This window comes from Bacillus cereus group sp. BfR-BA-01441 (assembly GCF_022663075.1).
Lineage (GTDB): Bacteria > Bacillota > Bacilli > Bacillales > Bacillaceae_G > Bacillus_A > Bacillus_A cereus.
This window is the reverse complement of sequence record NZ_JAKUEU010000029.1, coordinates 1-57,671: the sequence shown is the minus strand read 5'-3', so window position 1 is coordinate 57,671 and position 57,671 is coordinate 1. Positions and strand designations below refer to the sequence as shown.

The window sequence follows — 57,671 nt, the reverse complement described above, 5'->3', positions numbered from 1 at the left end:
AATGCGTCGTGTTGGAAAATCTGTTAAATAGAGAGTTTTCAACTACAAGACCAAATGAAAAATGGGTTACAGATATAATCTATCTTACCTTTAACAATAAGCGCATATATCTTTCTGTGATACTAGACCTTTACAAGAATGAAGTTGTGGCCTACCAAATGAGCGAATACAACAATTCAAAATTAGTTACAGACACAGTCAATAAAGTCTTAAGAAATAGAAAAGTCTACGAAACAGTATTACATAGCGACCAAGGTTATCAGTATACATCAAAAAAATATAAGCAATTACTTAAAAAGCACAAAATAACTGTGAGCATGTCTAGGAAGAGAAATTGTTACGATAATGCATGTATAGAGAGTTTTTTTAGTCACTTTAAGGCAGAATGCGTTTATAGATATACGTTTAATGAAAAAGCAGAAGTTTTTAAGGCTACTAAAAAATATAGGAGCTATTACAATAACAAAAGATTTCCCAAAAGATTAAACAACCTTAGTCCTATTGAGTTTGGAACTAAGGCTGCTTAATGAAAAGACACCTAATCTATTACTGGCAACTTGACAGGGGTAAGACTAGAATACAGAAATCATCTTCTTGATGTAGCCTAGTTTTTTTATGTCCTTTACAAAGGATACAGATTAAATTCAAGTGAATTTTTATATGTTTCTTACCATACATAATTCTTTAAGCAGGTAAAGCTACATGAAATTTGTAATTAATACCATGATTATATAGATTGTTTATTCGTACATTTTGGTGTTTTTTGAATAATAAAAGGATTAGAAATTAAATTAGTATATGGGATTTGAACTATTCTACTTACTGTATTGGGTGCAGCTGAACATACTGATAATTTATAGTCTGAGTCAATTTCATGCTGTGTGAGCCAAAAAGAATTTGTAAGAAAATCACTACTCAAAATAAATTCTTTAGATGCTTTTATTTTAATTGAAAAAGAATTTAAAGGGACTAACAATCCTTTTCCGATTGCCTTAATATATGCTTCCTTAAGTGTCCAAAAGTCATAAAAGCAGGATAATTGATTATCTGGAGGCTGATTTATTATATATTCATATTCTTCTGCAGTAAAGAATCGTTTTGCAACTTCTAGATTTATTGGTTTTATTAATTCAATATCTAAGCCAATAGGTTTATTATCAGTTGCACATACTACCCAATTACCAGAGTGGGAAATATTAAAATGGAAATTGGACACATCTTGAATATATGGTTTGCCATACTCATTATAAGAAAAAGAAAATAGATTATTAGTAGTAACTTTTTCTCTGTCAATAATTGTTCGTATTAATAATTCACCAAAGAGAGTTCTAATTGCATTTTCTCTTCGAATATAACGCCTTATCTTTTTTTGTTTTTTTATTGAAATTTCATTTAAGTAATGATGGAACTCATCATTAGATAGTGTATTGGGAAGTTTTACGGAATATATATTCATTTATATACACCTATTTTCAATTCATCTAAGAAAACGGTATTTATTAAATTTAGTACTGATTTCTCTTGTTCTTTAATAAAAAAATGTCCCCCATCGAATTCGTAAAATGTACAATATTTACTTGTGTGGTTTTTCCATGCTAAAATTTCATGTAATGCAAATTCATCTTTATTGCCGTATAAGATATAAAATGGGGCATTTAATTTCTTTTTCTTGTCTTGAAATTTGTATGTTTCGACAATTTTATAATCAGCTCTTATAATTGGTAAATATATGTCTAATAGTTTTTTATTTTGTATTAGTTCAGGAGGAGTTCCGCCTAATTTGAATATTTTGCCGATAAGATCCACATCTTTGTATAGATGTACAAATTCTTTAATAGTTTGATCAGGAGCAGGTTTACCGGAAAAAAAGAATGCCTCTGGCATGCGACGATTCTCTTGCTGGATTTTATGACCTAGTTCAAAGGCGAGTATACTCCCCATACTATGACCAAAGATAATATAGGGAGAATCATCTATTTCTTTATCAATGATGTTATAAATATCTTCTACAGCATCTGCTATATTTTTATAACAAGTTTCTCTTATTCTTTTTCCTCTTCCTGATAATTCGATATTTTTAATTTCGATTTCTGGTAATAAGGTATTTCGCCAAGTATTAAAAACTCTAGCTGAACTTCCCGCATAGGGTAAGCATATTAACTTCATCTTTTAAAATTTCCTCCTTTTAAACAAGAATTTTTCAAAAGTAATATTATTACAAAATTAGGAGAGAAAACGACTGGATTATTTGAATCTCCTGATAAGAATTAAATATATTGACTAGTATATTTTAAAAAGGTGCTTGCTATAAAATTACAGAATTTATTTAGTCTGAAAGAGAGTTTTTATAAGCTTTTGGTTTCAGATTAAAATTCAATATGGATAACATACTGGCGAAGCAAATTCCTATTCCTGACATTATATATACATAATCTAACATATAATCACCTAAATATCCGAAGATTAGATTAGATATTGGCATAGTAGATAGTGATATCATAATAATAATTGAAAAAACCCTTCCAAGCATATTTTTTTCTACAGTAGTTTGCACAAGTGAAAAGAATAAAACATTAAATCGAGTTAAAAATAAACTAAATGAAAAAATTGATATTAATAAAATGTATTTGTTAATGAATACTTGCATGAAAATTGCAGATAGACCACAAAAAAATATATTAGTTGCTAACATCTTTTGGTTAGAAATTTTATTTTTTGAGAATAATATCATCATCCCACCTAATACTCCTCCGATAGCTTCAGCAGTTAAACTTTGACTGTATAAAAAAATGTTATCTAAATAGGCCCTTTTCAGGTATAAAGGTAATAAAACGTTGTAGGGCGCTATAAAAATATTGACTATTGCCGAAACGATTAGTAGGTTAATTAACCATTTATGTTTTTTTGTATAATGGAATCCTTCCTTTAGTGCACTCCAATAAGTATCTTTTTTGTTTTTCGTTTTGGAAAAATTATATTTCAAGAAACTTTCACATAAGGCAGATATAAGAAAAGTCAATCCGTTTATAAGAAAAATAAAGGCTATACCAATAGAAAAATCTTTTAATAGAAATCCAGCAATCATTGGTGCGGCTATACCAATGATTTGACCAATTGTTGAAGTTATAGAATTACAATTTGCTACACTGTCTTTATTAACGATTTCTGGAAGTATAGCCTTGCTTGCGGGACCAAATATTGCGCTACTTGCCCCAAGTAAAAAACTAGCCAGAATTAGTAAGGGAATATTAATAATATCAAGAAACGCAATATAGGCTATACTTATACAAGTTAAACCACTAACTATATCTGAGATTATTAATAACTTTTTTCGGTTAAATTTATCTACAATTACTCCACTGAAGAAGTTAAATAAAACGATAGGGAGTAAACTAGCAAAAGAAATATAACCAAATGCTTTTGCAGAATCAGTTTTTTCAACTAGCCACCATGCTAAAATAGTTTGATAAATTACAGTTCCCAATTTTGAGGTTGAATTACCTAAGATTAAAAATACGTAATTCAGAGTAAGAGTGTTTTTTAGATTTCTAATATTATTCATAGCTCCTCCAATAAAAGTTTTAGATAGTTGTTTTAGGGTTGAGAGTGTTAATTTATAGACAATATATAATTTACAATAATTAGATAATATGCTATAAATGAATAGTGGATTCTGAATTAACTAAATTTTAAGTCTAATACTCGTATTTGTAAATGGGAAATTTATATATACAGGCTTAATGAGTTGTAATTTTGTATAAAAGATTAGACTTTAAGGTGAATATTTGAATTATTTATATAAAAAGGAGTTAATTATGAAAAATAATTTGGTTGATTTATTAGAGGGGCTTATGAAAGATAAAATGTTGGATAGTGTTGTTAGGGATTATGATAAGCATAAAAATCAAACTCTTACAAGTCTTGGAGTGGACTCGCTAGCTTTAATTGAACTTGTTTTAAGGATTGAAACAAACTTTAATGTATCTATTGATTATGACGAACTTGATATGAATGATCTAGAGACTTTAAGTAAATTGGATAATTATATTTCAGAGATACTACAAAAATAGCAGGAGGGAAATTGTAATGGAAAGAGTTGAAATAGATTCTATTGAAATTAATAACCAGTTTTTTGAATTAATTAAATATCAACTAAAATTTTATTATCCACAAATCAATAACATTGAATTGCATGAAAATAAATTAATAATTACTTTAGAAAATCAGATTGGTAGTGAAGAATTAATAAGTGAAATTAATAGATTAAAAGATAAATATTCCAGTATCAAAATGAATAAAAAATCTAAAGTGTTATATAGTAGTCGAACAAATAAATTTGAATTGATAAAAACGAATTTAAATCTTACTAGATTCTTAGAGAATACAAAGTTGTTTGTTCAGAAAATTCGTGATGTTGAATGTAATTTTAATTTAACAGCAAAACAAAATAAAGGACTAAATATTTATTCTGGTTTGGGTGTTTTAATAAAAGATGAAATTGATAAACTTCTTGAGAGTTATTTTATGAATACATACGGTGCAATAAATATTACAGTACCTTCAATAATTAGTACGGATATACTGGAAAAAACCAAATATTTTGAGACAGGTTGTCAGCATTTAAGTTTTATTTCACAGTTAAATACTCATCCGGTGGAATTTAAACAAGTTATGAGTTTACTTGGAAAAGATGATAGTAACAAGTTTGAAAACTTAAAAGACTATTTTAAGAAAAGCGAATATGCTTTAAATCCAGCTATATGTTTACATTGTTATCCGTTATTCAAAGAGCATTATGAAACGACGGATATTAAAGCATTTACAGTTTCGGGATCATGTTTTAGAAATGAATCTGGTAATTTAAATAATGCTGAAAGATTATATGAATTTAGCGTGAGGGAAGCTGTGTTTTTAGGTGATGATACTAGACAAAAGATTGTGCACAACGAGTTAATTGACTTTTTTGTAATTTTAGGTTATGTATTAGGATTAGATTATAAACTAGAAACGGCAAATGATATATTTTTCAATGAAAATGCTGATAAACTATTAATGTCACAATTGATATCAGATAATAAAATTGAACTACTTTGTTTTAGTAGTAAATTAAAAAAATATATTGCAATTGGATCAATAAATAAACACCAAAACCATTTTACTAAAGCTTTTGATATAAAAAATAAAAATGGACAATATTACAATACAATGTGTATTGCTGTAGGATTAAATAGGCTGATGTTAGTTGTTGATGAACTAATAGAGAATGATTTGGATGCTTTCCTTGAGAATGTTATTGCAAGAGTGGATGTTTTTACTAACCACTTGCAAGAGCGGGGAGAAATAAAATGAGTAAAAACATTATTGTAATAGAGCCGCAATTGCATTTATATAAGGAACTAAAGAAAGTTGCGATTGAAGAAAATGATAATATGTATTTTATATCAAATAAAATGGATATAAGTTCAAAGTATGAGGATGTTTTATTTTTAGATTTATTCAATGATTACGATAATTCGCTAGAGGAAATTAAAAAATTAATTAATACTGAGAAATTTTACATTGTTACTGCCAATGAATCTTATCTGTTAACAACACAAAAATTAAAAAAAGACTTGAATATAAATAAATTTGAAATTGATGAGTATATAGCCTTTAGAGATAAGGGTATTATGAAGAAACTATTCAAAGAAAATGAGGTTAATACGGCAGAAAGTTATTTTTATAAGACTATAAAAGAACTATCTACTGAAAAAGAGAATATTAAGTATCCTGTAATAATTAAACCAACGGGAGGCTTTGCAAGTTGTGGAGTAAAAAAAATAAATACTGCTGAAGAATTAGTAAGACACTTGAATAAGATAGCAGTATTGAATAAAACGGTCTTATCAAAAACAAATAATAATAATTCGGGATTTCTAATTGAACAGTTCATTGAAGGAAATGAGTACGCAATAGATACTATTTGGTTTGATGGTAAACCGATTATAGATGGTATTTTTTCTAAAGGAAATGATAAAGGTCCATATTTTCCAGATAGGGTGTATTGTATTGATCCGGAATTATCTGAAAGTATTAAAAGTTCTTTACTTAATGAGTCGTATAAAGCGGTTCGTGCATTAGGGGCAAGAAGTGGTGCAACTCATACTGAAATTAGAATTATGGGGGGAGTCCCTTATGTTATTGAAACTGCAATACGGCCAGGAGCAGGAGGATATTTTTATAAAATACTTTCTAAAGCATATAATGTTGATTTTTTCAAAATATATTATTATTCAATTTCTTGTGATAGCTATGAAGAGTTTAATGATAAATGCTCTGAATTTGACTTGAATCCGTGTAATATTGAAAGTTACCTTTGGTATAATATGACCTTACAAGGTTCTGGGGTTATAAAAAATATTCATAATATAGATAAGATAGTAGATAGAGAAGAAGTAGTCTCTTATGAACTTTTTCAATTTCCAGGTGATAGGGTATATCCAAAAGATCTGAATACAAGTTATTTTTGTTGGATATTTTCTAAAATTTTTGGAGAGAATCCCCTTGAAAAGTCAAATGAGCTTGCAGAAATTTATGATTCTATAATCTCTATTGAATATGAAGAGAAAGAGAAAGGAGATATAAATGATTGATAATCAAATAAAAACACCATTTGAAGAATACAAAAAGCTATTATGTTATGATAGAACACAATATCTAGTGTTGAAAGATATGATCGGAATACAAGATATAGAACTGTTCTTTGTAGATAGATATTTAGGGTTTGACTTTATTGAGGGTGAATTTTTTTTGAATCATAATAGATTTCATGAATTTCTTGTGTCTAGAAATATTGAAACCAGTTGTAAGGTTGAAAACAGAAAATTAATAGATATAATTAAAATCGACTATCTAAATAAAGGGTTAGTTCCATGTATAATGGGAGAGTTTGAATACCCTGATTCAAAACAATCATTTATGGCAAGTGTGAAATATATTATTCATGATTATAATGCAGTAGATGTAAAATTTTCGAGACCTTCCAACGTAGAAGCGTTACATAATATAATATGGAAAACCAATGACTTTGAAGCTACCTTAATTAAGGATGGAGAGTACACGGATATTACGATTTATGGTAATTTCGAGGTCTTAAAATGTTTTAATGAATTAAGTGTTAGGGATAAAATTAATCTGATAGTTAATGATTACTATAGGTTATCAAATGGAGAAATTCAAGTTGCGTTTGATGAATTCATGAGTAAAAAATCTCCCATATTAAAAGTCCGAGACTATCACTATGATAGAATATCTGAGTATTTGGATATCGGGATTGAGAGGGAGAAGTATAATACTTTTATCAGAAGAATAGATCAAATGTTATTCCCACAATTATTAGTCGCTAATTACTTGTTAGATACTCTCACATTTAAATTTGATACTGGTACATTAAAAAATTGTATAAAAGATATTCAGGATATAATAGATGGTACTGCAAAGCTTATTAATTTCTTTTTTATTAAACAAGATGAAAAAATGTTTAATAAATACATAGATAATTTAACTATTTTAGATAATCATTATCAATTTTTCTTACGGAAATATAATAAATTAATTAGTGAAATTATTTAGTAGTATTAATAATCTGTAAAATGATGTGGATAATTATCTAAGATTTTTAAGAGTGTTTATTTTAATACTAAGTTTCCCGAAAGGATAAAGTGGAAAAATAACATATTTTACTAGGCTGCATTTTTATTAATGAAATTTTTTATCATGAACTTGTAATGAAAAAATATAAATTAGAAACCTTGTGATTATAAAAAATTGTAGAATAAGTGAAATAGTATATTTCTTGAAAAGTAGGGAAGAATTGTGCTGAGATAGTAATGGGAAATGTTAGAATTTTTAATGTTTATGTTTTGGAATTAGTAGAGAGGCAAGGGACGTTATCCTTTTTAGAGTAACGATCCTTGCTTCTTTTATTTTCTGAATAAAGTGTATTTCGTTGTTGTTACTAGTTGTTCAAATTTTGGTCCAGTGAAGTAATAAAAAAATTCTTTTATAATGTAGAATCCCCCTTTTGAGTCTTTAACAAGTAAATGGGTTCGTGTTAAGTTATTAATCGAGGTTCATATAAAAGTTTTTGTCAAAGAAATTTATTTTGAGATAGTTGTTTTGTTAAATAGTGTATATAGAAGGACGTAAATTTCATCTGATTCTTGAAGTATCTCGAAAATAATTATAGGTATTTTAGTAAAATATATAATGACTTCCCCTATTTTGTATAAAAAGATAATTATATATGACAAATTATTATTTTAATGAGATTATTTATTGGTACAAATTTTACGAAGAGAAAGGGAGTAGGGATGTATGGATTAAAGTATAGACGCTGGGGCACTCAGATTGAAGCAGCTATAGAAAATGGATTGACATGGTTGTGTTGACTGATAATAGTTCTTCTAAACCATTGTAATTACCTAATGGATTACAATCTATTTATTTCCTTTAAATGGACAGTATTCACTAACTTATATGTAATTGATTTTAAATACCAGTGAAAGCTAAACCATTGTAGACGCTGTAGAAGGAGAGTATATACCTAAAGATGCAATTTGGAATGTTTAATGATGGCAGAAGTATATACATTTATAATTTGTTAGATCGTAAAATGTGTAAAATGACAGAGTCGGATTCCTATACACAAGCCATAAAAAAATGGAATGTAAGAGCAGGGACTTTTACGACTCGAATATATAAAATACTTAAATAACACTTTGAGCGAACCTAAAGAATTTCAAGGGGAATTTGAGATGGAAGTGTATCTTTCTTAACTTTTAGAACTCAACATGTAATAGAAATTATATACTGAGCCTTTATTAATATTTTATTTAAACTCAGCGTATAATGCAACAAATTTGGGATATAAAACATAAATATCGGAATTATTTAGTTGAACAAGGAAAGTCACAGAATACAATATTGTCTTATATCAACGATTTATCAATTTTCTTTCAAGAAACAGGATTGGATCAGAATAGTTATGTAATAAGCAATAGATAATAAAAAATGGATAATAGATATGTTTAATCCTCAAGAAGATAACGTGTTGTCCGTAAGTACGATGAATTGTTGTTTAAATATTCTCAGGAGTTATTTTAATTGTGCTGAAAGTGAACAGTATATTTAAAGTAAATCCTATGATAAATATTAAAAATTTTAAAGTAGCAGACGAAGAATATGAAAAACTCATGTGGCTGACAGAGGAAGAGTTTGAAGCCCTATTAGTACCCTGTAAAGACCAGTGGAGTAAATCCTGAAAAAAGTAACGGAGATATAAAGCAATTATTTATATCCTGACTTATGTAGGGTTACGTGTGGAAGAGTTATCAATTTTAAAGATAAAGATTTAGACTTTAAAAAAATTAGGGTAATTGAAAAGAGGACTAAGGTAAGGGCTATACCAAAATCAAAATTTTTTTATAATAAAGTGTTGGACTGGCTTCGATCTAGAAATAAGATAGCATAGGACAAAGAGATAGTTAACTGGTCACTGTATGTTTTTTTTTGGGGGGGGAATATGAAAAATATAAATTTACGAAATTTAGGTTATGATTGAAAACTATAGTACATTAGATGAAAAATTCTCTTAAAGTACGCCGATAACTTAGAACAGTTACTCTAGATTTTCTTTCCAAAGTCAAATTGTTTAAGAAACAAATGTATGCTTGAAATTTAAATATTCTAGAGAATATAATTTGTAACTCTTTTGTTTTCTTAGAAGAAAATTAAAAAATACTGCTGAATTTTGTGTATGTATTTTCATTGTATTGTAGTTTCTATGTTTCCATTTAGAAAATATGAAATCTGTTAGAGGATGTATAATAGCTTATTTAGTCATAGATATTTTTATAGCTAATGTGGCATTTTTCTTTTGTATAGGTTTTCCTTGTACATTCCTCACAATATTATTCCACACAAGATATATAATAAACTTTATATTTTCTATTATATCTTCATTAAAAGAAAGAATATTATCTTCTTGAGCTAGTGTGTTTTTTATAAAGAACGCCTCCTGAAAATTCATCAATAAATGAATTAATTGTTTATGTGGATTGTAAAGGGTTATTTTTTATATTTAAAATAGTGAAATATTTATGTGCATAAATATTTGTGAAAAGTCTATTATATCTATGATTGTTTTAGTGATTAAAGTACAATGGATTTATGCGCATAAATTTTTTTATATGGTACGGAAGCGACTCGCGCAGGTATTATTACGATGCTGAAAGACCGTAAGTATATAGATGTAAAGAAAAACCAAGTGTATGCGACTGATAAAGGAAAAGTATTAATTACCGCAATTGGTGATAAAATACTAGCTTCACCAGAAATGACTGCGAAATGGGAACAACGTCTTGCGGAAATTGGTGAAGGTACAGCTTCACCAGCTACATTTATGGAACAGACGAAAAAGCTATCAGCTAAAATTATTGAAGATGCAGTGGAAATGTCTGAGAAGTGGGATTTCACTGGACTACATGTTGAATCGATTGAACGAAAAGGATCGAAATTTACAACGGGTAAAAAGGTTGGTAGCTGTAAAAAATGTGATGGCGATGTAATTGATAAGTCAACGTTTTACGGTTGTTCTAACTATAATACAACGCAATGTGATTTCACCATTTCAAAGAAGATATTAAGTAAAACAATTTCGCAAAAGAATATGACAAAGCTCTTAAAAGGTGAAAAGACTGACTTAATTAAAGGCTTTAAAAAGGGCGAGAAAACGTTTGATGCGAAATTAGAGTGGAAAGATAATAAGATTAATTTTGTATTTGAGAATTAATTTGTTAAAAGAGCATGACATAAAACTGTCATGCTCTTTTGTTTTTCTTTTATATAAAATTTAACGATAAAAAAAATCCTTTAAATAATAATTTTTTATTGTAAAACGATAAAACTTGTATTAAAATCAAAATCATAATAAATGAGTGAGGTGCTTTTGTTAAAAGGTAACAACCTTATTTTTAAAATTAGAGGAGGTATAACTATGAACATTAACAATTTGATTGTTAAAAATATGGATAACCCCCATGAGTTGGAGAAGATGTATAGAAAAGATCCGAAAGCTTTTAAAAAAGCATTCTCACAAGCATGGGACCAAAATCCTGATTCCCAGGTTCTAGCTGCTTGGTATGAAAGGTTGCATTTCAAGGAGAAAGTAAATAAAGAAAAAACATCTTTGTTTCAAAAAGGTTTCTTATTCATGGGCCTTTTAGCTATTCTGGCCGGCATAAGCACCAGGATCATTTTCCACTTTGTTGAGCAGGAAGCAATTGCTCCAATTAACTTGGCTTTTGGTGTAATTCCCTTTATTGCTGCTTATTTTGTTTACAATAATACTCCGAAAAAAAGTATTATTTATTCCCTTGCAGCGTTGTTCCTAATTTCCGGGTATTATCTTAATACGCTGCCAGTAAATTATAAAGACAGTACCATACTTGCGTATTTACATCTTCCTATATTTTTATGGGTCTTAGTAGGGCTTGCATTTACAGGAAATGAATATTCAAAAGGCAGTACAAGATTAGCCTATATTAAATTTAATTTAGAATATTGTCTTCTCTACGGGAGCATGGCAGTGAGCGGAATGATACTTGCGGTATTCACCATGCGTTTATTTAGCTTTGTTGACTTAGATATAGGAGAATTCTATTTTAGTAATGTTGTTTTATTTGGAGCAGCGGCTCTCGCTATTGTGACTGCATACTTAGTATCAATGAATCTTAAGCTTGCTAAAAATATTACACCATACATATCTAAAATTTTTAGTCCTCTCGTCCTGATTACCTTGCTTATCTATCTTATAACGGTAATTTGGGTCGGGAAAAATCCATTCTTGGATCGCAATTTCCTAATGGCCTTCAACGGAATACTGCTTGGCGTATTGGCTGTTACTATATTTTCTATCGTTGAGAGTGACTCGGACGAGAAAAAGAACATTTCAGATTATATAAATTTTTCCTTAATTGTTCTGGCGCTTATTATTGACACTGTCGCATTGTCAGCCATAGTATTCAGACTTTCTTCTTACGGGATTACACCTAATAGACTTGCTGTTTTAGGAGTAAACATACTGATTTGGGCAAATCTCATTTGGATTATGTTTGCCTATATGCGTTTCTTGCAAAATAAATCAGGACTAAAAGCTATCCAAGATGCCGTTACGAAGTATTTGCCAATATACGGACTTTGGGCAGCTTTCGTTATATTTACGTTTCCTATCATTTTTAATTAGAAAGGATCTGTTAATGCGGGAGTGGTGAGGGCTAATAATCATTGGGGGATTAACAAAACCCCCAATGATTAAAGTTTCACTTTATTACAATTGGTATTATTACGTTTGTAGTTTCGGTAATTTCATTTGTATTGATAAATAAGAAGCAAGTGTTGTATGTAATCTTTCCATAATAAAAACCGTCCCAAAATGGGACGGTTTTTATTATGCGTATTGCCGTTTTTTCTTAATAAGCAACAAAACTTGTGAAACAAAAGCTAGTACCGGTAACTCAATCAACGGTCCAATAACGAGTGCAAGTGCGATAAGAGGCTCGTCTGGAAAAGCTGTTACAGCGATAGCGAGTGCAACAGGTGAGTTTCTTGCTAACGTTGTTAAGCTTAGACTTACTGTATCTTTGTAAGATAAATGCATGATGCGCCCGATAAATTGTCCTAGTAAAAAATTAATGATGAAGAACAATAGAACAGGAACGAGTAATAATAAAACGACATTCATATTTTGCAGTAAATATTTACCTTGTGATGCAAACATCGCTATTATTGCTAAACTTAAAAATACAATTTGAGCAGAGCTGAAAAACGGAATGAGTTTATTCTCGAGAGTTTCAGCTTTTTTCATTTTATTCATAATGAATTTTGTAGCGTGTGCAAGTATAAATGGTAAGACGATTACGATAACAATACTTTCTACTAAAACAGAAACCGCTACAGTTTTCATGACACCAGCAAATAAAAATAAATAAATTGGAAGGAGTAGTACTTGCAAAATTAAATTTACAGGTAAAATTGCAGTAGAAAGTGCTACATTTCCTTTCGCTATTTCAGTAAAGATTAAGTACCAATCTGTGCATGGAGTAACCATTAACATTATAAATCCAACCCAAAGTGCTGGATGATCTGAAAGAAATAGTGCTCCTAATCCCCAAGCGAGTAAAGGTGTCCATAAGAAGTTAATAGTAAGACTTGTTCTAGCAAATTTTAAATTACGAAATCCGTTTTTTATTTCTTTTAATGGGATGCTGAGGAATAATCCATATAGCATGAAAAATAAGAAGGGGACAATAAACTGGTCTGAATACGTATGTATCATATTAAATTGTCCGAGTACGATGCCGCATGTAACAGCAAAAAGAATAATAAAAGTTTGAATCTTTTCTATAGTGCTCATGAATAAATCCTTTCTATATATGAATTTTCCTCTCTAAGTTTATTATACAAGTAATAAAGATGTATTTGGTGTTCAATTGTATTTTAGTTAATATTTTTAAATTGAGATTTTATTTTTTATTAAAAGTTACTTGACTAAAGTAAGTGACTATATTACAATCACTTACATAAGGTAATTAAATAACAAAAAGTTTTGATAGCGTAACTTAAGGTATCTATTGGAACTTTTTCTTAGAATAAGAATTTTTATGATGATGAATAATGAATATGAAAAGAAAGATTAGGTGAAGAAAATGGGACTATTTAGCTCATTATTTGGTAAAAAAGAAGAAAATACGAATGTAGAGGGGAATAAAAAAATGTCAAAAGTATTATTTGTAAAAGCAAACGATCGTCCAGCGGAGCAAGCAGTTAGTTCAAAAATGTATGAAACATTTGTAAGTACTTATAAAGAAGCAAATCCAAATACAGAAATTACGGAATTAGATTTATTTGCATTAGATCTTCCTTATTACGGAAATATCGCGATTTCAGGTGGATATAAACGTAGCCAAGGCATGGAGTTAACTGCTGAAGAAGAGAAGGCAGTTGCTACAGTAGATCAATATTTAAATCAGTTTTTAGAAGCTGATAAGGTTGTATTTGCATTCCCATTATGGAACTTTACAGTACCAGCGCCATTAATCACATATATTTCATACTTATCTCAAGCTGGAAAAACGTTTAAATATACAGCAAATGGCCCAGAAGGTTTAGTTGGTGGTAAAAAAGTAGTTGTGTTAGGTGCTCGTGGTTCAGATTACTCTTCAGAGCAAATGGCTCCTATGGAAATGGCAGTTAATTACGTAACAACGGTACTTGGATTCTGGGGAATTACAAATCCAGAGACAGTTGTAATTGAAGGACACAATCAATATCCAGATCGTTCACAACAAATTGTTGAAGAAGGTCTAGAAAACGTTAAAAAAGTAGCAGCAAAATTTTAATTCATGATAGTAAATGGAAAAACCAACATGGATGACCATGTTGGTTTTTTAGTCTATTTTTCATGTTAAAAAATGTATATTTATAAAATAAAAGAAAAGTTCGAAAATAGTATTGCAAAATATTATATAGCAAACTATAATGAGTTCAAGAATAGTTGATACTTAAATTAAATATTCAGAAAATTCAATTAGTTAAAATTGGAAAATGAGATAAGGAAACTTGAATGGGGGTTATATTATGGCGAATAAAGTACCGTTTTCGTTCATAGTAGTTATTGGATTAATGTTATTTGCACTATTTTTTGGAGCGGGAAATTTAATTTTCCCAGCGATGCTTGGTCAATCAGCAGGAGAGAATGTATGGATTGCTAACGCTGGATTTTTAGTAACTGGTGTTGGATTACCATTACTAGGTGTGCTAGCATTTGGTTTTTCAGGTAAAGATGATTTGCAGTCGTTAGCTAGTCGTGCTCACCCAGTGTTTGGGATTGTGTTTACAACAGTTTTATACTTAGCAATCGGTCCGTTATTTGCAATACCGAGAACAGGAAATGTTTCTTATGAAATTGGTCTTAAACCGTTTATGCCAGAAGGAGTAGGTTCTACACCTTTAATTCTTTTCACAATTATATTCTTTAGTATCACTTGTTTTTTTTCGCTAAATCCCGCGAAAATTGTCGATATTGTTGGAAAAATCTTAACACCAATTAAGTTGACTTTCATCGGTATTTTAGTAATCGTTGCTTTTATACATCCGATTGGAGATATGCAAGCACCAGTGGAAGCTTATACATCACATGCATTCTTTAAAGGATTCCAAGAAGGATACTTAACGATGGATACGCTTGCATCATTCGTATTCGGGATTATCATTATCAATGCTATTAAAGAAAAAGGTGCGAAAACGAAAACACAAATTATGGTCGTTTGTGCAAAAGCGACAATTATTGCAGCATCTATTTTAGCAATTATCTATACAGCACTTTCTTATATGGGTGCTTCAAGTGTTGCAAAGCTTGGACATTTAGAGAACGGCGGAGAAGTATTAGCGAAAGTTTCTAACTACTATTTCGGATCATATGGCGGAGTATTATTAGGATTAATGATTACAGTAGCTTGTTTAACAACTAGTGTGGGACTTGTATCAGCATGTTCTTCATTCTTCCATAAGTTATTCCCAAATGTTCCTTACAAAGCAATTGCAATCACGCTATGTGTATTTAGTGCAATTGTTGCAAATGTAGGATTAACACAGTTAATCGCAGTTTCTGTTCCAGTATTAACAGCAATTTATCCACTAGCAATCGTATTGATTTTCTTAACATTCTTCCATTCATTATTCAAAGGAAGAGCTGAAGTTTATCAAGTGAGCTTAATCGTAACATTTATCATCAGCTTATTCGATGGATTAAGTGCAGCTGGAGTTAACATTGAAGTAGTAAGCCAAGTGTTCACTAAATTCCTTCCGATGCAGGAAGTAGGATTAGGCTGGATCTTCCCAGCGATTATCGGTGGATTTATCGGATATGGACTTAGCATTTTAAAAGTGAAAAACCAAGTTCAACCAGCAACTAGAGCGGATAAGAAAATAGGTTAAATAAAAAAAGTTATAGAACTTGTTTCTATAGCTTTTTTTGTTACTATTAATAATGAGAAAAAATAAAGTAGTAGGGGAAATAAAATGAAAAAAACAATTGATCATATCGGAATCGCAGTTCGTGATATAGATAGTACGATACGTTTTTATGAACAGGTTCTATCAGGAGAATTAATAGATCGTTACGTAAGTGAGGCAACAGGTGTAGAAAGCGAAGTAGCCATTCTTGAAGTGGATGGAGATAGAATTGAATTACTTGCACCGACGAATAATACGACATCTCCAATTGCCCGATTTATAAAACAAAAAGGTAAAGGTGTACATCACGTTGCGTATCGTGTCGATGATTTAGATGTGGCTCTAGAAGAGTTAAAAGAACAAGGTATTCGGACATTAGAGCATACACTACGCATTAATAAGCACGGTAGAAGGTTAATTTATCTTAACCCAGCGGATACTGAAGGAACGATTATCGAGTATTGTGATTATCCGGAAGAGAAATAGAAGAGGGATATTTTTTAAAGGTGTTACGTAATAACGTAATACCTTTTTATTTATGTATTTCACATTTTCTTCACAAATGATTCACGATAACTTTTCTTCTTTGATAACTTACATAAATATATTTTATGATATAATAACAATCGACTTTAAAAATGTAAGTTGTATCTATCATAATAGTTACTATTATATTGGAAGTTTAGAGGTGGAAGAGAAATAAAGAGTTATACTTTATAGAAATTTATATTTAATCAGGTTAATATTTTGCCCAAGAATCAAACTTTGGAAGTTAAAGTAATGAAAATAGAGCAATGAGGAAGAAAGAAGTGAAATGAGTGTGAAAGTAATGAGAAGATTAGGGACATGGCTATTACTTGTGTGTGTGCTTATCATATTGATCCCGCAAAGTGCATCTGCTCATGCGTACGTTGTGAAATCAAACCCTATTGAAAATGAAACATTGAAGAAAGCACCATCTGTTGTAAAAATCGAATTCGATGAGGACATACAAGTTTCACGTTTTAATACATTGTACGTGAGAGATACATCAGGTAAAAGGGTCGATTTAAAAGATGCTCATATTGATAAAAAAAATAAAAAGCTATTAGAAGCTGGATTGAAAGAGAATCTTAAAAATGGTCTCTACTCTATTCAGTGGAAAGCTATTTCAGCTGATGGACATCCAATTCAAGGGGTTATTCCATTCCGTATTGGATTAGCGGAAGCTGGAGCAGATGATATACAAGTAGAAGAGATGGGATATGTTCCGCAAATTGATATGATCATGGAACGTGGAATTTTATATACAAGTTTCTCACTATTTATAGGAGTGCTATTCTTTAATCTTATTATGTATAAAGGGAATGCAACCTCGGTTCGATCAAGGAGTAAGAACATAATATGGATTTCCTTATTAGGGATATTTACTAGCTTGTTATTCAATCTACCACTGCAAGCGAAAATAAATGCTGATGTTTCATGGCTAGAAGCATTCAATCCTTTACTATTAAAAGAAACGTTACAGCTTTCTGTTTTTAGTTATGTTTGGATTACTCAAATGGTTCTCATTAGTTCGCTTATAATCGTTACGTATTTTGCGATGAGGCGTGAGAAGCTATCGTCTTTTAAAGTATGGAGTATTCCAATAGTGCTGTTTATTGGAATACTTGTTATGAAAGCCTTTAATAGTCACGCATATGGTTTAAAGTTTAAAGATATTGCTGTTGTTATGGATTTTTTACATTTATTCGCAGCTTCATTATGGATTGGTGGTTTATCGTCTATTATTCTTCTGTTACGTAAAGAGGATAACAAATGGAATATGTATTGGTATATGATTAAGCGTTTTTCACCGTGGGCAACATGCGCTGTCATTGTGATTTTAATAACAGGTCTTTTTAACAGTACATTTTTTATTCCAACAATCCACTCGTTATTTGATACGAAGTATGGATTAGCTTTACTAGCAAAGATACTTTTATTCGTTTTCATGGGGATATTGGGAATTATTCATTATGTGAAAGGGAAAATGAGAGCGGAGCAAGGATTAGGTGCTACGGTGAAAGTAGAGTTTATCATTGGAATTATCATTTTCGTCATCGTAGCTTTTATGACAAACGTACAAACACCACCGATGCCTCCTACTGGACCTTTTACAGAGAGTAAACAATTAGATAATGGATATGAAATGACGCTAAATGTAAGTCCTAATAGAGTAGGACAAAATATATTCCATATTACTTTAAAGGATGAGAACGGACAACCCGTTACTGATATGGAACAAATTATATTAACGACTCAATCGTTAGATATGAATATGGGAAAAGGATCATTTAAAGTTTCGGCAGTTTCACCGGGAGAATATGAAGCAGAAGGTATGTATATTAACATGACAGGAAACTGGAATATACAAGTACATGGATTAACGAAATCGCTTGATAGCTTCGATACGGATTATAAATTTATTGTAGGTGGCAGATAAAGTGAAACTTTAAGCAGCCCTCATCAATTGGGCTACCCGGCGAATAGCGGGATAAAGAGTAGGGATAGATAAAAAGGAGCTAATTGAAAATGGAACGTATAAAAAAATTAGGAACAACAATGATCGCAACAGCAATTACAATGGGAATGTTTTCGTTACCTGTTAGTGCGCACGTTACTGTGAAGCCAGCAACTTCTGACATCGGTTCTTGGGAGACTTACACGATAAAAGTACCAGTTGAAAAGAATATAGCAACAACAAAAGTTACACTGAAAATACCGTCTGGTGTGGAATTCCAACAGTATGAACCAGTGCCAGGGTGGAAAATGGAAGAGCAGAAAGATAATGCCGGAAAAGTGAAAACTGTAGTATGGGAAGCAATAGGAGAAGGGATTTTACCCGGTCAGTTCCAGCGATTTACTTTCGTCGCTAAAAATCCGGATAAAGAACAAAAAATAGCTTGGGATGCATATCAACAATATAAAGACGGAGAAATTGTTGAATGGACAGGCGATGAGAAAGCTGAAAAACCGCATTCACTTACTACAATTGCAAAAGGTACGTCATTAACAGGAGAACATGGTGAAGTATCTAATGTAGAAAAGAATGAAGGTACTAGTAATATGCAGTTGATAGCAATTGTTTTATCTATTTTGGCAATTGTATCTTCGGTAGGTGCGTGTGTTTTTGTAGTGCGTCGTAAAAAATAAGATATAAAAAAGAGCCTACAAATAGTAGGCTCTTTCTCATATTTATTTCACTTCAACCTGCTGCCTTACAGCAAGTGTTTTCGGCTTTATATTTACAAAACAAATGCTCACAACAATAAATAATAGGCCAATAAATAAGCTCATTGTAATGGCTTCATGTAAGAAGATTGAACTTACAATAATAGCGATAAGGGGAATAAGGAATGTATAAGCCCCTACTTTACTCGCTTCACCAGCTCCAACGAGTGTGAAGTATGCAAGCCACCCCATTGCAATAACAAAGAATGAAATAAAGAGTAGTACACTAACAAATGGCATACTCCAAGCAATACTAGACCAACTTTCAAATTCTGAGCCAAATCCGATTAAACAAAGACCACCGATAAGAAGCTGAATTGTTACCATCCAAATGGCATTAACACGGTGACCAGTCTTCTTAATGAATACTGTGCCAAGTGCCCAGCCAATAGCGCATCCTAACGCGAGAAGGATTCCAATAACAGAAATATGTCCTGTTAAACTGCTTGAGCTAATAACACCTACACCAATAAATCCAAGAACAAGCCCGAAAATTTTCAAGCCGTACATTGATTCTTCAAGCCATATCCACGAGAAAATACCGAGTAAAACTGGTTGTAGAAATACAATGGCGGAAAATAACCCAGCAGGCATATATTGAAGACCAACAGTTTGTAACCCGTAAAATATAATGATGTTAAGTAAAGAAGAAATAACGTATAAATGCCACGTTTCTTTTAAATGTAATTCTTTATATTTGGGTAGAGCGAAAAGGAGTAAAATGAATCCTCCAATTAAAGTTCGAACGCCTGCAAATAAAACGGGTGGTGTATAATGCAGGGCAAACTTAGATAAAGGCCAATTGATTCCCCACATGAAAACGAGAAAGGTAAGGATTATGGCCGTCTTAGTTCGAGAAAGCTGTGTCACGGTAAGACCTCCTTGTTGTTATTCATTTCACTATGATATGATATCGAATGTAATAAATAAAATGAATCTTTTTTATAAGGAGTATAAGTGATTAGTTATGACTATTACACAACTGCAAGTATTAATAAAAACTATTGAGTTAGGTAGTTTTACGAAGGCTGCCAGGGTGTTAAATATGACGCAGCCAGCTGTAAGTCATGCCATTTCAAGTATTGAGTCAGAGTTAGGAGTTACGATTCTTATACGTGATAAACGACAAGGATTACTCGTTACGGATGTAGGAAACAGAATTCTTGTACATATTAGAGAGATTTTGAACGGTGTAGAGAAGATTGAACAAGAAGTTGCGATGGAGAAAGGACACGAAGTGGGGACGATTCGAATTGGGAGTTTTCCGAGTGCTTCTGCACATTTCTTACCGAAAATGATAAACCATTTTAAGGAGAAGTATCCGAGCTTAGAGGTCGTTCTTTGTGAAGGAACAATTAAAGAAGTTGAAGATTGGTTAATATCGAGGGTTGTTGATATAGGAATTGTTATTTTGCCTAATAAAGAGATGGAGATTGTCCCGTTAACGAAGGGAAAAATGGTTGCTATCTTAAGAGAGGATCATCCTCTTTGTAAGAAGGACTCTATTACAATTCGTGATTTGGAGAATGAACCGATCATATTATGTAAGGGCGGATACGAACCACCCATCATTGATATGTTTAAACAAGCCAACGTACCACTTCGGGCTGAGTATGTAATTTCTACCGTTACTACAGCTTTAAATATGATTCAAGAAGGATTAGGCATTGCAATATTAGCTGAATTATCTTTAACGAATTTACCACAGAATGTGCAAACGAGAGAATTGGAACCGCAAGTATGGAGAGAAATTGCTTTAGCTGTTCCTTCATTAAAGGATTCTTCAATCGCTGTACAGCTATTTATTGAAGAATTTCAAGCGCTATTTGCAGAATAAAAAGGGGTGTCTCATATATCATAATGGGGCACTTTTTAATTTACTTATAAAAAATCTATGAAAAGGATTGACTTATTTTTCAGTTGTAACTATAATGATTACATCGAGGTGGTGATTACGATGAAAATTAGTAGCCGCTTTTCCATAGCTGTTCATATTTTATCTATTTTAAAAAACAATCCATCTTCACTTTGTACTTCAGACTATATGGCTGAGAGTGTCAATACAAATCCAGTAGTCATTCGTAAAATCATGTCGTACTTGAAACAAGCTGGCTTTGTTTACGTAAATCGTGGACCGGGTGGCGCGGGATTACTAAAGGATTTACATGAAATCACATTGTTAGATGTGTATCATGCAGTGAACGTAGTCGAAGAAGACAAGCTATTTCATATTCACGAGCAACCGAATCCAGATTGTCCAATTGGGGCGAATATTCAAGCGGTGTTAGAAATTATTTTAATTCAAGCACAATCCGCGATGGAAGAAGTTTTGAGAAATATTACGATGGGGCAGTTGTTTGAAACTTTGCAAGAAAAAATGAATGATTAAATAATATTTATATTTTTTTATCATTAATGTAACTGATTTGATTACAACGATAAGGTAAGGTGTAAAAGTTATGACTGTAAAAATGAAAGTATACTCAGATTTTATATGTCCGTTTTGTTTTTTAGCAAAAGGTCCAATAGATGAGGTAGCGAAAGAGAAAGATGTAGAGATTGAATGGATGCCATTTGAATTACGTCCAAGTCCATATTCAAAAATAGATCCATGGAATGAACCAGAAAAATTAGGTTCATGGGATGCTTTCATTCTTCCGACAGCGAAGAAGTTAGGAATTGATATGCGCTTGCCACGTGTTTCACCACATCCATATACACATTTAGCTTTCGAAGGATGTCAATTTGCGAAAGAACGTGGACTAGGTAATGAGTATCATCACCGCGTATTCACAGCATTTTTCCAAGAAGAGCAAAACATTGAAGATATTGATGTGTTAACAAAATTAGCGGTAGAAGTAGGACTTCCTGAGGCGGAATTTAAAGATGCTTTAGTAACTCGTAAATATAAAGAAAAGCATCAAGAAGCAATTCAACACGCATATGATGAAGCGAATATTATGGCTGTTCCAACTGTCATGATTGGAGATGAAGTCATTCAAGGGCTTGCTAGTAAAGAAACACTAGAAAGGGTCATTGATAAAGAAATTGAAAAGGATAAAACAAATTCATTTGAAGGTATGCAATGTAATACCGATGGATATTGCTAATTCGCTTGTTATGAAATAACAAAATAAATTATAAAACAAACATTTGGAGGAATTAAAATGTCAGCAACTACAACAAACTTAAAAGAAGCAATCGTGAACCGCCGTTCAATTCGTAAAGTAACAAAAAACGATGCAATTACGAAAGAAAGAATTGAAGAAGTGTTAAAAACAGCTTTACACGCACCAACATCTTTCAATATGCAAAGTGGTCGTATGGTTGTATTAATGGATGGAGAGCATGAAAAGTTTTGGGATATCGTTAAAGAAACACTAAGAGCACGCGTACCAGCAGAAAACTTTGAAGCGACTGTAGAAAGACTAAAAGGCTTCCATGCAGGTGTAGGAACAGTTCTATTCTTTGAAGATCAAGCAACTGTAGAAAAAATGCAAGAAAATGCCCCATTATACAAAGATCAGTTTCCATTCTGGTCTCATCAAGGAAATGCGATGTTACAACATACTGTGTGGATGCTATTATCTGCTGAAGGAATTGGGGCGTCATTACAACATTACAACCCAATCGTAGATGCTGAAGTGAAAGAAACTTGGAACATTCCGGCAGAGTGGAGCTTAGTAGGTCAAATGCCATTTGGTGAACCAAACGAACAACCAGCAGAAAGAACGTTCTTGCCTACTGAAGATGTAGTGAAATTTTATTAAGAAATACAATATGTAACGAGAAGGAAGCTGTGCTTAAAAACAGCTTCCTTTTTTGTAGTGGTGTTAATTTATGCGCATTTAGGGAAGAAATATAAGAAATAATACGGTGAGAAGGGAATTAGAAAAATGAATGATGAGAAAAAATATACAGTGGTAGGTACTGATGTTGAGGAAGTAAAGCGTTTAAATAAAAATTCAGGATTAACGTATAATCAAGTGAAAGAAATGTTAGCAAAGCAAATGCAAAAAAAGAAGTAATTAGATTGAAATCTTTCATTTTTTCATTTAGCATTTTGATTGGAGAGAGTTAAGTAAAAGGTAACTCTCTTTTTTGTATAGCTAAGCATCTTATAGAGTGGAGGAAGCAACATGAAGAAATGGGTAAAGGTAACGCTGTCTATCACTGGAGGCATTGTCTTATTAGCGTGTGCCGGCGGATATTACGTGTATAAAAATTATTTTCCAAAGGAACCTGAGCGTATTGTATATGATAAAGAAAGAGTGCTACAACCGATACATAATCAGCTTAAAGGAATCAATATAGAAAATGTAAAGATAAAAGAAAGAGAAGTCGTAAATGCGACTGTAGATGAGCTTCAAAAAATGATTGATGATGGAAAGTTGTCATATGAAGAATTAACGAGTATTTATCTCTTTAGAATACAAGAACATGATCAAAATGGAATAACATTAAATTCTGTTACAGAGATAAATCCTAATGCGATGGAAGAAGCAAGAAAGTTAGATCAAGAGCGGGGTAGAAACAAAAATTCGAATTTATATGGTATTCCTGTCGTTGTAAAAGATAATGTACAGACGGAAAAAGTGATGCCGACTAGTGCAGGAACTTATGTATTAAAAGATTGGATTGCAGATCAAGACGCAACAATTGTGAAGCAGTTGAAAGAAGAAGGAGCATTTGTTTTAGGAAAAGCGAATATGTCTGAGTGGGCGAACTATTTATCTTTTACAATGCCAAGCGGGTATAGCGGGAAGAAAGGACAAAATTTAAACCCGTACGGTCCGATTACATTCGATACTTCAGGATCAAGTTCAGGATCTGCTACAGTAGTTGCAGCAGATTTTGCGCCGCTTGCAATTGGAACAGAAACGACGGGATCGATTGTTGCACCAGCGGCGCAGCAATCAGTAGTTGGGTTACGTCCATCTTTAGGTATGGTAAGTAGAACAGGAATTATTCCATTAGCTGAAACTCTTGATACAGCAGGACCTATGGCAAGAACAGTAAAAGATGTAGCAACGTTATTTAATGCAATGATAGGTTATGACGAAAAAGATGTTATGACAGAAAAAATGAAAGATAAAGAAAGAATTGATTATACAAAGGATTTATCAATAGATGGATTAAAAGGGAAAAAGATAGGGCTTCTTTTTTCTGTAGACCAACAAGATGAAAATAGAAAAGTAGTAGTAGAAAAAATTAGAAAAGACCTTCAAGATGCAGGTGCGATATTAACTGATAATATCCAGTTAAGTGCTGAGGGTGTAGATAATTTGCAAACATTAGAATATGAGTTCAAGCATAATGTAAACGACTATCTTTCACAGCAAAAGAATGTACCGGTAAAATCGTTAGAAGAGATTATAGCGTTTAATAAAAAGGATAGTAAAAGACGAATAAAATACGGACAAACATTAATTGAAGGGTCTGAAAAATCTGCTATAACGAAAGAAGAGTTTGAAAACGTAGTGCAAACGAGTCAAGAAAATGCAAGAAAAGAGCTAGATAGGTATTTAGTAGAAAAAGGTTTGGATGCTCTAGTTATGATTAATAACGATGAAGTCCTTCTATCAGCTGTAGCTGGTTATCCGGAATTAGCGGTTCCTGCTGGATATGATAAAAATGGAGAACCAATCGGTGTAGTGTTTGTAGGGAAACAGTTTGGTGAAAAAGAGCTTTTCAATATTGGATATGCGTATGAACAGCAGTCTAAAAATAGAAAATCACCTAGTTTATAAAAGATTATATGAAAAATAACTGCCACCGAAATTATGTTGGTGGATTCCAGTTAAACGAATCTAACAATATGAAAAGAAAAAAAGGATTCTTCTCAATTAGTAAGAAAGATTGTCTATAGGAGTTCATAAAATGTAATATATTCAATTTCCATCCATTGAAGGGGGAGGTTAATTCTTAATGAATGAAGTAAAGAGTTTTTTTCGAAGTAGAGGGTTTCAACGGTTTCTCGTTTTAATAATAGTAGCGCTTGTATTATACGCATTAAAAAGTATGATTAATTTAATATTAATTACGTTTATACTGACGTTTTTAATGGATCGATTTCAACGTTTTATTTCAAGAAAATTGAAAGTAAACCGGAAAATTGTTATTGCATGTTTATATATAATACTAGTTTCCTTTATAGGCACAACATTATATAAATATTTACCTGTGCTGACGATACAAATTTCACAATTAATTTATCAATTTAAACTGTTTTTTCAAAATCCACCTGATAATGAAATCGTTAAATATGCACTTTCGACAATTAATGGGATGGAAGTATCAAAATATATAGAACAAGGTGTAGACGTCATATATCAATCAATAGCAAATATAGGAAAGGTAAGTTTACAAATATTATTATCTCTAATTTTAAGCTTATTTTTCTTATTAGAAAAAGAGCGTATTATTACATTTACATCAAAGTTTAAAGATAGTAAGTTAAAAATCTTTTATGGAGAAATTGCATATTTTGGTGAAAGATTTGCAAGATCGTTCGGCAAAGTAATTGAGGCTCAGTTTTTAATTGCCGTTGTAAATTGTATTCTTACTGTCATTGCATTAATCGTTTTAGGATTTCCACAGCTACTTGTATTAGCTGTTATGATTTTCTTACTAGGGTTGATTCCTGTTGCAGGTGTGATTATTTCTTTGTTTCCACTTTGTATCATTGCTTACAACGTAGGCGGAGTTATGTACGTAGTATACATACTCGTATTCATAACAGTAATCCATGCTCTTGAAAGTTATTTTTTAAATCCGAAGTTTATGTCTGCAAAAACAAATTTACCAATATTCTACACATTTATGATTCTTATCTTCTCAGAGCATTTCCTTGGAATATGGGGGCTTATTATCGGGATACCAATCTTTATCTTTTTATTAGATGTACTTGATATAAATAATGAGGATGCGACTAAAAAATAAGAAATGATAGAAAATCACTAAAAAGTCATAGGAGATAATGAAAATAAAAAGCAATCCAAAATAAATTGGATTGCTTTTTATCTTAATTAAAGAACCGGAGCCATTGTTTCTTTCAATACTTGAACAGAGTGGTCGAATTTTAATTCTTCATCTTCACTTAATTCAACCTCTAAAATTTCACGAACACCGCCGCGATTTAAAACAGCAGGTACCCCGATATAAACATCTTTTTGACCGTATTGACCTTCTAAGTAAGCTGATACAGTTAATACACTATTTTCGTCGTTTAAAATTGCTTTTGTAACACGTAGAAGTGACATACCGATACCATAATAAGTTGCGCCTTTACGCTCAATAATATGGTAAGCTGCATCACGGACGTTTATGAAAATTTTGTCTAAATCTTCTTGATTATACGTGTTGTCTTTTTCAAGCAGTGTTTGTAGTTTTTGGATACCAACGGAAACATGGCTCCAAACTGGAAGTTCAGTATCGCCGTGTTCTCCGATAATATAAGCGTGAATGTTGTGTGGACCAATATCGAAGTACTCACCTAACATATAGCGGAAACGAGCAGAATCAAGCGTTGTACCAGAACCGATTACACGTTCTTTCGGTAAACCAGATTCTTTCCAAGTTACGTAAGTTAAAATATCTACAGGGTTTGTTGCGATTAAGAAGATGCCATCAAATCCGCTATCCATAATACTGCGAACGATTTGTTTGAAGATTTTAGCGTTTTTCTCAACTAAATCTAAACGTGTTTCGCCTGGTTTTTGTGGTAATCCAGCTGTAATAACTACAAGGTCAGCATCTTTACAATCTTCGTAGCTGCCTTTCCATACTCTAGTTGGAGCTGGTGCGAATGGAACAGCATGACTTAAGTCCATTGCTTCCCCTTCAGCTTTTGCCTCATTTACATCGACTAAAACAAATTCTTCAGCTACAGCCTGGTTAATCATGCAGTAAGCATAACTACATCCAACTGCTCCTGTTCCTACTAATACAACACGGTTAATACCTTTTTTCATTTCAAAATTCCTCGCAATTTCATTGATTTTATTATGTAAGATAATACGTCTTACTTCTATAGAGTCATATCTAGTTTATTACATTTTATAAAAGATATTCAAGTATTTGAAAATGTATCCGTGCAAATCCGCGAACAAAACATAGGAATTCAGTGAACCGAATATAATTCAGTAAAATCCTTTGTAAAAGGGGAAATGGCATGGGGAATCCATTAGCAATGGAAGAAATGCTTCATATTATTCATGCAGGGCTTGTTAAAAAGAATAACCCAAAACGGATTACGATTGCAGGTGCAGGGATTTCTGGATTAGTTGCAGGTTCTTTATTAAAGGAGGCTGGGCACGAAGTAACGATTATAGAAGCAAATAACAGAATAGGTGGCAGAGTGTATACGATTCGGGAACCATTTAGTGTGGGTTTATATTTTAATGCGGGACCGATGAGAATCCCTGACACCCATAAGTTAACCTTAGCGTATATTCATAAATTTAAACTACCTTTAAACCTTTTTATAAATAAAACTTTTGCAGATATCATTTATACGAATAACATTCAAACGAGATTGAATGTGTTTGAAAATGATCCAAGTGTACTTGAATATCCGGTTTTGGATAAAGAAAGAGGAAAAACGGCAGAAGAGCTAATGATTGAAGTATTAGAACCAATACTAAATTACATTAAGAGGGATCCTGATAAAAACTGGCTTATCGTTGAAAAAAAGTATAAAACGTATTCGCTTGGTTCATTTTTAATGGAGTATTATTCAGATGGTGCGATAGATATGATTGGGGTACTTCTTGATATGGAAGCTTATATGGGAATGTCCTTAATTGAAGTATTACGTGAAATGATTTTCTTTACTTCAACAACGAAATATTATGAAATAACTGGTGGAATGGATAAGTTATCGAATGCATTCTTACCACAATTAAGGGAACATATTTTAATGCCGTATAAGGTTGATAAAATTATACAAGAAGATAATAAAGTAATGTTACAAGGAAATCATGAACAAACGTTAGAGCAATTTACAATAACAAGTGATTTTGCTATTATTACAATTCCATTTTCAGCGTTAAGATTTGTAGAAGTTCAGCCATACTATTTATTCTCTTATTTTAAAAAAAGAGCAATTCGTGAATTAAATTATATTGCTGCAACTAAAATTGCAATAGAGTTTAAAAGTAGATTTTGGGAGAAAGCGGGACAGTGTGGCGGTAAATCTATTACTGATTTACCGATACGGTTTACATACTATCCGAGTTATGGCATTCATACTCCAGGACCAGCTATCGTTATAGCAAGTTATACGTGGGCAGATGAGGCGTTAACATGGGATAGTCTCCCGCAAAGAGATCGTATTCGGTACGCATTAAAAAATTTAGCGGAAATATACGGTGACATCGTCTATAGTGAGTTTGTCACTGGAACATCTTTTAGCTGGAGTAAAAATCCGTATTCTTGCGGTGCATTTACAGCTTTCGAACCAGGCCAAGAGCTCGAGTTATTTCCGTATATTACACCACCATCTGGAAAAGTACATTTTGCAGGAGAGCATACGACATTAACACATGGATGGATGCAAGGGGCAATTGAGTCTGGAGTTAGAGTTGCATATGAAGTAAATGAACAGTGAATCTCTTATATTTACAAATGGTCATTCTTTTAATAAAATGATAAATATAAATCGTAATTATTACGCTTTGAATACATTTGAAGTAAAGAAATGGATGGTCGGTTGAATGAATAAAGTGGAGATTCATATATTAGGTGGTTTTTTAGGTAGTGGAAAATCAACATTATTACAAAATTTATTGTTAGCAGAGAAAAAGAAGAATAGAAAAGTTGCAGTATTAATGAATGAAATTGGTGAATACTCAGTAGATACAGATATTATTGGAAAAGAGAATGTTTTAAGAGAACTTCTTAAAGGATGTATTTGTTGTACGTTAAAAGAAGAGCTTGAAATACAATTACATTCGTTATACCAACAAGAAAGACCAGATGTAATTTATATAGAAACGACAGGTGTTGCGCATCCAATTGAAGTGTTAGACGCGTGTGTCTCGCCAATTTTAGCTCCTTTTCTGGAAGTGAAATCAATTGTAGTCGTTTTAGATGCAGTAAGGTGGTTAAATCGAAGTATATTAAGTGCAAATGTACAACAGCTATTGCATGAGCAACTGAAATTTGGTAGTCACATTCTTGTTAATAAAGCAGATTTACTAACAGATGAAGATAAGAATACAGTATTTGAAGAAGTAAAGGCAATAAATGATCATGCGAAAATGTATGAGACAAAGTATTGTAATATATCTTTAAAAGATATAGAAGAAGCAGAATTTCCAAATGATGAGGAACACGAGACACTACATGTCAAACAGCATTTGCATATACAAACAATGACATATCAATTTACGAAACCGATTGATCAAGACAAATTATATGAATGGCTTTCGAATTTACCAGATAGTATTTATCGAGTGAAAGGTTTTGTGAAATTCCATGGAGATAAATACCCTCACCTATTCCAATATTCGTTCGGAGTACCAACTTTATTAGAACAAGACTTCGGTTTCCCGACAAACTTAGTAGTAATAGGAGAAGGACTAGATAAGAAACAATTGGCTGAAGGGTTAGAGAAAGTAGAACTTAACTCTAATTAAGGGGAAAAGACTAACTTAAAAATAAGTTAGTCTTTTTGTATGGTCATTACTGAAATGAAACAGTATTTTCAATTGGATTGCAGAATATATATTGATTGTATGTCCGTTTCCATTACATAGGAAGGTGATTATATATTTGTGCCGAATGTAGAGGGTACTACAAGAGTTTTCCATTATCTATCGAATTAGTTAGTCATGATTACGGACAGGGGATTTTGGCGTGTTTGATTCTATCAGAAAGTAAAGTATGGGGAGGATCACAATGTCGATGAAAAAACGTAAGTGGCTAAAAACAATGTTTACTGGTTGTGTTTTAGGTTCGTTATTAATAACGGCAGCTTGTTCAGGAAAGAAAACAAGTACAGAGGATGAAAAAACGATTAAGGTAGGAGTCCTTGCTTCTTTAACAGGACCGCTAGAATCGTATGGAAAACAAACAGTGAACGGATTTGAATTAGGGTTAGATTATGCAACTGGTGGAACTGGGAAAGTAGATGGGAAAAAGATTAAGTTTGTTGTAGAAGATACAGAAACGAAAGCGGATGTAGCAGTTAAAAAAGCTACGAAGTTATTAGAAGAAGAGAAAGTTGATTTTTTAGTTGGATCGTCTAGTTCAAGTGATACGTTAGCGGTTTTACCACTGGCTGAAGAATATGAAAAGATTATGGTTGTAGAACCGGCAGTTGCAGATAGTATTACCGGGAAGAACTGGAATAAATATATTTTTAGAACTGGAAGAAGTTCCTCACAAGATGCGATTGCAGGAGCAGCAGCAATTGCGAAAAAAGATGTAAAGATTGCAACATTTGCCCCAGATAACGCTTTTGGTCGTGAAGGGATTGCTGCATTTAAAGCGGGTGCGAAAAAATTAGGTGCGAACATTGTGAATGAGCAATACGCGGATACAAATTCAACAGATTTTACAGCGAATATTCAAAATATCATTAGTTCAAAACCAGATTATTTATTTATCGTTTGGGCAGGGGCAAATTCACCTTGGAAACAGTTGAAAGATATGAATGTGGAAGCGCAAGGTATTAAAATTTCTACAGGTGCGCCAGATATACCAGCATTAAAAACAATGGATGCATTAGTAGGTATGCAAGGTTTTTCTGTATATTATCACACACTTCCAAAAAATAAAGTGAATGATTGGCTAGTTGAAGAGCATAAAAAACGTTTTAATGGTGCAGTGCCAGATTTGTTTACAGCAGGAGGAATGTCAGCAGCAATTTCTATTGTAGAAGCCTTAAAGAAAACAAAAGGTGATACAGATGTAGTTACCTTGATTAAGAAAATGGAAGGAATGGAATTTGATACACCGAAAGGAAAGATGAAGTTTAGAGAGAAGGACCACCAAGCGATGCAGACACTGTATTCTATCACATTGAAAAAGCAAGACGGTGTTGATTATCCGGTGCCAGTGTTAGAGCGAGAATTAACGATGAAAGAAACAGAACCACCAGTTCAAAATAAATAGACTGAATTTTCTGTTGTTTTTGTATAAAGAGGGGGGACCCTCTTTATACATATTTCTTTCATACTCACGGCTTTAAAGGGAGGGATTTCGTGACACATTTGCTAGAGACGAAAAATCTTAGTGTATCTTTTGGTGAACATCAAGTTATTAAAGATGTAAATTTAACTGTCCAAAAAGGAAAGCTCATTTCTATTATTGGGCCAAATGGTGCGGGGAAGACAACGTTATTTAATTTACTAAGTGGACAGATTTCACCCACAACAGGTGAAGTGTATTTTAAAGGGCAAGATATTACAAAACTATCGATTTCAGATCGAACACGCTTAGGAATCGGTCGCTCTTTTCAGCTTACAAACATATTCCCAGAATTAACGGTACTTGAAAATGTCCGTTTAAGTGTTCAATCATTCGTACAAGATTACTATAGTTTTTTCCCGAGTTCAGCAAAATTAAAGCAACAAGTTGGAGAGGCGAGACGTTTCTTAAAAACAGTATTACTTCATGAAAAAGAGAACGTATTAGCGAAAGATTTGGCACATGGAGAGAAAAGGAAGCTAGAACTTGCGATGTTATTAGCTTTAAAAACGGATGTGTTATTACTTGATGAGCCGACGGCAGGTATTTCGGTTGAGGAAGTCCCTGCTATATTACAAGTGATTGAAAATATTAAGAAACATCCAGAGAGCACAATTGTACTTATCGAACACAAAATGGATATGATACTAGGTTTGTCAGATCATCTTATCGTTTTATTTCATGGAGAGTTATTGGCTGAAGGATTGCCAGAAGAAATTATGAAAGATGAGCGTGTACAAAGTGCTTATTTAGGGGGATTATATAGTGGCACTATTACAAGTGAATAATATAGAAACGTATTTAGATCAGTTTCATATTTTGCAAGGAGTATCTCTTGCTGTTGAGAAAGGGACGATTACTGTACTGTTTGGTAGAAATGGGGCAGGGAAAACAACGACATTACGTTCAGTGATGGGGTTTCACCGCATTGCAGATGGTGAAATTTATTATGATAGTGCAAAAGTGAGTGGATTACCTACACATTTAATTTCAAGGAAAGGAATAGGGTATGTACCAGAAAATCAAGGTATTTTTCATGATTTGACAGTAGAAGAAACTTTCGCTCTTGCTAGGGGAAAAGGTGAGGAAGTAGAAGGGAAAATAGAGTGGATGCTGGAACTATTTCCGGATTTAAAGCAGTTTTGGAATAAGAAAAGTGGGCTCTTGAGCGGAGGGCAAAAGCAAATGTTGGCTATTTCAAGAGCGTTTATTAATAGTGATGGATTATTACTTATTGATGAACCGAGCAAAGGGCTATCCCCGATAATGGTGGAGAAATTAATGGTAGCTATTTTGAAGATGAAAGAGAAAACAACAGTTTTACTTGTTGAGCAAAATTTTATGATGGCCAGTCAAATTGGCGATTATTTTTACATTATGGATAACGGACGAATTGTTCATAACGGTTTTATGAATGAATTAAAAAAGGATAAGGAAATGTGTCATAAATATTTAGGAATCTCTTAACATGAATCCGAGGTGAAAAGGATGGATGTGTTAATCAATTTATTTGTAAATGGGATTTCAACAGGGATGCTCATTTTTTTGTTAGCATCAGGTCTTTCACTTATTTTCGGTTTAATGAGCGTTTTAAACTTTGCACACGGTGGTTTATTTGCATGGGGAGCATTTACAGGTGTTTGGTTATTTAATGTGACAGGAAGTTATATATTAGCTTTAGTTGGAGCAGTAGCCATGGGAATGTTCCTAGGATTTATTTTAGAAAGGTTTCTTATTAGGCCGGTATATGGAAATCATGTTCGACAGCTGCTCGTTACGCTTGGAGGAATGCTCGTTCTTAGTGAGTGTATTAAAATATTTTGGGGGCCAAACCCTATTAGTGCAAAATTACCGTTATGGTTACAAGGAAGTTTTACATTCGGAGGTATTATATTAATTAAATATCGTCTATTTGTTATTTTGATTGGGATAATTATTTACATTGCACTACTACTATTACTCAAAAAGACGAAGATAGGTCTTATGATCCGTGCAGGTGTAATGGATAAAGAAATGGTTCAAGCGCTTGGTATTAATGTAAAAGCGATATTTTCTTTCGTCTTTTTATTAGGGGCAGGGATGGCAGCTTTGGGAGGATTCTTATTAGCACCGTATTCGGGCGTTATTTTCGCCGAGATGGGCATGCAGTATGCAATTTTAGCTTTTATAGTAGTAATTATCGGTGGATTAGGAAGCGTTCAAGGTTCAGCTATTGCTTCTTTAATTGTCGGATTAGCTGGTGCTTTTACAGCGTATTTTATACCAGATTTATCACTTGCAATTAATATGTTAATGTTACTATTTTTCTTAATAGTGAAGCCAACTGGACTTGTTGGTGAAAAGGGGTGAAATGGTGAACAACACATCGGACCGAATTAAAGTATACTTCGGAGTATGTATGCTCATTTGTTTAAGTGTATTTCCGTTCGTAAATGATTCACGGAGCCTGTTAATTTTGTTCACTCAAATCTTCATCTTTGCTATTTTTGCAATGAGTTTTGATGTATTGCTTGGGTATACAGGAATTGTATCGTTCGGTCATTGTATGTTCTTTGGGATAGGAGCATATGGGGTAGCACTTTTATTTGATCGACAAGGCGTATCAATAACGAACTTTTTAATTGGAATAGTAGCTGCAATTATCGTTTCAGCAATCGTTAGTTATATAATTGGTTTGCTTTCTTTACGATTGAAAAGTCATTTTTATGCAATGTTAACACTTGCTATTTCACAGTTATTTTTTGTACTTGCTGAAAAATGGCGTGGGCTTACTCACGGAGGAGATGGTTTTACATTTGGTGTACCAGACGTATTCCGTGATCGTTTTACGTTTTATTATGTAACACTTATATGTTTACTTATCATTTTTGTTCTGTTACGTCTTTTCACCAAATCTTCTATTGGAAAAGTATTAAAGGCAATTTCCCAAAATGAGCAACGTGTTGAAGCACTAGGATATAAAGTGCTTCATTATAAAATTATTGCTAGCATTGTTGCAGGAGTAGTAGCTGCGATTAGCGGTGGTTTATTTGTTATCACATTGCGTTTTGTTAATACGACTGTATTTTCAATTGAAATGACATTAAATGCATTATTGATGACGATGATTGGTGGGGTTGGAACGTTAATTGGAGCAATTGCAGGAGCTGGAATTATTGAATCTCTAAAATATTATTTATCAGAACTAGCTACAGAGTATCCGATCTTTGAACGATGGACGATTATTCTTGGTTTATTGTACATTATCGTATTGCTAGTTTTCCCGAAAGGATTAGTTGGCACGGTTAAGGGACTGAAGAATATGAAACGGAATAAGAAGGAGAAAAGTGCAGAAGTGGAGCAAAATGTGTGAAAAATCAATTGTATAGAATATGAAAATCCCTCTTTTAGATTCATAAAGGAGGGATTTTTTATTAACCAAATAGTTCATCAGGGATTTGTTTGAAAGAGTTTTGAATTGTAAAAAAATGAACAGCTAATTTCTCAACTGGAACATCTTCAATTGGTACCAATTTATCATTTTTAATCGGCAAAAAGGCTATCCCTTTTCCGTCCTGAATAAACTCTTCCATAAGCGAATAAGAATCTAATTGTTGAAGTTGACGCTGAGATAAATTATTTTCTTTTAGAAATTGTATCGTCTTATTTCTAAAAGGACACTTTTTGTCATTACTAACGAAGAAGAGTTCCTTTGAATAGTCAATGATACATTTTTCTTGATCTTTTAGTAAGCCTATAGAAATTGAAGTAGTAAATACTTTTTTAAAACCTGCACCAGAATCATCCTCATAAGTGATGACCATATCAACTTTTTGTTGCTGCAGTAATTTTGGCAAATGACTACTATTTTCTACATATATTTGATAATTCATGAAATTTTCTTTAATACGCTTACTTAAATAATTAGTCAAAATCGATTGTGACGTCGCGATTATATAAGAAGACCCACTTGTTTTAATTTTATCTTTCGCTTCTTCTAATAGAGTTAATATTTGATTCGTGTAATCTAATAAAATGTCACCAGCAGGTAACAAGGAAACACCTTTGTTATCTCTATGTAGTAAAGGCGTTTCTAATTCTTGTTCTAATTTTTTGATTCGCTCAGTTACGTTCGGTTGAACATATCCTAACTCTTTAGCAGCTTTACTAATAGAAGCCTCACTGGCAACAGTTTTGAATATAATAAGATCATTTATTTCCATATATCTCAGCCCCTTATGCACTATCATTATAAATGATACCAAACATAATTTATACCTATTTTACGTTAGTCAATCATCGGTTTATCATTATGTATATAGGATAGAAAGTGAGTGATAAACATGATTGGAATGCAATATAAGGTCATTCTTCCAAAGGATTATGACATGGGAATTATTAAGAAAAGGGTAAAGGATAATGGTTATAAAACTGATGGTTTCCAAGCACTAAATTTTAAAGCTTATTTAATTACGGAAACGGAGAAAGACGGGAATTTTTATAACTGCTATGCACCTTTATATATTTGGAATGGTCATGAAGGGATGAATAAATTTATCTTTGAAGGGTATTACGATAACATTTTACAATCTTTTGGATGGCAACAAATAAATATAGGTGTTCCATTAGTTGTTAATCTAAGTGATGGATTTAAGAAAAGTAGATATGTTGTTGAATATGCAGGAAGTATTTCTCAAAGTAAAACACTGATTGGGACTCAATTAAAAACGATGAATGAAAATGTACAAAACAACGAAAAGTGTTTAGGGAATGTAATCGTTTATAATCCGGATAAATGGGGGTATAGTAGGTTTAATTTTTATGAAGAGAAGCCTGAAATTGCAGTGAATAAAGGTGTTACAGTATATGAGATTTTACACATTTCACGATGAAATTTTGTTGCATATAAAAAAATAAGAAAAGGAATGAAAATCTATGCCTTTTGTGAAGATTTATTATCCTGAAAACATATTAAATGAAGAAGAGTTGGAAAAAATGGGTGAATGTATCCATCTTTCATTAATTGAACATTTTAACATCCCTGAAAATGATTATTTTCAAATGTTCTTACCCTACCAACAAAACAAATTTTTATATAATCCATATTATTTGTTGGAAAGAGGAGAAAAGAGAACAGAGAATATGATTTATGTTTCTATTACATGTGGACCGGGAAGAACGGTGCAACAGAAAAAAGATTTGTATCAATCGGTATCCTTAAAAATTACGGAATATTCCGGCGTTAAAACCTCGGATATTTTTATTACACTAAATGAGACAGCTGCTGAAAACTGGTCATTTGGTCAAGGAATAGCACAAATGGTGAAAATAAAGGGAGAAAAAAATGAAAAATGAAAAATGAACTTATTGAAGTACATATTAAAAAGAAAATGAGAGAAATGGCACCTGCATTTGCTCATTATAGTGAAAAGATATTATTTGAGGAAGTGTGGCGAGATGCCACTTTAACATTAAGAGAAAGAAGTTTGTGTACTGTGTCAGCACTAATCAGTCTCGGTAATACAGAACAATTACAATTTCATCTGAAGCTAGCTAAATAAAATGGGGTTATGGAGAATGAATTGGTTGCATTAATAACACATATGGCTTTTTACGTTGGTTGGCCAAAAGCTATGGCAGCTTTAAATATAGTAATGAATGAAAGGAAAAGTTAAGAATAATGATAAGTAAGAATTCATGTTTATATGAATTCTTACTTATCATTATTTATGCAATACTCTATCGATATATTTATTACATTTTTTCTTGCTTTTTTATCACTTGCGTAGTAAAGTGATAGTAAGATTAACGCTAGGAAGTGATCAAACATGCGTGATAATACGATAGGATCATTAATATGGTTACGTTTAATACGATTTACGAACCAAAGTAATCAAATGTCAAATGAGTTTTTAAAACGTTTTGATTTAACGACAGCTCAATTTGATGTGCTTTTGCAAATACGTACGTATCAACCACTAACACAAATGGAGTTAGCTGAAAAGGTAACTGTTACACAAGGTGGCATTTCTCGAATGTTAACTCGTCTTGAAAAAGAAGGATATATTGTACGAAAACAAGATTGGAAAACGAAAACAATTAGTCTTACAGAGCAAGGAGAAGCGGCTTTAGAGAGAGCATTGCCAGAGCAACTTGCATTTCAATCTTCGTTTTTTGATGATGTATTAAATGAAGAAGAGCAGAAAATATTATATGAGCTGATGACGAAAGTTCATAAGCATAGTGAAAAAAAAGAATTACCGCAAGAGTAATTTTTTTTACACCATCAATTGACTAATCAAGTGATGGTGTAGGTAATACGGAGATAAACTTGACTTACCAACGTTTTTAGAAAAAAACTAATACTACTTTATTAAAGGGGAGAGTAACTATGGAAAAATACCGTATAGATACAAGAAAAGGAATTGAGTTTGGATTATATTCAATTGGTGATCATGTTTTAAATCCACATAATGGGGACAAAATTACGCCAGAGAAAAGAATTCACGAACTAATTGAAACAGCTAAGTTAGCAGATGAGGCAGGGCTTGATGTGTTTGCTGTCGGAGAAAGTCACCAAACACATTTTACAACGCAAGCTCATACAGTTATTTTAGGTGCGGTCGCGCAAGCTACGAAAAATATAAAAATTGCAAGTTCCGCAACGATATTAAGTACATCTGATCCAGTTCGAGTATATGAAGATTTCGCTACCATTGACTTGATTTCTAATGGACGTGCAGAAATTGTGGCTGGTCGTGGATCTCGTATTGGAGGATATAGTTTACTTGGTTATGACGTGAATGATTATGAAGAATTATTTGAAGAGAAGATGGATCTTTTATTAAAAATTAATAACGAGGAACATGTAACATGGAATGGACAGTTCAGAGCACCGCTCGCACATGCATCGGTTATTCCAAGAGCGAAAAATAATAACTTACCAATTTGGCGTGCAGTTGGAGGTCCACCAGCTAGTGCAATTAAAGCAGGACGTGCAGGTGTGCCAATGATGATAACAACACTTGGTGGTCCAGCAATTAACTTTAAAGTGTCAGTAGATGCTTACCGCGAGGCTGCTCAGCGAAGCGGATTTGATCCAGCTAGTTTACCAGTTGCGACAACGAGTTTATTTTATACGGCAAAAAATTCACAAGATGCACTTAGTGAATATTACCCTCACATTAATGCTGGTATGCTTACACTGCGTGGTGATGGGTATCCGAAACAGCAATTTACAAATGCAATAGATTACCGTGATGCTTTAATGGTTGGTAGCCCACAACAAATCATTGAGAAAATGCTTTACCAATATGAATTGTTTGGCCAACAACGCTTTATGGCACAAATTGATTTTGGCGGTGTACCATTTGATAAAATTGAGAAAAATATTGAATTAATTGCTACTGAAATTTTACCAGCCGTTAGAAAACATACAGCAAAATAAATAAAAAAACTGAGAGTTTAATCGACTCTCAGTTTTTTTATTTGTTCTGGAAAAATGACAAAAAAATGAACTTTTAGTCGAGGAAGAGGGAAGTTGTTTTCTATTTTTGAATAACATTATTTCGAGTTTGAATTTTGAAAATACATTTTTCTCTTGACAAAAAATAAGCATTTATCGTGGGTGCTTTCGAGGACATTTTTCCGAGTAAAAGTCAAGCGTATGAAGAAAAAACGATTGTTTTATAGATATAAAAGTAAGAAGTATATTGAAAAAACACATTTTGCTAATGAGAAAAATCTGATTCAAAAAAATGACAAAAGACATATTTCAGACAAAATGATGTCAATAATACGTCAAAAATAACCTGAATTTACTATGCAGGTATATTATACAATTCGATTAACGAATAAAACACTACAGAAATAGTGAAAAGGTAAAAAATAGCATTACAATAGTTTGAAAAACTGAAACTTCATATTTTTCGACAATACATACAAAATGTTTTTGTCTTTTCGTATTTCTTAATAATTGAGTTTGATAAGATTGCTCAATTAACTTTTATTATAAAAACTATGAAGGAAGTGATTTTAGTATGGAAACGCTCGAATTGGCACGAATACAGTTCGCATCAACAACGATTTTCCATTACTTTTTTGTTCCGCTGTCAATTGGTTTAGCTTTTATTATTGCGATCATGCAAACGTTGTATGTGGTAAAAGGGCAAGAGGTATATAAGAAGATGGCAAAGTTTTGGACGCAATTATTCCTTATTAACTTTGCAGTAGGTGTAGTAACAGGTATTTTACAAGAATTTCAGTTTGGTATGAACTGGTCAACGTATTCACGTTTTGTAGGTGATGTATTTGGTCCCTCGCTTGCAATTGAAGGATTACTGGCATTTTTCATTGAGTCTACATTCCTAGGTTTATGGGTATTCGGTGAGGACAAATTACCGAAGCGAATTCACTTAATGTGTATTTGGCTCCTTTCAATTGGAACGATGTTATCAGCATTCTGGATTTTAACTGCAAGTGCATTTATGCAGTCACCTGTCGGGTATGAAATGGCAGCTGATGGTCGTGCGCAAATGAATGATTTCTTAGCCATTATTCAAAACCCACAACTATGGGTACAATTCCCGCATACAATTACAGCGGCAATTGCAACAGGTGCATTCTTTATTGCTGGTGTAAGTGCATGGAAAATTACAAAAGGACAAGAAACTGTAGTATTTAAAAAATCTTTCCGAATTTCTATCATTGTTGGAACAATTACAACGGCGCTTGTATTATTCTTTGGTCATGCACAAGCGCAACAATTAATTAAGACACATCCAATGAAGATGGCGGCAGCTGAAGCGCTATGGAATACAAGTGAGGATCCAGCACCATTTACAGTATTTTCGAAAATTGATACAGAGAAGAAAGAAAATTCGTTTGAAATTCAAATCCCTTATATGCTAAGTCTATTATCGTATGATAAGTTTAGCGGTCAAGTTGAAGGGATGAATCAAATTCAAAAACAATATGAGGAAAAATATGGACCTGGAGATTATATTCCTCCAGTGCATACAATGTTTTGGAGTTTTAGAGCGATGGTAATGAGTGGAACATTCATGCTTCTTCTAGGAGCTTACGGATGGTTCTTATCAAGAAAAGATCGTTTAGCTGAAAAAACGTGGTATTTAAAATTAATGGTGTATGCAATTTCTCTTCCATTCATCGGTAATACAGTAGGGTGGATTATGACTGAAATGGGTCGTCAACCTTGGGTAGTATTTGGTGTAATGAAAACAGAAGATGCTGTATCACCAAATGTAACATTCGGTGAAGTATTATTCTCACTTATTTCATTCACATCAATGTATTTAATTATGGGTGGAATTTGTGTGTACTTATTCGTTCGTACCATTAAGGGCCACACGAATAAGAAAACGAAAAAGGATTATCAAAGCCATGATCCATTTGATAAGGAGGAAGAGTATGTTATCTCTTAATGAGTTGTGGTTTTTAGTTATTGCAATCTTGTTTGTTGGATTCTTCGTACTGGAAGGTTTCGATTTTGGTGTAGGAATGGTTTCGAGGTTTTTAGGAAAGAATGATTTTGAAAAACGAGTTTACTTAAATACAATAGGACCGTTCTGGCACGCGAATGAAGTATGGCTTGTTTGTGCTGGTGGAGCCATGTTTGCGGCATTTCCGCACTGGTATGCAACTTTATTTAGTGGTTTTTATATTCCATTTGTATTTATGCTTCTTGCTTTAATTTTAAGAGGTGTTTCCTTTAAATTTCGTGCGAAAATAGATAATCATAAATGGAAGAGTGCATGGGATTGGGGGATGTTTATTGGAAGTATGTTACCTCCTATCCTTTGGGGAGTTGCGATTGCAAACTTTATGGTAGGTGTACCTATTGATGAGAGTAAAAATGTTGTAGGTGGATTCTTGCAATTACTTCATCCATTTGCGTTACTTGGAGGAGTAATGTTTCTCCTACTATGTATTGTTCACGGATTACAATTTCTTACGATACGTACAACTGGTAAATTGAGAGAACGTGCACGAATTGCTGCAATAAAAATTGCACCATTTTCATTACTTACACTTCTTGTTTTTGCTGGTGTGGGGTTATGGAAAACCGACATTTTCACTGCTCATGGAACAGAATGGATTATGGTACCAATCGGAGCTTTTGTAGCACTATTAGTGTCCACTTTATTAAATAAAAGAAGAAGAGATGGTTGGGCTTTCTTTATGACGAGTTTAACGATCATTTTACTAAGTGCGAGTGTATTTATCGGTATGTTCCCACGTGTTATGATTAGCTCTTTAGGAGCAATGAATGATTTGACAATTTACAACGCAGCATCAGGAGCTTATGCATTAAAACTTATGACTTACTTTGCGATTGCTATTTTGCCTTTCGTTATCGGAAGTCAAATATGGAGTTATTATGTATTTAGACAACCTGTTAAGTCAGACAACGATTTGGAGTACTAATGAAAAGAAAAAGAGGACTTCCGTCTTATCCCGGTAGCCGTATTTTATATGTAGCGTTAACGATTATTAGTATTTTAGAAGCTTTTAGTATTATTGCGCAAACAATCTTTTTAGCACGAGCTATTACGTTTTTATTTCATGGAGAGACAGTACAAACAATATTAAGTGAAGTTGTTTATTTTGGTATCGCGTTTGCAGCGCGTAACATAGTAGTTCGAACATCACAAATATTAGTGGAACGTTTTGCTGAAAAAACAGGGTCGTTACTAAGAAAACAATTGATAGAGGCATATTTCACATTAGGTCCAAGGTATGTTCAAACTGTTGGAACTGGTCATCTGGTTACCTTATCAATTGAGGGGATTGAGAAATTTAAAACATATATTGAATTAACGATTCCTAAAATGATTAGAAGTAGTATCGTTCCAGGTCTAATTGTACTATATGTTTTTACGCTAGATATTGAGTCTGGAATCATTTTAGTTGTAACGATTCCTATCGTGATCATATTTATGATTCTTCTCGGATTAGCAGCGCAAAAAATGGCAGATAGTCAGTATGAGATATATCGTGTACTTTCGAATCATTTTGTAGATACGTTAAAAGGTTTAGAAACATTAAAGTATTTAGGGAAAAGTGAACAGCACGAAGGAAAGATTGAAAAAGTAAGTAAAAGATATAGAAAAGCAACGATGCGTACTTTGCGAGTTGCTTTTCTTTCTTCTTTTGCATTAGATTTCTTTACGAGTTTATCAATTGCGTTTGTGGCAGTTGGATTAGGGATACGTTTAATAGATGGAACGATTATACTATTACCAGCCCTTACAATTTTGATTTTAGCTCCGGAATATTTTCTGCCGATTAAACAAGTGGGAGCAAATTATCATGCGACATTAGATGGACAAATTGCGATGGAGCAAATAGAAGAGATTTTGCAACAACAAAAAGGAATACAAAAGAAAGATTTAAATGAAGATATAGTATGGAATGCCTCTAGTAGCTTGAAATTACAAGATATCAAAGTTAATAATACTGAATCTGAAAAGGCTATATTAGAAGGAATTAATTTTACTTGGGAAGGTAACGGTGCTATTGGTGTTATTGGTGAAAGTGGTGCAGGGAAATCGACGTTAATCGACGTATTAGCAGGTTTTTTATCTCCTTCGAGTGGAAAGATTTTAGTAAATGGTGTAGAAGTTGATGGATCTACTCGTGAAGATTGGCAAAAAAATATTGCTTATATTCCGCAGCAACCTTATATTTTTCCGCTTTCATTAAAGGATAATATTCGTTTTTATGAAACAAATGCAACAGATGAAGAAGTTGAAAGAGTTATTAATGAAGTCGGCCTTCGTTCACTCGTTACATCACTTCCAAATGGGATACACGAAAGAATTGGAGAAGGTGGACGTATGCTAAGTGGCGGACAAGAACAGCGTGTTGCTATGGCGCGTGCGCTTTTAAGTAAAAAACCAATCATTTTATTAGATGAGCCTACGGCACATCTTGATATTGAAACCGAATTTGAAATAAAGCAAGCGATGTTACGTCTATTTAATGGAAAGTTAGTATTTTTAGCAACTCACCGTCTACATTGGATGAAACAAATGGACCATATTCTTATTCTAAATAAAGGGGAAATGAAAGAAAGTGGGACGTATGAAGAACTTTTAGAGAATGAGACATTACATTTTCATAGGGAAGAGAGGGGAGAGAAATGAGTAACTGGGTTAAACCTTATATAAAACAAAATAAAGGTAGAATGACTTTAACTATTTTCCTTGGTCTTCTTGGAGTTAGTTCAGGAGCGATGTTACTTTTTATTTCAGGTTATTTGATCTCAAAATCTGCCCTTAGACCAGAAAATGTAATGGCTGTATATGTTCCTATTGTTGCAACAAGAGCGTTTAGTATAGGGCAAGCTGTATTTCATTATATAGAGCGCCTAGTCGGACATGATGTCGTACTACGTATATTAGAAAAAATGAGAACGAGGCTATATAGAATAGTAGAACCACAGGCGTTATTTTTCCGTTCTCGATTTCAAACGGGTGATATGTTAGGAGTGTTATCCGAAGATATAGAGCATTTGCAAAACCTATATTTACGTACAATATTTCCTAGCATATTAGCGCTAGTTGTTTATAGTATCTTCGTACTTGTTATCGGTGCATTTGATTTTGTTTTTGCACTTATTGTAGGTTGTATGTTAGCTATTATCGTTTTTCTTCTTCCGTTTGTATCATTACTTTTGATGAAGAAACATCATGTTACTTTAAAGCAAGGAAGAAACCGTTTGTATCAACAACTGACAGATGCTGTTTTTGGATTATCTGATTGGCAAGCAAGTGGTCGTAAAGATGAATTTATTAATGAGTATGTAAAACAAAATGATCAGTTGTTAAAAATCGAAAAGAGAGTGAAACGCTGGTATCATATTCGGGACAGTATCATTCAATTAGTAGTAGGTATTGTAGTTATTTCGATGATCATATGGACTGGGAATGAAGCGGCAAGTGAACAAATTGCTCCTACAGTTATCGCAGCTTTCGTATTAATGACTTTATCTGTAACAAACGCGCTTATTCCTATTGCAGATGCCATCGATCGAATACCGTCGTACGTAGAATCTACCCATCGTCTTAATGGCGTAGAAAGTGATAGTGTTTTACATGATGAAACGGATTTGCATGGAGAGAAAGATTATATTGAACCAAAACATGTAGATATTGAACTGAATCACGTATCGTATAGTTATCCAGATAGTAATGAGATTGTATTAAAAGATGTATCATTACAAATAAAAGCAGGGAAGAAAATTGCTATTTTAGGGAGAAGTGGGACAGGGAAATCTACTTTACTAAAATTGTTAACAGGGGCGTTAAGCCCAGTAAATGGACAAGTTGTATTGAATGGTGAACGAGCTCATACGAATCTTTTAGCTAAATATATTTCTGTATTAAATCAAAAGCCGCATTTGTTTGATACGACAATTGGAAATAATGTACGAATTGGCAAACCGGAGGCGACGGATGAAGAGATATGGAAAGCTTTAGAGAAAGCACAATTAGCTTCACATGTTACTTCTCTTCCAGACGGATTACAAACAAAAATGCATGAAATGGGAAAGCGGTTTTCTGGTGGGGAAAGACAAAGGGTTGCTTTTGCTAGAACTCTTATGCAAGAAACACCAATTATTGTACTTGATGAACCGACTATCGGTTTAGATCCAAAAACAGAATTGTCTTTAATCGAAACAATGTTTTCTGCAACGGAAGAAAAGACGGTTATTTGGATTACGCACCATCTTGTAGGAATAGAACATGTAGACGAAGTTATATTCCTTGATCGTGGCCAAATTGTCATGCAAGGTAGTCATAAACAACTTCTGAAAGAAAATGAAAAGTATCGTAAACTTTATGAGTTAGATAAAGGAATATGATTTGAATAAGCAATAATTGTAAAAATAGCTACGCCTAATGGTGGAGCTATTTTTTTGTTAGATTGCAGGTGTATATGATTGTTACGAATTAAAAATGAATTTCATATTATACATATAGTGGAGGGGATGTACATGAAGGAGCAATATAAAATCATTGTTTTAAGTGATGAGTTATCAGGGGAGAGGATTCGAAATACGTTAGACAAAAATAAATGTAAAACAATAGTTCATGTTGTAGACGTTTCAGATGTTGTTCGTATAGAAAGTTCTTTTCAATATATAGTCATTTGGAGAGGGGACGCAGAAAAACTTACAAATGACTTGATAAATAGGGGCGTGCAAAGTTCAAAAATTATTAATTTAACAAAATACATGTATGAATGGAAGGATAAATTAATTTCTATCTATCAAATAAATCCGGATCTTATGTCTTTATACATTTCTATGAAAAAAGCAAAGGGTGATCCGACGTATGAATTGTTTGCTACCGGTTTGTCTTATCCACATTGTGGCATAAGTACGGAGCTTCTCTCAAAAAAGTCAATAAAATTAACACTTCCATCGCAAGATCTATACTATGATTATTTAATAGCGTCACAACTTTTATCAAACAATCATTCATTTCAATATTGTTTAATAGGAATAGCCTATTTCTCGTTTTACTTTGATATGTCGTTATCATCTGAATCATATAGAATTCACAAAGTATATTATCCATTGTTTCAAGATGGTCATCATACTGTAGTTCATTCTCCTCTACCCACTGATGGATTCTCACATCTAAATACTCCGAAACCACTTCTTTCTATTTTTAATTTGCATTTTGAATATATTTTATTAGACGAACTAAAAGATGAATCATTGACGCTGCCTTGGATAAATGCTGAATGGAATACTACTTCTCTTCATATTCCTTTTGAAGAACACGGGAAAATAAGAGCAGCTTCACATGCTAAATTGGCGTATCCTCATACTTTAGATGAAAATAAAATGATTTTTAAGAAATATTTAGAATTACTGTTAAAAAACGATATAAAGCCATTAATTGTTGTGTTCCCTGTTACTTCACATTATTTCAATTGTAGTAGTAAGAAATTAAAAGAAGATTTTTATAAAGTTATAAATGATTTTCAAACTCAATATTCTTTTCAAATTATAGATCTATTTGATTCGCCATTATTTTGTGACGCTGATTTTTATGATAGTGATCATATGAATAAAAAAGGTGCAAATAAAATGTCCGCATTATTAAATATGTTTATTCAGGAACGAAAAGTATGATATTTTGTTTCATGTTTGCATAAAAGTATATAGGCTCCATACAGTTAAAGTAATGTGATTTTTGTGTCGCGTATATAAATAATATGCGAAGAGGTGAGAGAGTTAAAATGAGAACTCGTATTGAAAGAACTGAAGAAATGGTAGAGCAACTTCCGTTGGTAAGTGTATTAATTCCTACGTATAATCGTCCTAGTTACTTTGAAAAGGCGTTATGTAGTGTGTTAGAACAAACGTACCCTAATATAGAAATTATAGTTGGAGATGACAGCACGAATGATGAAACAGAAAAATTGTTACAAAAATACTTATGTGATCATTCAAATATTATTTATATAAAAAATAGGTCAACTCTCGGACAATTTGAAAATGCGTTAATGTTATTTAATGAAGCGAACGGTGAGTATATAAATTTTTTAATGGATGATGATGTATTTCATGTGAATAAAATTGAAAAAATGATGAAGTATTTTTTCAATGATTTAGATAATGAAATTAAGCTTGTAACATCTCATCGTCAAGTCATTGATGATAAAGGGAAAGAACTGCGACATATTTATTCGACTGTCCGTTTATTTGAAGAGGATACCATTATAGAGGGAACAGAATTAGGAAATAAGGTAATTGTGGATCAAAAAAATTATATTGGAGAACCGACAACAGTTTTATTTCGTAAAAATGATTTACAAGAACCATATGGGATTTTTGATAAGAGGCGGTATTTATGTAACGTAGATATAGCTTCATGGTTATCTTTATTAAGTAAAGGAAAAGCAGTATATATAGCAGAGACACTGAGTTACTTTCGATTACATCCAGATCAACAGTTAAATGAATCTAATAAAATGATGGATGGGTTAGAAGATTTTTCACACAGTATTATAGCAGGAGAACAATATGGTTTCTTATCCACCGAAAAAGAGTTAGACAAAGCGATAACTAATTTTCTAGATTATGCAAGAAGGATAGTTCCATCATCAATATTATATACATTAGACTATTACCAAAAAATTAGAGCGAAGAAAATAAACATAGAAAAGAAAAAACAACATATAAATAATAATTCTTCATTACCGAAAGTAAGTATACTTATTCCTGCATACAATAGACCTTATTACTTGGAATTAGCACTCAACAGCGCTTTGAATCAAACATATGAAAATATTGAAATTATTATTTCTGACGATAGTACAAATAATGAAGTCAATGCTATGATTCAACCGTACTTACGTGAATATGAGTGTATTACATATGTTAAAAATGAAACGCCGTTAGTTGCCGAAAACTTTAATAAGTGTGTAGAACTTGCGAATGGGGACTATATAAACTTTTTATTAGATGATGATTTATTTCATCATGAAAAGATCGAGAGAATGATGAAATACTTTTTGACGTTAGAAAATATTTCATTTGTGACGTCATATCGTGAACTGATTGATGAGAATGGAGAGATATTACCACCTTCAACATTAAATATGAAAATCGCGAAAGAAACTACACTTTTTGAAGGAAAAGAATTAGGAAATTATATGTTAAAAAACTTAAAAAATGTAGTTGGTGAGCCGACAACTGTTTTGTTTAATCGGGATTTGTTTGACGGGAAGTTTGGATATTTTAAAGGAAAGGCTTATTCTGCTATTAATGACATTGCAACTTGGCTAGATATGATGAGGAAAGGAAAAGTAGTTTATATGCAAGAACCTCTTAGTTATTTTAGACAACATAGTGGACAAAATCAAAAACAAATGCATTTTATTTTAATGACAATTGAAGAGTGGATTGAATTAATTATAGATGCATATAATAGTGGATTTTTAAGCTCCGAAAGTGAGTATAAAGAGAGTTTATCTTATTGTTTAGAAAATGCGGGATTTATAGTTAAGGATGCAGTAAAAAATGGCGAACTAGATCAAATTTATAATGAAAAGATAAAAAAAGGGTTAAACAAGTTAGTTGCTCATATGTTTGAGAAAGAATCTTGTTATTGTCAATATTGCAATCAACAATTTGAAAAATTTTCACCTTGGCCAGCGCATTATGATTTTCCGAAATATAAATTTGAGATGTGGAATAAAGATACAGGGATATGTCCAGTTTGCAATTCGATGGATCGTGAAAGATTGTATCGTGCGTACATTGAAACGGAAACGGACTTGTTAAATAGAAACTATACAATGCTTCATATTGCACCTGAAGCGAAGTTAAGAGATTGGTTTAACGAGTATAAAAATATTACGTATGTATGTGGTGACTTAGAACCAAAGGATCCATTAATGAAGGAAATTGATGTTACAAGGATTACATATGATAGTAATACTTTTGATGTAATATTATGTAGCCATGTGTTAGAACACGTTCCTGATGATGACAAAGCAATGCGAGAGTTATATAGAGTGTTAAAGCCAAATGGATGGGGAATTATTCAAGTACCGATCGTAATGAATGTAGATTTTATTATAGAGAATGAATTAATTGTAACACCACAATTGAGGAAATTAGCTTTTGGTCAAGAAGATCATGTGAGAATTTACAATCAATCGGGATTTATTCAACGATTAATGAATGCAGGATTTAAGGTAGAATTATATAACATAGCGGAAAAACAAGGAATGAAAAGTGCTAGGAAGTTTGGATTATCTGAAACAGATATGCTCTATATTGTCCGAAAATCATAGGAAGGAATAGATAGATATGGAGAATATTCCTTTTTTACGTGCTTCAACTGTACCTGTAAGTGAGTATTTGGACGAATTGAAGGAAATTGATACATCTCACATATATACGAATTATGGACCTATAAATCAACGTTTTGAGGAAACAATTATGTCGTCATTTTTTCAAAACAGGGGAGCTGTTACAACAGTAGCAAACGCAACGTTAGGGTTAATGGCGGCTATTCAACTAAAGAAAAGAAGAAAGGGAAAGTATGCTCTCATGCCTAGCTTTACATTCCCTGCGACTGCCTTAGCCGCTATTTGGTGTGGATTGGAACCGTACTTTATTGATATTTCAATAGATGATTGGTATATGGATAAAACCGTACTTTTGGATAAAATAGAAGAATTAAAAGAAGAGGTTGCGATTGTTATCCCGTACGCCACTTTTGGATCATGGATGAACTTAGAAGAATATGAAGAACTAGAGAAGAAGGGGATTCCGGTTGTCGTAGATGCGGCGCCGGGATTTGGATTAATGAATGGAGGGATGCATTACGGTCAAGATTTTAGTGGAATGATTGTATATAGCTTTCATGCAACAAAGCCGTTCGGAATTGGTGAAGGAGGGCTCATATATAGTAAAAACGAAGAAGATATACAACGTATTAAAAGAATGGGGAATTTCGGATTTGATAAAAATCGTGAATGTACGATGATGGGGTTTAATTGTAAAATGTCTGAATACGCAGCAGCTATTGGGATAGCGACTATAAAAAAGTGGGATCAAAAATTAAAAGAACGCAGCCGTATTTCTGAATGGTATAAACAGTTGTTACAAAATACTGGGTTAATGAAAAAAGGGTGGAAAGTCCAAAAGACAGAAGCGGTTATTCACCAATTTATGCCTATCATTTGTCCAGAAGAAGTTCGCAATATACAAGTAATAGAAGAACTGAAAAAACAGAAAATAGAAGCTAGATTATACTTTTCACCATCTTGCCACCAACAAGTTCTTTTTAAAAACTATAAGTCTACAGATTTAACAAAGACGAATAAAATAGCAAAACGAATCGTAAGTTTACCTTTATGGGAAGGAATGACGAAAGAACTAGTAGAGCAAATTGTAATCTGTTTAGAGCAGAAGGTGGTGTCGGTAGATGAATAGTTTTTATAGTCAAGAAGAACTAAAGCAAATTGGATTTTTATCTGTTGGGAAAAATGTATTGGTTAGTAAAAAAGCAAGTATATATAATCCGAGTGCTATATCAGTTGGCAATCATGTAAGAATTGATGATTTTTGCATTTTAAGTGGTAAAATCACAATTGGAAGTTATTCGCACATATCAGCGTATACAGCGTTATATGGAGGGGAAGTTGGGATTGAAATGCATGATTTTGCAAACATCTCAGCTAAAACAATCATATATGCAGTACTTGATGATTTCAGTGGAAATACATTAATGGGTCCAACCGTCCCGAATCAATATAGGAATGTGAAAGCAGAAAAAGTTATTTTAAAAAAACATGTGATTATTGGTGCTAATTCTATTATTTTTCCAAATGTAACGGTAGGAGAAGGTACGGCAGTCGGTGCGATGAGTATGGTAAAAGAGAGTTTAGATGATCGGTATATTTACGCTGGAGTTCCCGTAAGAAAAGTAAAACCTCGTCAAAAAAAGATGCTAGAGTTAGAAATTGATTTTTTAAAAAACATTCATTCTTAACAAAAAAGAATGAATGTTTTTTATTTTTATCTCGCTATTTGCCGGGCAGTAAGACCCTACCTCAAAATTCAGCGGAAGTAAAGAAGTTAGGTGGGGATCGGGCTGATAGCCAGTGGGGGATGAACAAAATCCTCACTGATTAAACTTTCACTTTATCCCGCTATTTGCCGATAAAGATTCGACTGGTGAGGGCTAATTAAAGTTTCACTTTATGATAGAGCAGAGAGTATCTTAACTTATTGTGTTTTAAATTTTGCTGACCAAGGCAATACTGAGCCATAGTGAATGTAAAGTTGGAGGGCGAGCGTATATGTTTGATGAGGATGGGATTGTTTTAATTATGGAACCAGCTGATGAAAGAAACTTGAGGAGATTTATTTTTTCAGTGCCAAAGTCAGTGTATGAAAAGAAGGGGCTTACATTACACTATGGAACAGCTATAGGACAAGGATATATGGATATAATTGAAGATATTATAAGCGTACATATAGAAATAGATGTTGTAACGATAATAGGGCATGTAAGAGGATAAATAGCTATTTGAAAAAGGTTATAAACAATTTAGCTAGAAGTTATGTATAGAGAAAATTACAGACAATGATAAAGACGAAGGGGGTCTAAAATGAAAATAAAATCAATTTTATTAGTATTTATAGTTTCAATTGGTTTAATGGGATGTTCAATAGTGGAAGAAGGAAAGAACTCCATAGATTATGCTCAAAAGGCGACAGACTATGTAAATGAAATAAGTGCATTTGCAAATGATGCGCCAGCATTAGCAGAAAAGGCCGTTAATGATAGCGAGGCTCGAAAAGAATTAGAAACGAAGCTTAGTGAAATTAAACAAGATATACCCGCATTCAATGAATTAACGCCACCTGATGTAGCAAAGGATCTTCATCAACAAATCGTCGGATATAATGAAAAGTTAAATACGTTAATTGATACGGCGATGACAAAGATAGAAGAAGGGAAAGTGGATGTAGAGCAATTTAAAAACTCTGAGCTTATGCAGACGGTAGATCAAGTTCGAGATTTGAAAGATAAAGTGCAAAATTTAGGTCAATAGTAAAAAGCTCCGTTTGTGATAAACGGAGCTTTTTACTATTGGATACAATAAACGATTACACCAACGATAATAATCATGTTGCCGATGAGTTTACGTTTCGTTATTTTTTCTCCTAGGAAATACCAACCAAAAATTAATATGATGATATAACTTAAGGATTCTAATGCTGATGCTTGTTTTAATGCCATGCCCTTCATGGCGATAACATTTAATCCGGCGTTAATTACAAATAAAGAGTAGCCGATAATAACATAAGGATTCACATATTCTTTTATTCTAGAATCGTATTGTTGCAAAGTAGCTTTTTTTAATAATATTTGTGAGTAATTAGCTAAAATTATCCCGAAAATAAATAATAACATATAACTATTCATCTTTTGTCACCACCACAATTCCGACGATAATAATAGCTGCACCAAGTAAATGATTCCACTGAATCGTATCTCCAAATAGAAATACTGACCAAAGCATTGACCACAGTATAATAATCCCGCGATGTGAATATGCTTTTGAAATTTCGAAATGTTTAATTACTTGTTGCCATAAAATTGCATATCCGAATAAAAGTATAACTAATCCGAAATAAGCAACAAAAAATGAGATGGAAGCAATGGGGAATTTAGCTGCCCATTTCATGTAAACCATAATGATAGAATATATCAAAAAAGCTACATGTAAAAATACGTAATTTTTAATAGTTGGTTTCATTTATTCACTCTCTTTTGCATATAAATATATATTTATACCTAATTTTTCTAGTGTTAGATATTGGAACGTATTTTGTTTAATCTTTCACATTTCAAATTATATAGTATCATGGCTTTTATTGTAAAACAATAGAAGCTATGCATTCATTTTTTCCAAGGTTCTACAATATGTATCGTTTTATTTGTTGCATCCAACTCTACTTGAACACCGATAGGCATGGTAATCATTGGATGTGTATGACAACAATCGAAGTCAGCTAGAAAAGGAATTCTTTGATTTTGAAGTACTTCTAGTAGTATTTCAAAAGGTTTTCGATTTGTACCACAATCATCAAATTGCTCATGTTTTCCAAGAATGATACCTGAAATTTTATCGAATACACCGTTAATTTTAAGTAATGAAAAGCTTCTTTCAATAGTAGCTGCATCTTTTGAACTGTCCTCAATGAAGAGAATGTCGCCTTCTTGAATATGTGGCATATAGGGGCTACCCCAAATTCCTTGTATCGTGTTTAAATTCCCGCCAATAATACGCCCAGTAGCTTTTCCATCAATTACTGAAATCCAATCGTTTGGTCGAAGTTCTTTCTCCTTTGTCTTTTCTTCCCAATTAATAAATTCATCTGACCAAAATAATGGTTGTTTTATATGATAAGGAAGAGAATGATCATGTAGTAAAGTTTCAGCGAAATATTTGTATGTGCAATCAACAAAAGGTTCAAATTCGCCAAAGGAAGGGACGAGAGCTGGTCCATAAAATGTAGGGATTCCTGTTTTGGTGTAAATTGCTAGTAATAAAGCAGTTGCATCTGAATACCCAATCATTATTTTAGGGTTCTTTAGAAAAGCATCATAATCAATATAAGGTAATATTGAATTTGAATTCATCCCACCAATTGTTGACATAATACAAGAAATATTAGGATTTCTTATTAAGACATTTAGCTCCTCAGCACGCTCTTGTATACTACCAGAACGATAAAAATCATATCGACCTGTTAATGAACCTTCTAATATATGAAACCCTTTCTGTTGTAAGTAAGATTTTGCTCGTTCAAATCTCTTTGGTGAAGTGTAGGTTACTGGTGAAGAAGGGGAGTAAATCCCAATTGTGTCTCCGTATTTTAATGATTTTGGAAGTAGCATTTGTATGAATCCCTTCTATTAAATAGTTTATCTCGCTATTTGACGGGTAGCCCGATTGGGGGACTGATTAAAGTTTCGCTTTATTTACGAGATTTTATTATTGAATATTCTTACGTTTCAACATTGTAAGTTTAACATAAATAAATTAAAATAATCATTGCTGTATATGAATAAATATACCTTTTACCTTGACTATATAAAGGAATTGTTGATAAGGTTAAATGTGAGTGTATAAAAGGTTTGCTAAAGGAGTTTTGAAATGAATCGGTTAAAATGGGGAAGGATGACAGTCCTATTAGTCATTATTTTAGGGATATGTTGGTTCTTATTCCAAGGAAATCAAAAGAGCGTAGCGAATGTAGAGGGACAACCTTTGCAAGTGGCAGAACTACCTAAAGCAGGATTTACTGAAAAAGTAGTCCCGCCAAAGTACATCCCACCAGAAATTAACGCAAAAGCAGCTATGATTATCGATGCGAGTGATGGAGATATTATTTATCAATATAATGAAAATGAAGCTTTTGCACCGGCTAGTATGTCTAAGATGATGACAGCGTATCTTCTACTAGAGAGTATACATAACGGGAAAGTTCGCTGGGAAGATCCAGTGAAAATGAGTGCGAAGGCGGCACAAACAGAGGGAGCGAGAATCCCAGTACAAGTTAATGACACATTAACTGTTAAAGATTTATATCATGCATTAATGATTGAGTCAGCTAATAATTCAGCTGTGGCTTTAGCAGAACATATGGCAAAATCGGAGAAAGATTTCGTTCAGCTTATGGATGCAAAAGCGAAACAGTTAAAAATGTCGGAACATGCTAAATTTGCAAATGCTTCTGGATTACAAGAGCCAGATGGAAGTGAAACAAAAATGACGGCTGGTGATGTAGCACAATTGGCGTATCATCTTATAAAAGATTATCCGGAAATATTAGAAGTGACTCACTTACGCCAAAGTCAGCTAGCATTTAATAATATTAATGTTATAAGCACAAACGACATGTTAAACAAAAATAATAAAAGTTTATATATAGAAGGAATGGACGGACTAAAGACTGGATTTACAGATAGTGCAGGATACTGTTTTACTGGGACTGCAAAGCAAGGTGATAATCGAATTATTACAGTGGTCATGGGGACATCAAGTAAAACAAAACGTTTTACAGAGACAAATAAGTTAATGTCGTATGCATTTGGATTAGTTAATTAAGTAAGTAAAATACGAATCTAGATCGCTACATAAGTAAGACTGTTTGTTGTTACTAATTTTAGATAACAACAAACAGTCTTTTTATTTTCATTTTAAAAAGGAAAAAGGGTCTAAATATAAGTGTTATTATTTGAGTTTGTTTGTTGCTGTGATATTATAAAGTTATAAGCTTATTAATAATAAGTTTGAGGGGGCGTAATATGATATATACATATGAAATAGCCTCAATTGAAAATTGGAGGGAATTATGATGGCAAAAGATTTTTACTCAGCAATTGAAGACAGAAGATCTATTTATGCAATTAGTAAAGAGCAAGTAGTTTCTGATGAGAAAATTCAAGAAGTGATTTATCATGCTGTAAAACATACACCTTCAGCTTTTAATTCTCAAAGTGCTCGCGTTGTTGTTTTATTAGGAGAACAACATGATAAATTATGGGATATTACGAAAGAAACGTTACGAAAAATTGTACCTGAAAATAACTTTGCACCTACTGAAGAAAAAATGAATGCATTTAAAAGTGGTTATGGAACGGTTTTATATTTTGAAGACAGTGAAGTAGTGGAAAGCCTTCAAGCTAACTTTGCATTATATAAAGATAATTTCCCAACTTGGTCTCAGCAATCATCAGGAATGTTACAATTTGCAATTTGGACAGCTTTAGAAATTGAAGGGTTTGGTGCTACGTTACAGCATTACAATCCGCTAATTGATGAAGAAGTGAGAAAAGAGTGGGATGTTCCAGCAAATTGGAAACTTATTGCGCAAATGCCATTTGGTAAACCGGTAGTACATGCTGGTGAAAAAGAATTCCAACCGCTAGAGGACCGTGTGAAAATTTATAAATAATTTAAAAAGGTGAACAGGAATATAACCTGTTCACCTTTTTTTATACGTAATAAGGGTTTTTTTGTCCTGCATTTTTCATCTGATTTTTTAATTCGTTTTTACGTGTTTCAATAGCTGATACTTTTTGTAATGTTATCATTGAAACGAATTGAATAAAAGCATAGTATAGCTCTATGTTTTTTTGTATTGGATCATCTATTATATTTCTCACAAATATGCCTCCTCTTTTTATTCCAATAAAACTCCGCATTAATGGGCAGCCCGAGTGGTGAGGGTTAATAATTAGCGGAGGATGTATAAAACCCTTCCTGATTAAAGTTTCATTTTATAAGGGAATGAAACTTTAATCAATTCGCTAAAATTATTGTTTATTAAGATATGTATATAATACTATAAATATCCTATAAATTCCATTATGGGAAAAAGAGAACAGTTGATATAGTGTGTGTTTTCTTTAAAGGAGAAATGGCTTTTGTGAAATAAATCTTACAATTCGTCAAATTATTTCAAAATTGTAGATAGTATAGAAATTTAGTTTTCTAAAAATATTATACTATTGATAAATAGAGTGATTTTTGTCATGATGAAAGTATACGTCATGTAAGGAGCTTTATAAGGAAATACATACTTGAGTTTGTATTAGGTTAATAGAGTTTTTTATAATAGATAGAAAAGGGATATTTTATATTAAAATATTAAATAGAATGTCGAATTTTTATGCGATATATAAGAAATTTGAAAAAACCATTGCAAAAACACTATGTTTAATGATAAAGTTCACATGAAGTTCACACGGATTTCACTTTGTTCATTTAAAATGAACTACGTGTGAAAAATAAAACTCTTGCTAAAAAATGGAACTGGATGAATATTTTACTTTGATAATATTGTAAAGTATTAAAGTTTTAAGTTTTTTTTAAGAGGATAGTAGGGAAAGGAAGTAAAGACAACTTATGAAAAAAGTAATTGCAGGTTTAGCAGCAGCTTCTGTAGCTGGCGTTGCAGTTCCAGGAATGGATTCTGCTCATGCACAAGTTTCAAATGAAGCGCTAAAAGAAATTAATGGACAAACTCAAACTCAAACGACTGTAACTGAAACAAAAACTGTAGAAACAACTTCTGAATTAAAATACACAGTAACTGCTGATGTATTAAATGTTCGTTCAGGTGCTGGTACAGGACATAACGTTATTTCTAAAGTAAAATCAGGCCAAGTGCTACAAGTAGTTGGACAAGAAAATGGTTGGTTCAAAGTAAACGTAAATGGTCAAACAGGTTATGTAAGTGGTGACTTCGTAACGACTGGTGGCAAAACAGGAACGACTGTTCAACAAGGAACAGGTACTTACACAGTAAACGTTTCTTCACTTAACGTACGTACAGGCCCAAGTACATCTCATACAGTATTAGGTTCTGTAAACAAAGGTAAAACAGTACAAGTTGTAGGTGAAGTACAAGATTGGTTTAAAATCAACTTCAATGGTGGAACTGGATACGTAAGCAAAGACTTCGTAACAAAAGGTGGTTCTGCTGTATCTAACGAAACAAAACAACCAACTACAAACAACAATACTACAACAGTTCAAACTGGTGGTTCTTATGTTGTTAACACTGGTGCTTTAAAAGTACGTACAGGCCCAGCTACATACAACGCTGTAAT

The 57,671-nt window shown here is 32.7% G+C and carries 54 protein-coding genes and 2 pseudogenes; 45 read left to right on the top strand and 11 right to left on the bottom strand.

Annotated features, from left to right (window positions below; translation table 11 throughout):
- Nucleotides 1-8: 8 nt before the first annotated feature.
- The gene (locus tag MR107_RS31700; RefSeq protein WP_368738392.1) at nucleotides 9-527 is read left to right on the top strand and encodes an IS3 family transposase; all 519 of its coding nucleotides are present in this window, start codon (nucleotides 9-11) and stop codon (nucleotides 525-527) included.
- 200 nt (nucleotides 528-727) lie between these two features.
- Here the strand turns inward: MR107_RS31700 and MR107_RS14455 are convergent, their stop codons facing one another.
- From MR107_RS14455 to MR107_RS14445, 3 genes are all read right to left on the bottom strand, one after another.
- On the bottom strand, nucleotides 728-1,456 hold the full coding sequence (locus MR107_RS14455) for a 4'-phosphopantetheinyl transferase family protein (RefSeq protein WP_242292478.1): 729 nt from the start codon (nucleotides 1,454-1,456) through the stop codon (nucleotides 728-730).
- A complete protein-coding gene (locus MR107_RS14450) occupies nucleotides 1,453-2,166 on the bottom strand; it encodes a thioesterase II family protein (protein WP_242292477.1) in 714 nt (237 codons plus the stop codon). Before MR107_RS14450 ends, MR107_RS14455 begins: the two co-directional genes overlap by 4 nt.
- A gap of 160 nt (nucleotides 2,167-2,326) precedes the next feature.
- Entirely contained in the window at nucleotides 2,327-3,562 is a 1,236-nt protein-coding gene (locus MR107_RS14445; RefSeq protein WP_242292476.1) for an MFS transporter, read from the bottom strand.
- A gap of 253 nt (nucleotides 3,563-3,815) precedes the next feature.
- On the opposite strand from MR107_RS14445, the gene MR107_RS14440 reads away from it, so the two are divergent.
- The 7 genes and pseudogenes from MR107_RS14440 (at nucleotide 3,816) to MR107_RS14410 (ending at nucleotide 12,283) form a co-directional block, all read left to right on the top strand.
- On the top strand, nucleotides 3,816-4,070 hold the full coding sequence (locus tag MR107_RS14440; protein ID WP_242292475.1) for an acyl carrier protein: 255 nt from the start codon (nucleotides 3,816-3,818) through the stop codon (nucleotides 4,068-4,070).
- Nucleotides 4,071-4,086: 16 nt separating this feature from the next.
- A complete protein-coding gene (locus MR107_RS14435) occupies nucleotides 4,087-5,349 on the top strand; it encodes an aminoacyl--tRNA ligase-related protein (RefSeq protein WP_242292474.1) in 1,263 nt (420 codons plus the stop codon).
- Entirely contained in the window at nucleotides 5,346-6,632 is a 1,287-nt protein-coding gene (locus tag MR107_RS14430) for an ATP-grasp domain-containing protein (RefSeq protein WP_242292473.1), read from the top strand. The genes MR107_RS14435 and MR107_RS14430 overlap by 4 nt, the downstream gene beginning before the upstream one ends.
- Entirely contained in the window at nucleotides 6,625-7,611 is a 987-nt protein-coding gene (locus MR107_RS14425) for a hypothetical protein (protein ID WP_242292472.1), read from the top strand. The genes MR107_RS14430 and MR107_RS14425 overlap by 8 nt, the downstream gene beginning before the upstream one ends.
- 1,535 nt (nucleotides 7,612-9,146) lie before the next feature.
- Nucleotides 9,147-9,302 (top strand): hypothetical protein, encoded by a 156-nt coding sequence (locus MR107_RS14420; RefSeq protein ID WP_242292471.1) that lies wholly within the window; start codon nucleotides 9,147-9,149, stop codon nucleotides 9,300-9,302.
- Nucleotides 9,303-10,231: 929 nt separating this feature from the next.
- Nucleotides 10,232-10,831: pseudogene (gene topB, locus MR107_RS14415) on the top strand (DNA topoisomerase III); the annotation flags it as partial.
- A 204-nt stretch (nucleotides 10,832-11,035) separates the two neighbouring features.
- On the top strand, nucleotides 11,036-12,283 hold the full coding sequence (locus tag MR107_RS14410; RefSeq protein WP_025687213.1) for a DUF4153 domain-containing protein: 1,248 nt from the start codon (nucleotides 11,036-11,038) through the stop codon (nucleotides 12,281-12,283).
- 204 nt (nucleotides 12,284-12,487) lie between these two features.
- Here MR107_RS14410 and MR107_RS14405 read toward each other — a convergent pair whose 3' ends face one another.
- Nucleotides 12,488-13,453, bottom strand: a complete 966-nt coding sequence (locus MR107_RS14405; RefSeq protein ID WP_242292470.1) for an arsenic resistance protein — start codon at nucleotides 13,451-13,453, stop codon at nucleotides 12,488-12,490.
- 292 nt (nucleotides 13,454-13,745) lie between these two features.
- Between MR107_RS14405 and MR107_RS14400 the strand changes: the two genes are divergently transcribed.
- From MR107_RS14400 to MR107_RS14380, 5 genes are all read left to right on the top strand, one after another.
- On the top strand, nucleotides 13,746-14,438 hold the full coding sequence (locus MR107_RS14400; protein WP_000522528.1) for an FMN-dependent NADH-azoreductase: 693 nt from the start codon (nucleotides 13,746-13,748) through the stop codon (nucleotides 14,436-14,438).
- 238 nt (nucleotides 14,439-14,676) lie between these two features.
- Nucleotides 14,677-16,035 carry a branched-chain amino acid transport system II carrier protein gene (brnQ, locus tag MR107_RS14395; RefSeq protein ID WP_001284786.1) on the top strand — a complete coding sequence of 453 codons (1,359 nt, stop codon included), beginning with the start codon at nucleotides 14,677-14,679 and terminating at the stop codon, nucleotides 16,033-16,035.
- Nucleotides 16,036-16,119: 84 nt separating this feature from the next.
- Complete coding sequence (locus tag MR107_RS14390) at nucleotides 16,120-16,539, top strand: VOC family protein (RefSeq protein ID WP_000750856.1); 420 nt, start codon at nucleotides 16,120-16,122, stop codon at nucleotides 16,537-16,539.
- A 328-nt stretch (nucleotides 16,540-16,867) separates the two neighbouring features.
- Nucleotides 16,868-18,517: a copper resistance CopC/CopD family protein gene (locus tag MR107_RS14385; RefSeq protein ID WP_000114331.1), complete on the top strand. Its 1,650-nt coding sequence runs from the start codon at nucleotides 16,868-16,870 to the stop codon at nucleotides 18,515-18,517.
- 89 nt (nucleotides 18,518-18,606) lie between these two features.
- Nucleotides 18,607-19,227, top strand: a complete 621-nt coding sequence (locus MR107_RS14380; protein WP_000439685.1) for a YcnI family copper-binding membrane protein — start codon at nucleotides 18,607-18,609, stop codon at nucleotides 19,225-19,227.
- Nucleotides 19,228-19,269: 42 nt separating this feature from the next.
- Here the strand turns inward: MR107_RS14380 and MR107_RS14375 are convergent, their stop codons facing one another.
- Entirely contained in the window at nucleotides 19,270-20,175 is a 906-nt protein-coding gene (locus MR107_RS14375) for a DMT family transporter (protein WP_000192812.1), read from the bottom strand.
- Nucleotides 20,176-20,272: 97 nt separating this feature from the next.
- On the opposite strand from MR107_RS14375, the gene MR107_RS14370 reads away from it, so the two are divergent.
- The 7 genes from MR107_RS14370 to MR107_RS14345 all read left to right on the top strand — a co-directional run bounded on the left by MR107_RS14370 (nucleotide 20,273) and on the right by MR107_RS14345 (nucleotide 26,247).
- Nucleotides 20,273-21,142, top strand: coding sequence for a LysR family transcriptional regulator (locus MR107_RS14370; protein WP_000156743.1), 870 nt, complete (start codon nucleotides 20,273-20,275; stop codon nucleotides 21,140-21,142).
- A gap of 120 nt (nucleotides 21,143-21,262) precedes the next feature.
- Nucleotides 21,263-21,694 (top strand): Rrf2 family transcriptional regulator, encoded by a 432-nt coding sequence (locus tag MR107_RS14365; protein ID WP_242292469.1) that lies wholly within the window; start codon nucleotides 21,263-21,265, stop codon nucleotides 21,692-21,694.
- Nucleotides 21,695-21,764: 70 nt separating this feature from the next.
- Nucleotides 21,765-22,415, top strand: a complete 651-nt coding sequence (locus tag MR107_RS14360; RefSeq protein ID WP_242292468.1) for a DsbA family oxidoreductase — start codon at nucleotides 21,765-21,767, stop codon at nucleotides 22,413-22,415.
- A gap of 57 nt (nucleotides 22,416-22,472) precedes the next feature.
- Nucleotides 22,473-23,075, top strand: coding sequence for a nitroreductase family protein (locus MR107_RS14355; RefSeq protein WP_001277021.1), 603 nt, complete (start codon nucleotides 22,473-22,475; stop codon nucleotides 23,073-23,075).
- A gap of 126 nt (nucleotides 23,076-23,201) precedes the next feature.
- Nucleotides 23,202-23,333, top strand: a complete 132-nt coding sequence (locus MR107_RS31370) for a hypothetical protein (RefSeq protein WP_000997344.1) — start codon at nucleotides 23,202-23,204, stop codon at nucleotides 23,331-23,333.
- 111 nt (nucleotides 23,334-23,444) lie between these two features.
- Nucleotides 23,445-25,055 carry an amidase family protein gene (locus tag MR107_RS14350; RefSeq protein ID WP_000759479.1) on the top strand — a complete coding sequence of 537 codons (1,611 nt, stop codon included), beginning with the start codon at nucleotides 23,445-23,447 and terminating at the stop codon, nucleotides 25,053-25,055.
- 178 nt (nucleotides 25,056-25,233) lie between these two features.
- The gene (locus MR107_RS14345) at nucleotides 25,234-26,247 is read left to right on the top strand and encodes an AI-2E family transporter (RefSeq protein ID WP_048518828.1); all 1,014 of its coding nucleotides are present in this window, start codon (nucleotides 25,234-25,236) and stop codon (nucleotides 26,245-26,247) included.
- 86 nt (nucleotides 26,248-26,333) lie between these two features.
- Here the strand turns inward: MR107_RS14345 and MR107_RS14340 are convergent, their stop codons facing one another.
- Nucleotides 26,334-27,278 (bottom strand): L-lactate dehydrogenase, encoded by a 945-nt coding sequence (locus tag MR107_RS14340; RefSeq protein WP_000715321.1) that lies wholly within the window; start codon nucleotides 27,276-27,278, stop codon nucleotides 26,334-26,336.
- A gap of 200 nt (nucleotides 27,279-27,478) precedes the next feature.
- Between MR107_RS14340 and MR107_RS14335 the strand changes: the two genes are divergently transcribed.
- The 7 genes from MR107_RS14335 to MR107_RS14305 all read left to right on the top strand — a co-directional run bounded on the left by MR107_RS14335 (nucleotide 27,479) and on the right by MR107_RS14305 (nucleotide 34,852).
- A complete protein-coding gene (locus tag MR107_RS14335; RefSeq protein WP_098772088.1) occupies nucleotides 27,479-28,915 on the top strand; it encodes a flavin monoamine oxidase family protein in 1,437 nt (478 codons plus the stop codon).
- A gap of 106 nt (nucleotides 28,916-29,021) precedes the next feature.
- Nucleotides 29,022-29,945: a CobW family GTP-binding protein gene (locus MR107_RS14330; RefSeq protein ID WP_001044939.1), complete on the top strand. Its 924-nt coding sequence runs from the start codon at nucleotides 29,022-29,024 to the stop codon at nucleotides 29,943-29,945.
- Between the two features lie 262 nt (nucleotides 29,946-30,207).
- Entirely contained in the window at nucleotides 30,208-31,425 is a 1,218-nt protein-coding gene (locus MR107_RS14325; RefSeq protein ID WP_242292467.1) for a substrate-binding domain-containing protein, read from the top strand.
- 89 nt (nucleotides 31,426-31,514) lie between these two features.
- Nucleotides 31,515-32,288 carry an ABC transporter ATP-binding protein gene (locus MR107_RS14320; RefSeq protein ID WP_000149338.1) on the top strand — a complete coding sequence of 258 codons (774 nt, stop codon included), beginning with the start codon at nucleotides 31,515-31,517 and terminating at the stop codon, nucleotides 32,286-32,288.
- Nucleotides 32,266-32,967, top strand: a complete 702-nt coding sequence (locus MR107_RS14315) for an ABC transporter ATP-binding protein (protein ID WP_001196696.1) — start codon at nucleotides 32,266-32,268, stop codon at nucleotides 32,965-32,967. Before MR107_RS14320 ends, MR107_RS14315 begins: the two co-directional genes overlap by 23 nt.
- A gap of 21 nt (nucleotides 32,968-32,988) precedes the next feature.
- Nucleotides 32,989-33,849, top strand: a complete 861-nt coding sequence (locus MR107_RS14310; protein ID WP_000382805.1) for a branched-chain amino acid ABC transporter permease — start codon at nucleotides 32,989-32,991, stop codon at nucleotides 33,847-33,849.
- 49 nt (nucleotides 33,850-33,898) lie between these two features.
- On the top strand, nucleotides 33,899-34,852 hold the full coding sequence (locus MR107_RS14305; protein ID WP_002040965.1) for a branched-chain amino acid ABC transporter permease: 954 nt from the start codon (nucleotides 33,899-33,901) through the stop codon (nucleotides 34,850-34,852).
- A gap of 61 nt (nucleotides 34,853-34,913) precedes the next feature.
- Here the strand turns inward: MR107_RS14305 and MR107_RS14300 are convergent, their stop codons facing one another.
- On the bottom strand, nucleotides 34,914-35,702 hold the full coding sequence (locus tag MR107_RS14300) for a LysR family transcriptional regulator (RefSeq protein ID WP_242292466.1): 789 nt from the start codon (nucleotides 35,700-35,702) through the stop codon (nucleotides 34,914-34,916).
- A gap of 120 nt (nucleotides 35,703-35,822) precedes the next feature.
- On the opposite strand from MR107_RS14300, the gene MR107_RS14295 reads away from it, so the two are divergent.
- The 15 genes and pseudogenes from MR107_RS14295 to MR107_RS14225 all read left to right on the top strand — a co-directional run bounded on the left by MR107_RS14295 (nucleotide 35,823) and on the right by MR107_RS14225 (nucleotide 52,095).
- Nucleotides 35,823-36,371 carry a DUF4865 family protein gene (locus tag MR107_RS14295; RefSeq protein WP_242292465.1) on the top strand — a complete coding sequence of 183 codons (549 nt, stop codon included), beginning with the start codon at nucleotides 35,823-35,825 and terminating at the stop codon, nucleotides 36,369-36,371.
- 43 nt (nucleotides 36,372-36,414) lie between these two features.
- Nucleotides 36,415-36,834: a tautomerase family protein gene (locus tag MR107_RS14290; RefSeq protein WP_001117234.1), complete on the top strand. Its 420-nt coding sequence runs from the start codon at nucleotides 36,415-36,417 to the stop codon at nucleotides 36,832-36,834.
- A pseudogene (locus MR107_RS14285) lies at nucleotides 36,831-37,154 on the top strand (carboxymuconolactone decarboxylase family protein). Before MR107_RS14290 ends, MR107_RS14285 begins: the two are co-directional and overlap by 4 nt.
- A gap of 153 nt (nucleotides 37,155-37,307) precedes the next feature.
- Entirely contained in the window at nucleotides 37,308-37,751 is a 444-nt protein-coding gene (locus MR107_RS14280) for a MarR family winged helix-turn-helix transcriptional regulator (protein ID WP_001205523.1), read from the top strand.
- A 119-nt stretch (nucleotides 37,752-37,870) separates the two neighbouring features.
- Entirely contained in the window at nucleotides 37,871-38,926 is a 1,056-nt protein-coding gene (locus MR107_RS14275) for an LLM class flavin-dependent oxidoreductase (RefSeq protein WP_025687206.1), read from the top strand.
- A 592-nt stretch (nucleotides 38,927-39,518) separates the two neighbouring features.
- The gene (gene cydA, locus MR107_RS14270) at nucleotides 39,519-40,922 is read left to right on the top strand and encodes a cytochrome ubiquinol oxidase subunit I (RefSeq protein ID WP_000448870.1); all 1,404 of its coding nucleotides are present in this window, start codon (nucleotides 39,519-39,521) and stop codon (nucleotides 40,920-40,922) included.
- Nucleotides 40,909-41,925 carry a cytochrome d ubiquinol oxidase subunit II gene (gene cydB / locus MR107_RS14265; protein ID WP_000950085.1) on the top strand — a complete coding sequence of 339 codons (1,017 nt, stop codon included), beginning with the start codon at nucleotides 40,909-40,911 and terminating at the stop codon, nucleotides 41,923-41,925. The genes cydA and cydB overlap by 14 nt, the downstream gene beginning before the upstream one ends.
- Nucleotides 41,925-43,646, top strand: a complete 1,722-nt coding sequence (gene cydD / locus MR107_RS14260) for a thiol reductant ABC exporter subunit CydD (protein ID WP_000824035.1) — start codon at nucleotides 41,925-41,927, stop codon at nucleotides 43,644-43,646. Before cydB ends, cydD begins: the two co-directional genes overlap by 1 nt.
- On the top strand, nucleotides 43,643-45,367 hold the full coding sequence (cydC, locus tag MR107_RS14255; protein ID WP_000073643.1) for a thiol reductant ABC exporter subunit CydC: 1,725 nt from the start codon (nucleotides 43,643-43,645) through the stop codon (nucleotides 45,365-45,367). Before cydD ends, cydC begins: the two co-directional genes overlap by 4 nt.
- A 132-nt stretch (nucleotides 45,368-45,499) precedes the next feature.
- Nucleotides 45,500-46,648, top strand: coding sequence for a hypothetical protein (locus MR107_RS14250; RefSeq protein ID WP_242292464.1), 1,149 nt, complete (start codon nucleotides 45,500-45,502; stop codon nucleotides 46,646-46,648).
- Between the two features lie 107 nt (nucleotides 46,649-46,755).
- Complete coding sequence (locus tag MR107_RS14245; protein ID WP_098214177.1) at nucleotides 46,756-49,320, top strand: glycosyltransferase; 2,565 nt, start codon at nucleotides 46,756-46,758, stop codon at nucleotides 49,318-49,320.
- Between the two features lie 16 nt (nucleotides 49,321-49,336).
- Nucleotides 49,337-50,467, top strand: a complete 1,131-nt coding sequence (locus MR107_RS14240) for a DegT/DnrJ/EryC1/StrS aminotransferase family protein (RefSeq protein ID WP_000427964.1) — start codon at nucleotides 49,337-49,339, stop codon at nucleotides 50,465-50,467.
- Nucleotides 50,460-51,026: an acyltransferase gene (locus tag MR107_RS14235; protein ID WP_242292463.1), complete on the top strand. Its 567-nt coding sequence runs from the start codon at nucleotides 50,460-50,462 to the stop codon at nucleotides 51,024-51,026. The genes MR107_RS14240 and MR107_RS14235 overlap by 8 nt, the downstream gene beginning before the upstream one ends.
- 310 nt (nucleotides 51,027-51,336) lie before the next feature.
- A complete protein-coding gene (locus tag MR107_RS14230) occupies nucleotides 51,337-51,558 on the top strand; it encodes a hypothetical protein (protein ID WP_000459099.1) in 222 nt (73 codons plus the stop codon).
- Between the two features lie 90 nt (nucleotides 51,559-51,648).
- Nucleotides 51,649-52,095, top strand: coding sequence for a DUF6376 family protein (locus MR107_RS14225; RefSeq protein ID WP_000695203.1), 447 nt, complete (start codon nucleotides 51,649-51,651; stop codon nucleotides 52,093-52,095).
- A 35-nt stretch (nucleotides 52,096-52,130) separates the two neighbouring features.
- On the opposite strand, the gene MR107_RS14220 is transcribed toward MR107_RS14225, so the two are convergent.
- From MR107_RS14220 to MR107_RS14210, 3 genes are all read right to left on the bottom strand, one after another.
- Complete coding sequence (locus MR107_RS14220; RefSeq protein WP_001089868.1) at nucleotides 52,131-52,469, bottom strand: EamA family transporter; 339 nt, start codon at nucleotides 52,467-52,469, stop codon at nucleotides 52,131-52,133.
- Nucleotides 52,462-52,803, bottom strand: a complete 342-nt coding sequence (locus MR107_RS14215; protein ID WP_000805125.1) for an EamA family transporter — start codon at nucleotides 52,801-52,803, stop codon at nucleotides 52,462-52,464. Before MR107_RS14215 ends, MR107_RS14220 begins: the two co-directional genes overlap by 8 nt.
- A 143-nt stretch (nucleotides 52,804-52,946) precedes the next feature.
- Nucleotides 52,947-53,948 carry a S66 family peptidase gene (locus MR107_RS14210; RefSeq protein ID WP_070179217.1) on the bottom strand — a complete coding sequence of 334 codons (1,002 nt, stop codon included), beginning with the start codon at nucleotides 53,946-53,948 and terminating at the stop codon, nucleotides 52,947-52,949.
- A gap of 259 nt (nucleotides 53,949-54,207) precedes the next feature.
- Here MR107_RS14210 and MR107_RS14205 point away from each other — a divergent pair, with 259 nt between their 5' ends.
- Both MR107_RS14205 and MR107_RS14200 read left to right on the top strand, forming a co-directional pair.
- Nucleotides 54,208-55,161, top strand: a complete 954-nt coding sequence (locus MR107_RS14205; protein WP_001080881.1) for a D-alanyl-D-alanine carboxypeptidase family protein — start codon at nucleotides 54,208-54,210, stop codon at nucleotides 55,159-55,161.
- A 247-nt stretch (nucleotides 55,162-55,408) separates the two neighbouring features.
- Entirely contained in the window at nucleotides 55,409-56,011 is a 603-nt protein-coding gene (locus MR107_RS14200) for a nitroreductase family protein (RefSeq protein WP_002164567.1), read from the top strand.
- A gap of 40 nt (nucleotides 56,012-56,051) precedes the next feature.
- Here MR107_RS14200 and MR107_RS14195 read toward each other — a convergent pair whose 3' ends face one another.
- Nucleotides 56,052-56,222, bottom strand: a complete 171-nt coding sequence (locus MR107_RS14195) for a hypothetical protein (protein WP_001244279.1) — start codon at nucleotides 56,220-56,222, stop codon at nucleotides 56,052-56,054.
- A 742-nt stretch (nucleotides 56,223-56,964) separates the two neighbouring features.
- Between MR107_RS14195 and MR107_RS14190 the strand changes: the two genes are divergently transcribed.
- Nucleotides 56,965-57,671: SH3 domain-containing protein (locus MR107_RS14190; RefSeq protein WP_242292462.1), on the top strand; the 707-nt coding region annotated here is incomplete at its 3' end.

Coding starts and splice junctions, on each gene's coding strand:
- MR107_RS14455 (WP_242292478.1), bottom strand. CDS start 1,456: ATGAATATATATTCCGTAAAACTTCCCAATACACTATCTAATGATGAG.
- MR107_RS14450 (WP_242292477.1), bottom strand. CDS start 2,166: ATGAAGTTAATATGCTTACCCTATGCGGGAAGTTCAGCTAGAGTTTTT.
- MR107_RS14445 (WP_242292476.1), bottom strand. CDS start 3,562: ATGAATAATATTAGAAATCTAAAAAACACTCTTACTCTGAATTACGTA.
- MR107_RS14440 (WP_242292475.1), top strand. CDS start 3,816: ATGAAAAATAATTTGGTTGATTTATTAGAGGGGCTTATGAAAGATAAA.
- MR107_RS14435 (WP_242292474.1), top strand. CDS start 4,087: ATGGAAAGAGTTGAAATAGATTCTATTGAAATTAATAACCAGTTTTTT.
- MR107_RS14430 (WP_242292473.1), top strand. CDS start 5,346: ATGAGTAAAAACATTATTGTAATAGAGCCGCAATTGCATTTATATAAG.
- MR107_RS14425 (WP_242292472.1), top strand. CDS start 6,625: ATGATTGATAATCAAATAAAAACACCATTTGAAGAATACAAAAAGCTA.
- MR107_RS14410 (WP_025687213.1), top strand. CDS start 11,036: ATGAACATTAACAATTTGATTGTTAAAAATATGGATAACCCCCATGAG.
- MR107_RS14405 (WP_242292470.1), bottom strand. CDS start 13,453: ATGAGCACTATAGAAAAGATTCAAACTTTTATTATTCTTTTTGCTGTT.
- MR107_RS14400 (WP_000522528.1), top strand. CDS start 13,746: ATGGGACTATTTAGCTCATTATTTGGTAAAAAAGAAGAAAATACGAAT.
- brnQ (WP_001284786.1), top strand. CDS start 14,677: ATGGCGAATAAAGTACCGTTTTCGTTCATAGTAGTTATTGGATTAATG.
- MR107_RS14390 (WP_000750856.1), top strand. CDS start 16,120: ATGAAAAAAACAATTGATCATATCGGAATCGCAGTTCGTGATATAGAT.
- MR107_RS14385 (WP_000114331.1), top strand. CDS start 16,868: ATGAGTGTGAAAGTAATGAGAAGATTAGGGACATGGCTATTACTTGTG.
- MR107_RS14380 (WP_000439685.1), top strand. CDS start 18,607: ATGGAACGTATAAAAAAATTAGGAACAACAATGATCGCAACAGCAATT.
- MR107_RS14370 (WP_000156743.1), top strand. CDS start 20,273: ATGACTATTACACAACTGCAAGTATTAATAAAAACTATTGAGTTAGGT.
- MR107_RS14365 (WP_242292469.1), top strand. CDS start 21,263: ATGAAAATTAGTAGCCGCTTTTCCATAGCTGTTCATATTTTATCTATT.
- MR107_RS14360 (WP_242292468.1), top strand. CDS start 21,765: ATGACTGTAAAAATGAAAGTATACTCAGATTTTATATGTCCGTTTTGT.
- MR107_RS14355 (WP_001277021.1), top strand. CDS start 22,473: ATGTCAGCAACTACAACAAACTTAAAAGAAGCAATCGTGAACCGCCGT.
- MR107_RS31370 (WP_000997344.1), top strand. CDS start 23,202: ATGAATGATGAGAAAAAATATACAGTGGTAGGTACTGATGTTGAGGAA.
- MR107_RS14350 (WP_000759479.1), top strand. CDS start 23,445: ATGAAGAAATGGGTAAAGGTAACGCTGTCTATCACTGGAGGCATTGTC.
- MR107_RS14345 (WP_048518828.1), top strand. CDS start 25,234: ATGAATGAAGTAAAGAGTTTTTTTCGAAGTAGAGGGTTTCAACGGTTT.
- MR107_RS14340 (WP_000715321.1), bottom strand. CDS start 27,278: ATGAAAAAAGGTATTAACCGTGTTGTATTAGTAGGAACAGGAGCAGTT.
- MR107_RS14335 (WP_098772088.1), top strand. CDS start 27,479: ATGGGGAATCCATTAGCAATGGAAGAAATGCTTCATATTATTCATGCA.
- MR107_RS14330 (WP_001044939.1), top strand. CDS start 29,022: ATGAATAAAGTGGAGATTCATATATTAGGTGGTTTTTTAGGTAGTGGA.
- MR107_RS14325 (WP_242292467.1), top strand. CDS start 30,208: ATGTCGATGAAAAAACGTAAGTGGCTAAAAACAATGTTTACTGGTTGT.
- MR107_RS14310 (WP_000382805.1), top strand. CDS start 32,989: ATGGATGTGTTAATCAATTTATTTGTAAATGGGATTTCAACAGGGATG.
- MR107_RS14305 (WP_002040965.1), top strand. CDS start 33,899: ATGCTCATTTGTTTAAGTGTATTTCCGTTCGTAAATGATTCACGGAGC.
- MR107_RS14300 (WP_242292466.1), bottom strand. CDS start 35,702: ATGGAAATAAATGATCTTATTATATTCAAAACTGTTGCCAGTGAGGCT.
- MR107_RS14295 (WP_242292465.1), top strand. CDS start 35,823: ATGATTGGAATGCAATATAAGGTCATTCTTCCAAAGGATTATGACATG.
- MR107_RS14290 (WP_001117234.1), top strand. CDS start 36,415: ATGCCTTTTGTGAAGATTTATTATCCTGAAAACATATTAAATGAAGAA.
- MR107_RS14280 (WP_001205523.1), top strand. CDS start 37,308: ATGCGTGATAATACGATAGGATCATTAATATGGTTACGTTTAATACGA.
- MR107_RS14275 (WP_025687206.1), top strand. CDS start 37,871: ATGGAAAAATACCGTATAGATACAAGAAAAGGAATTGAGTTTGGATTA.
- cydA (WP_000448870.1), top strand. CDS start 39,519: ATGGAAACGCTCGAATTGGCACGAATACAGTTCGCATCAACAACGATT.
- cydB (WP_000950085.1), top strand. CDS start 40,909: ATGTTATCTCTTAATGAGTTGTGGTTTTTAGTTATTGCAATCTTGTTT.
- cydD (WP_000824035.1), top strand. CDS start 41,925: ATGAAAAGAAAAAGAGGACTTCCGTCTTATCCCGGTAGCCGTATTTTA.
- cydC (WP_000073643.1), top strand. CDS start 43,643: ATGAGTAACTGGGTTAAACCTTATATAAAACAAAATAAAGGTAGAATG.
- MR107_RS14250 (WP_242292464.1), top strand. CDS start 45,500: ATGAAGGAGCAATATAAAATCATTGTTTTAAGTGATGAGTTATCAGGG.
- MR107_RS14245 (WP_098214177.1), top strand. CDS start 46,756: ATGAGAACTCGTATTGAAAGAACTGAAGAAATGGTAGAGCAACTTCCG.
- MR107_RS14240 (WP_000427964.1), top strand. CDS start 49,337: ATGGAGAATATTCCTTTTTTACGTGCTTCAACTGTACCTGTAAGTGAG.
- MR107_RS14235 (WP_242292463.1), top strand. CDS start 50,460: ATGAATAGTTTTTATAGTCAAGAAGAACTAAAGCAAATTGGATTTTTA.
- MR107_RS14230 (WP_000459099.1), top strand. CDS start 51,337: ATGTTTGATGAGGATGGGATTGTTTTAATTATGGAACCAGCTGATGAA.
- MR107_RS14225 (WP_000695203.1), top strand. CDS start 51,649: ATGAAAATAAAATCAATTTTATTAGTATTTATAGTTTCAATTGGTTTA.
- MR107_RS14220 (WP_001089868.1), bottom strand. CDS start 52,469: ATGAATAGTTATATGTTATTATTTATTTTCGGGATAATTTTAGCTAAT.
- MR107_RS14215 (WP_000805125.1), bottom strand. CDS start 52,803: ATGAAACCAACTATTAAAAATTACGTATTTTTACATGTAGCTTTTTTG.
- MR107_RS14210 (WP_070179217.1), bottom strand. CDS start 53,948: ATGCTACTTCCAAAATCATTAAAATACGGAGACACAATTGGGATTTAC.
- MR107_RS14205 (WP_001080881.1), top strand. CDS start 54,208: ATGAATCGGTTAAAATGGGGAAGGATGACAGTCCTATTAGTCATTATT.
- MR107_RS14200 (WP_002164567.1), top strand. CDS start 55,409: ATGATGGCAAAAGATTTTTACTCAGCAATTGAAGACAGAAGATCTATT.